The sequence below is a fragment of the Pseudomonas sp. PB106 genome (assembly GCF_009764645.1).
GTDB lineage: Bacteria > Pseudomonadota > Gammaproteobacteria > Pseudomonadales > Pseudomonadaceae > Aquipseudomonas.
Window position 1 is genome coordinate 1 of the sequence record NZ_RWIM01000052.1, and the last position, 57,671, is coordinate 57,671.

A 57,671-nucleotide genomic window follows, 5' to 3' on the forward strand; every position below is an offset into this window, starting at 1 on the left:
GATAGCGTTCTGTCAGGCGCGATAGAGTTTACTGACAGTCCGCTATCGCGAGCAGGCTCACTCCTACATTTTGATCTTCATACGGCATACAACTTGCTGCGTTCCAGCCATCTCAAGGCTGGAAGATCTCATGCTCCACTCCCACCTCACCACCCTTAACGCCGTATCGCTGATCCTCAATACCTTCAAGGCCGAGGGCCTGTCGAGCGAGGCGCTGCTGGCCGGCAGCGGCATCAGTGCGGCGGATCTGAACCGCGCCGACACGCGCATCACCACCAATCAGGAGATGCAGGTCTGCGCCAACGCGGTCGCGCTCAAGCACGATATCGGTCTGGAACTCGGCCGGCGCATGCACGTTTCCTGCTACGGCATCCTCGGTTACGCCCTGCTGACCTGTGCCACCTTCGGTGACGCTTTGCGCTTGGCGATCCGCTATCCGGCGCTGTTGGGAACACTTTTCGAACTGAATTTGGAGGACGATGGCGAGCGCGTCTGGTTCGTCGCGGCGGATTATCGCGAGAGTCCGGCGATGGCAGTATTCAATGCCGAGTTCTGCCTGGTCTCGCTGAAAGTCATTTGCGATGACCTGCTCGGCCATGCGCTGCCGCTGCTTGCCACACGCTTCGAACACGCCGCGCCGGATTACCGCGACAGCTATGCCGAGCACTTCAGCTCACCGCTGCACTTCGCCGCCAAGGACAACGCGTTCGCCTTCGACCGCCGCTGGCTCGATCAGCCGCTGCCGCTGGCGGATGCCATTACCCACCAAGCCATGGCCGAGCGCTGCCGCAAGCAGAATCTGGAGTTCACCGGGCGTCAGGCCTGGCTCGGGCGAATCCGCCAATTGCTCAGCGCTCAGCTGAACGCCGCTCCAGGGCTGGAAGGACTGGCACAGCAGATGAACTGCTCGCCGCGCACTTTGCGCCGACACCTGAAGGACATGGGCAGCAGCTATCAGGAACTGCTTGATGAACTGCGGTTTGATCGGGCCAAGCAGATGTTGTGTGAGGATCAGTTGCCGATCTACCGCATCGCCGAAACGCTGGGTTTTAGCGAGACCGCGAGTTTTCGCCACGCTTTCGTGCGCTGGAGCGGCGTCGCCCCCAGTCAATTCCGCCCACACTAAAAGATCCTTTGTGGGAGCTGGCTTGCCAGCGATGGCGTCGGCATAGCTGCTATTGATGTCTTCTGATACTCCGCTATCGCTGGCAAGCCAGCTCCCACAGGAATTGTATTCCACGCCAAGACCTGCGCCAGCAAGGGGCGATTTGCGGTCAGAGGTTTTGGCCATATCGATCCCCTTTTGGCCTCTCCTGCCGTTTTCCAATTCGCCGCGCGCCGCAACACTGGACGCAACCGAATCAGCCCTGCGGAGAACAACAAATGCTGACGATCTACTCAGACGATCACCACCTGCACCATGGCCGTTGCGAACTCATCGATGGCCAGCTCAAGCCGTGCTTCGAAATGCCGTCGCGCGCCGACCACGTCTTGCAACGCGTGAAGAACCAGAACCTCGGCGCGGTCGAGGAGCCGAAAGATTTCGGCCTGGAGCCCATCGCGCGCATCCACAGCCGCGATTATCTCGACTTCTTCAAAGGCGCATGGGCGCGCTGGACTGAATTCAACACCGACGGCGATCTGCTGCCCTACACCTGGCCGGCGCGCACCTTGCGCGCAATCAAACCGACCAGCCTGCATGGCCAACTCGGCTATTACAGCTTCGACGGTGGCGCCCCGATCACCGCCGGCACCTGGCAAGCGGCGTACAGCGCAGCGCAAGTGGCCCTCACCGCCCAGGCGGAAATCCAGCGCGGCGCCCGCAGCGCCTTCGCCCTGTGCCGTCCACCGGGGCACCACGCCGCCAGCGACTTGATGGGCGGCTATTGCTACCTCAACAACGCCGCCATTGCCGCGCAAGCGTTCCTCGATCAGGGCCACAAGAAGGTCGCGATCCTCGACGTCGACTATCACCACGGCAACGGCACGCAGTCGATTTTCTACGAGCGCAGCGACGTGCTGTTCACCTCGATCCACGGTCACCCGGAAGCGGAGTTTCCGTTCTTCCTCGGCTATGACGATGAGCGCGGTGAAGGCGCCGGTGAAGGCTTCAACTTCAACTACCCGCTGCCGGCCGGTTCTGGTTGGGACGTGTGGAGCGCGGCGCTCGATCAGGCCTGCGACGAGATCGACCGCTATGGCGCCGACATCATTGTCGTGTCGCTCGGTGTCGACACCTTCAAGGACGATCCGATCTCGCAATTCAAGCTCGACAGCCCGGATTACCTGGCGATGGGCAAGCGTATTGCGGCCCTCGGCAAGCCGACCCTGTTCGTCATGGAAGGGGGTTACGCCGTGGAAGAAATCGGTATCAACGCGGTGAACGTGCTGGAAGGTTTCGAGCAATGAAAACCCTCACGCACGTCATCGCGCCAGCCTTGTGCGCCGCATTGCTGAGCACCGTCGCCCACGCGCAAGAACGCACCCTGCGCGTCTACAACTGGTTCGACTACATCACGCCCAAGGCCCTCGAAGACTTCAAGGCGCAGAACACCCAGACCAAACTGGTCTACGACATCTTCGACACCAACGAAGCGCTGGAGGCCAAGCTGCTCACTGGCAACTCGGGTTACGACGTGGTGGTGCCGTCCAACGTGTTCCTCGCCAAGCAGATCGAGGCCGGCGTATTTCAGCCGCTGGACCGCAGCAAGCTGCCGAACTGGAATCACCTCGATCCGAAACTGATGAAGCTGATCGAAGCCAACGACCCCGACAACAAGTTCGCCGTGCCCTACATGTACGGCACCATCCTGGTCGGCTTTAACCCTGCCAAAGTCAAAGCAGCGCTGGGCGACAATGCGCCGGTGGACAGTTGGGATCTGATTTTCAAGGAAGAAAACATCAGCAAGCTCAAGCAGTGCGGCGTCGCCCTGCTCGACTCGCCGTCGGAGATTCTGCCACTGGCCTTGCAGCACCTCGGTCTCGATCCGAACAGCAAGAACCCGGCGGATTACGCCAAGGCTGAAGCGCTGTTGATGAAGATCCGCCCCTACGTGACCTACTTCCATTCGTCCAAGTACATGGCCGACATCGCCAACGGTGATATCTGCGTGGCGGTCGGTTATTCCGGCAGCTTCTCGCAAGCCGCCAACCGGGCGAAAGAAGCCAAGAACGGCGTGGTGGTCGACATGCGCTTGCCGAAAGAAGGCGCACCGATCTGGTTCGACATGCTGGCGATTCCGAAAGGCGCGAAAAACACCGAAGACGCCTACACCTTCATCAACTACCTGCTGCAACCGCAGGTGATCGCTCCGGTCAGCGATTTTGTCGGTTATCCGAACCCGAACAAGGACGCCACCGAACTGGTCGATCCGGCGATCCGCAACAACCCCAATCTGTACCCGACCGATGCGGCGATGAGCACGCTGTACACCCTGCAACCGCTGCCCCGTGATGCCGAACGGGCGCGCACCCGCGCCTGGACCAAGATCAAATCCGGCACCTGAAGCCTCGCTTGTCAGCCAAAGGCCCGTACACGTACGGGCCTTTTTTCATGGCATATATAGTTACCGCCAAGCGCGGTGCGCGTGTCGATACCGTCGGTGTGGCAATGCCTTCTCCTTCACACCGAGGTCATCAACATGAGCAATCCACTGCCTTCAACTTCTGCGCCGGATTCGTCCGCGCTGGTAGAACAAAGCGATCTGGTCAGTCAGACCAGCCATGGGCCAACCATCAGTGCCGTCGCCGCGCAACTGCTGCGCGCGGCACTCGAAGAACACTATCCGACACTGCACCTGGACCCCGGCAAAACCTTTGTCGGCACGCCGCAATGGCAGGTCGTCGAGGATCAGGTCGAGCCCGGGCCGATCATCTACGAAACCCTGACCTACGTGCTGCTGCGGCTGAGGCTGGAGGGCGGCAGAGCCAATTATTTCCCGGGAGAACACTTCCTGACGCAGGAGCCGGATGCCAGCGATCCCGTGCACCTGGCGGTTGATATCGAACGGATCGCGGAAGTGATCAATGACCAGTGCGCTCGATTGTTCATTGAATTGCAGAAGTATCAGCTTGATTTCTGGAACCAGACGGGCAAGCAGCTCCCGCGCTGGCAGGAGTTGTCCAGCGCGTTGCAAAAAGCCCTGAATGTCAGGGCAGTCAAAGGCCTGGATGCCAATGAGTGTGCGATGGCCCGTGAAGTGTTCAGCTACCCGGACAAAACCAGCCGCAAGAATTCGACCAGCTCCCTGTCCGATCTGCACGCCAGCCTGATCGATATCGACACCGTTGAAAACGATGTCGCCAGCCATCTGTTGCTCGGTGGCGCGTTGGTCATTCGGGCCACGATCGAGGCGCGTGAGCGGCTGGTGATGTTCACGATCGAGCGTGGCTTCGAGTCATTCAACTCGATGCAGCAGCTGGGTGATTCGTTACCGGCAAGCCTCCAGGAACTGCTCGCCGGACGCGACATGACCTGGCGCCTGTTCGAGCCCGAAGGCAACATTTTCGACCATATGGCCTGCGCGTTGGTGGGGTCGCAGCTTGAGGCGATCGCTGCATTGCGCTCTCTCCAGCCTGGACAGTGGACGGATCCGCCAGCCAGCAATGAAGCCGCCACCCGAGACGACACCCGACAACTGCAAATGGCGATTCCACCGTGGCTGCGTCAGGCTTCAGGCCCGGACATTCAGGACTACGGTCGCTACATCACCGGCCTCGGCAAACTCTATCGCAACCCCGAACATCACAAGACCCGCAACGCCCTCCCCGCCATGACTGCCTATGCCCTGCGCCTGATGAGCGAGGCAATCATCGCCGACAGCAGCGCCATCGCCGCGGCCGATCTGCCGTTTGAGCAGTTGCGGATCAACATCACCAACAGTTTTACCGCCGGCAACTTCACCTTGCCCAACCCGCTCGATCATCGCGTCGTCAACCTGGCCGAGTTTGCCCTGGAAAATGCCCCGCCCTATCAAGCGACGATTTCCTTCGCAAACGGTGTAAAGGTGCCGGCCTGGCTGACGCCTGCGTTTCTTACCCGCATCGCCGCCGCGGTCGACATCGGTCAGGCGTATCCTGCGCTGATCAAAAAAACCCTGATCGACGATACCGTCCAGGCCGAGCAGCAGAAAACGTTCTACGGCGAGCAGTTGAAATGGCTGCTGCCATTGCTCGCGCTGGAGTGCAAAGTCAAACACTCCGGCGGTGTCGATGAGCGAGGCTACGGCTATCTCTGTGATCTGCTCAGTCAGAACGACGCGACGCGACAAAGCATGGTGATCTGCCCACTCATCCTGACGCCGCAACACCGTGTGATCAGCAGCAGCGATACCGTCAGCAACATGTTTCTCATCTATTCCCGCCAGACACCTGATGGGGTTTGCCTGCTGTATCGACCGATGATGGATCAGGCGCTGATGCAGTTTCCTTCGCCGCCAAACCTCTTGTACGCCCTGCATCAACCCGGCGAACTGCGTGACTCGGTGCTGGCATGGCTGCCCGACAAAAACCTCAGTTTCGAATACGCCCAGTACGTGTTTCCCGTAGGAGTTCCCTCGCCATGGCTGGTTGCCGAGCAACTGGTCGATCCGAACATGCGCGCGGAAAACCTCGGAGAAGTGCTCATCGAGCGTGAAGAAATCAGCGATGACCTTCTGGCCACACTGTTCAGTCACAACGCGCAGGCCATGGCTGAGCTGGCCGACCGTAAATCCCAGTCCAATGCCGAGCGTCGCTGGACCCTGCTCAAGGACAGCGGCGAGGCGTTGCTGGCCGTCGCCTCGAACTTTCTCAGCGGCTCGGTAGGCGCGGCAGTGTGGGTCTGGCAGACCATCGATCAGCTCCAGCAAGCGCTCACTGCCCGTGAACGCAAGGACGCCTTCAACCAATGGACGGCAGTGTCGGACATTCTGCTGACGCTCGGCATGCTCCTCAGTCATCGCGCAGTTCAGCGCAATCGAAGTTTGTCGGCGGAGGTGCCGCTGAAGCCATCAGCCATGGAAAACGCCACAGCGCGCGAACGGGTTGTCACCGTCACTTACGATGCCGCGCGCTTGACCTCGACAACCACCCCAGAACACTTGTCTTCACTGGATTCCGCCGAGGCGGTGGCCCGTCGAACCCCGACGGCATTGGGTGTTTATCTGGACACCTTCAAGGTGTCTGCGCTCGATACGACCGACGAAGACGTGATAGCCGCCAGGTCCCAGGCCCCCTACATCTATCGCTACAACGAGAAAAGTTATGTGCAGGTCGGTGAGCGCTGGTTCCGGGTGCGGGAAACCTACCAGGGCGATGTTCAGATCATCGCCCTCGACGACGCAAAAAAAACCGGGCCTATGCTCACGCACAATCAGCAAGGTCAGTGGATCGTCGACGTGCGCTTACGCCTGCGCGGGGGTGGCGGCAACGCCCAGAGCAAGCTGGCGCTAGCCCCCAAGGAAATACGCTTCCAGGAGCTCGACGACTCCCTGCAAAGCTTCAAAAAACAGGATCGCACCACCCAAGAGCACCTGCGGATTAGGCAGGTCGCCATGAAAGACCTGGCCTCTGACGCCTTCGACAAGGAAGTGAAGGTCTACGTCGAAGAACTGGCGGCTTCGATCAAGGAGTGCCGACAGGCGCTGGAGCAGCTACGCGAATGGCGCACGTTGGGCGGCAAGGAAAACTATCGCGAAGACCTGCTGCGCATGACCTCCACGCAGGCGTTGAATCTGGCCCAGTGGCTGGTCATCAAGCAGTCGTATTACGCCGTGGCGATCACCACACTCCTGACCCGACATGAACCACCGCTGACGCGCCACGCCTATGTTTCGCTCATCGAAAATACCATCGAACTGTCGCAGGACATGGCTGACAAGCTGACACTGGCAAAGACCACCCTAATGGATCTGCAGGGCACAGGGAAAGTCGGCGCCGAGAAGATCTTCGACATCGGCCGGCGCCTGCCGAGCTTCACGGTGCATGAGCTCAAGGCCAACGAGATCGGTCTGTCCACGGAACTGTGTCTGCAGCAGACCGCCACCTCGCAGATGAGCGAGATGCGCGACCGGCTCAGCTTGATTGTCGGGCGTGCAGCCATTGCCGCACGCGAGGCGCTGGAAATGATCGACATCAGTGGGCCGCAAAGCCATACGTCCGCTCACATCGAAGGCTTGAACACGCTGGTTGAAACCCTGGCCGATGCCAATCAGCGCCTGCAGGAACAAGCGCAGAGCTACGCCGAACTGCTACAGCCGGAGCCGATCGAACACGTGCGTGGCCTGATCGACGAATTCATTCAACTGATTCAGGCACGAACCCTGGAGCTGGTGACAGAATTGCAATCCACCAGTCCGGCGTCGACCCAGGACCGCAAACCCTCGACCTCGGGCCGCGCAGCGGTGAAAGTGCACAAGAGCCGGCCGCGTGACAGCGCCAGCCATGAGCCGGCCCGGACCAAGGATGTACCGCTGACGCCGTTCATTCCGCCCATCCCCGCCCCCGCGCCAGCGGCTCCCCGTCTCAAGGATCTGGAAATCATCAACGAGGGGCTGGAGCTCAGTATCGATGCCGACGAATTCATCGAACGCTCCCGCAAGGACGCATTGCGCCCTCGACGATTGGCCAGCGAAATGCAGGATGTGTTCGAGCAACAGGCACTCAAACTGGCGCAATGTGCTGACAGCGTTGATCAGGCGATGAACCGGATCCGCACAGCCAAAGGCGATGTGCCCCCCGTCGCCGCACTGAGCAGTGAGCTGCGCGCCGCGGCTAAAAAAACCCGCAGTCAGGGGCTGAGCGTTCGCACTTCGCTTTACAAACTGCGCAAGCCAACGCAAAGCGCTTTCAAATGGATGAGCGATAACGGCCAAATCGATATCCGCCGTGACGACCGTGGACGCAAACAAACCAAGGGCCTGGGCGATTACTTTCAGGAGTACCGGATTCTCGACAAATCCAATAAAGACGCGCCAATGTGGCTGGCTCACTTTCATTACGCGAGCGCCACGAGCCCGGCGGATGAACCCACTGCGGCGCACTTGAAAGTCGCTGAGGACTATCTGGCAACGCTCACGGCCACTCAGAAACAAGCGCTCACTGCGTTCGAACCGATTGACGGCGTCCTGCGCAAAATCAGTGATCCGGCCCTGCGCAAACTGTTCCTGGACTTGGAACCCAAGTCACTCCGCTGATCAACAGCGCCAGGCTTTTTTCAACTTCCCGAGCGCGGCTTGGATCGCCGCCTCGGGCACTGCCGCAAAACCCAGCACCAGACCGGCCCGTTGATCCATCGGCGCGGTCGAGTCTGGCAGCCAATAACTGCTCAGCGCGTTGATTTCCACGTCCACGCTGTGCGCCTGTTCAATCAATTGCTGCTCGCGGGCCACGCTGTCCACTTTCACCGTCAAGTGCAGCCCGGCGGAGACGGCGGGCAGGCTGCCGACGCCGGGTAATCCCGCAGGCCAACCCTCCATCAAGGCATTGCGCCGACTGAGTGCCGCGCGACGCATGCGGCGGATGTGCCGCTGGAAATGCCCGGCGGCCATGAACTCCGCCATCACCGCTTGCGTACTGACCTCCGAATGCCGGACATCGACGGCCCGCCGTTGTGCAAAGGCATCGACCAACCCCGGTGGCAACACCAGATAGCCGAGGCGCAACGCCGGGAAGGCAATCTTGCCGAAGGTGCCGACGTACAGCACCCGCCCCTGCCGATCGAGCGCCGCCAACGGCGCCAAGGGTGCGCCGCTGTAACGGTACTCGCCGTCGTAATCGTCTTCGACGATCCAGCCTTGGGTGCGCTCGGCCCAGGCGAGCAATTCCAGACGCCGGGCCAGGCTCATCACCACCCCGGTGGGGTATTGATGAGACGGCGTGACGTACGCCACTCGACAATCGGTGAGGCCGGCCATTTCGGCGCAGTCGATCCCTTCGCTGTCGACCGCCACCCCGTGCAACCGCGCACCGGCCACGGCAAATGCATGACCGGCCGCGCGATACCCCGGATTCTCGATTGCCACGCCGTCACCCGGCGCCACCAGCAGCTGTGCACAAAGGCTGATGCCCTGCTGTGCGCCACTGGTGATCACAATTTGTTCAGCGGAACACTGCATGCCACGCGAACTGCGCAAATACGCCGCGATCATGCCGCGCAATCGGGCATCGCCCGCCGGATCGCCGTAGCACAATTGCTGAAGATCCGGTTTGCGCCAGAAAGCCGCATTCAGCTTGGCCCAAACCTCAAAAGGAAACAGATCAAACGCCGGAACGCCGACCCGAAAAGCGCGCGGCGGACCACTCGGCGGTGTGGCCAAATGATTGTTTTTGATCCGCTCAAAAGTGCCACTGTGGATAACTTTACTGGATGGAATCACAGGTAAATCCAGCCAATTTGTGGGTAAGGCTGTGGGTAAGCCTGTTGACAACCCTGTGGATACTTTTGTGGATAATTTTTTCTTCGGCGTCAGCGCCTGAGCCAATTGCGCGACATAAGTGCCATCGCCGACTTTGCCTTCGATAAACCCTTCGGCGTACAGCTGATCGTAGGCGCGCACCACGCTGTTGCGGGAAATGCCCAGCGCTGCGGCGAGGTCGCGACTGGCCGGCAAACGCGTGCCACTGGCCAGACGCCCGTCGAGCACGCGCAGGCGCAACGCCTGATAGAGCTGGCGGCTCAAGCCCTGACGGCGGTCCAGTTCGATACCGGCAGGGTTGAATGGCATGGACAGCGGTGATGAATCAGGCATGACAATGGACCTATGAAATTGGTCATCAATGGCTCTTACAACAGACCAATAGCCTGCCTACGATGCAGGCATTCGCCAAGGAAAATCTGTCCATGTACACGCCCCGCGCCTTCGCCATCGAAGAACTGTCCCAACTGCACGAACTGATCCTCGCCACCCGCCTCGCCATTCTTGTGACCCACGGCGAAAACGGTCTGCAAGCCAGCCATGTGCCAGTGCTGCTGCATTGCGAACAAGGCGAATACGGCACGTTGTACGGACACTTGGCCCGGGCCAATCCACAGTGGAAAGACCTGCGCGACGGCGCCGAAGCCATGCTGATTTTTGCCGGCGCCGACGCCTACGTCAGTCCGGGCTTTTATCCGAGCAAGGCCGAGCACGGCAAAGTCGTGCCGACCTGGAACTACATCGCCGTGCACGCCTACGGCCACGCTGAAACCTTCAGCGATGGCGGGCGCTTGCTCGATATCGTCAGCACCCTGACCGACCGTCATGAAGCCGGCCGCGCCCAGCCGTGGGCAGTGGCCGACGCCCCCGCCGATTACATCGACGGCATGCTCAAGGCGATTGTCGGTTTTGCCATTCCCATCGACCGTCTCGAAGGCAAGCGCAAGCTCAGCCAGAACCGCAGCGCCGAAGACATTGCCGGCGTGCGCGAAGGCCTGGCCGCCAGCCCCGAGATCAACGACCAAACCCTCGCCCAATTGATGCGCTAAGGAAATCATCATGAGTCAGATCGACATTCGCCAGGTCAGCGCCGCCGACCGCGACGCGTGGCTGCCGCTGTGGCAGGCGTACCTGCGTTTCTACAACACTGAATTGCCAGACGCCGTGACCGACAGCACCTGGCAGCGCTTTCTCGACACGAACGAACCGACTCACGCGGCACTGGCGTGGGCCGACGGTAAGGCGGTGGGCATGGTGCATTACATCTACCACCGCTCGAACTGGAGCATCGAAAACTCCTGCTACCTGCAAGATTTGCTGGTCACTCCAGCGACTCGCGGCACCGGCGTCGGCCGCCTGCTGATCGAACACGTCTACGCCACGGCCAAGGCTGACGGTTGCTGCAAAGTCCACTGGCTGACCCACGAAACCAACGCCACTGCGATCCAGCTCTACGAGCGCATCGCCGAACGCCCGGGCTTCATCCAGTTTCGCAAAGCCCTTTAAGGAGACGCGTACATGACCGCTTCACTCGCTGACTGGAAAGGCGTCCCCGCCCCTACCGCTACCCTGATCGAAGGCCGCTTCATCCGCTTGGAACGACTCGACCCGGCGCGTCACGGCGACCAGTTGTTCGCCGCCCTCGAAGGCCCCGGCGCCGACCCGAAACTCTGGGATTATTTGCCCTACGGTCCGTTCCCGGAACGCAGCGTTTTCGACGCTTGGTTGAACAACCACGCGGCCGCCAGCGACCCGTACTTTTTCAGCGTCATCGACCGCGCGACCAATCAGGTACAGGGCATCCTCAGCCTGATGTCGATTGTCCCAGCGCAGGGCCGCATCGAAATCGGCCACGTTACCTTCGGCGCACCGATGCAGCGCTCGCCGAAAAGTACCGAAGCGGTGTACCTGCTGGCCAAGCATTCCTTCGACCTCGGCTACCGCCGCCTCGAATGGAAATGCAACAACGGCAACGCCCGCTCCAAATACGCTGCCGAACGTCTGGGCTTCAGCTTCGAAGGTGTGTTCCGCCAGCACATGGTGGTCAAAGGGCAGAATCGTGATACCGCGTGGTACTCAATTCTGGATTCGGAATGGCCAGCGATTGGTGCCGGGTTCAAGCGTTGGTTGAGCGATGAAAACCAGACGCCGGATGGACAGGTGAAAGGATTGGTTGAGTGCCGTAGTTAAGGCACAAAGCAAAAGATCGCGGCCCCAAGCTGCGATCTTTTGATCTGTTTTTCACCCCAGCTTTTGCGCCAGCACCGCAATGTGTTCCGGCCCGATCCCGCAGCAACCACCCAAATGGCTGGCGCCGCGCTGCTGCCAATCAATCGCCCAGTGCAAGTAACCCGGTGGATCAAGATCCTCGCGCAAGGGATCGAGACCATCATTGGCGGTAGCCTCTTTTGGCTGTGGCGGAAACGCATTGGCGTAAGCGCCAATATGAATCTTCGTCCCCAGACGCTCGAAGGTTTCACGTGCAGCATCAATCGCCGCACCGATCACTTCCGGCTGACTGCAATTGAACAGCAAGGTCTCGACACCCAACTCAGCCGCAACGGCAGCCGCTTCAGCGACTGTCTCACCGGAGCGCAAACGCGGCACTTCATCGGTGTCTTCATCCTTCAAGGTGAACGACAACCAGAACGGTTTGCCATCCTTCGGCAAACCGGCGTGGATGGCTCGCGCTTCGATGATCGAACTCTGGGTTTCCGCCAGCCACAGATCAACGTGCGGTGCCAGGCCATTGACCAAGGGTTTCAGCAACTCAGTCACTCGGTCGGCGTTGAACAGATCCGGACGATAGGAGCCAAACAGCGGCGGCAATGACCCGGCGACACGCACTGACTTCCCCGAAGCCTGCACCGCCCGCCGCGCCAGCTCCCCGGCCAACGCCGCCAATGCTTGCCCTTCAGCGGCGAAGCGTTCTTCGCCGATGTGAAAAGGTACGACCGCGTAACTGTTGCTGGTGATCACGTTTGCACCACTGGCGATGTAAGCAGCGTGCACCGCCTCGACCGCCTGCGGCGCTTCGCTCAGCGCCAGTGCCGACCATTCAGGCTGGCGAAACGGCGCCCCGGCACGTTGCAACTCACGGCCCATGCCGCCATCAAGAATTACCGTGTTTGCTGCGCCCATATGCGTTTCACTCATATGCTTATGAAAATAACTCACTATCAGAGTCGTTCTTATAACTATTTAATACGCACCAATCGGTTAATCACAACCTATTTTTTTCAGGAAACGACTGTGAAACTGCAACCGCTACTGGCCTTGGGCCTGACGATTCTGGCTGCCTCCACCCAAGCCTTCGGCGGCGCGACGCTGGATCGCGTCGAGCAGAAAAAGGAGCTGGTCGGCGTGCTGATGGAAAGCTATCCACCGTTCTCGTTTCTCAACGATCAGAACCAGCTCGACGGCTTCGACGTCGATGTCGCCAAAGCCGTGGCCGACAAACTCGGCGTCAAGCTGCGCCTCGAAACCCCCTCTTGGGATGTCATCGCTGCCGGTCGCTGGAGTGGCCGCTACGACATCTGCATCTGCTCGATGACGCCGAGTAAAGCGCGCGCCGAAGTGTTCGATTTCCCGGTGGAGTATTACGCCTCGCCAGCCGTGATCGTGGTCAACGCCAAGGATGACCGGATCCACGACGCCAAGGACCTGAGCGGCAAGAAAGTCGGCCTCACCAGCGCTTCCAGTTACGAAAGCTATCTGAACAAGAACCTGGTGATCGAAGGCGCCGAAGACACGCAGTTGCAGTACCCGTTCGAAGATGTGCAGATCGCGCCGTACGATACCGACAACGTCGCCTTTCAGGATTTAGGTCTGGGAGCCGGTGTGCGCCTGGATGCAATCCTCACCAACCTCGTCACCGCGCAGCCACGCCTGAACCAAGACAAACGCTTCAAACTGGCCGGCGCACCGCTGTACTCGGAACCGAACTCAGTGGCCATCGAAAAAGGTGACGCGCAATGGGACGCCAAGGTGCGTGAAGTCTTTGCGCAACTGAAGCAGGACGGCACCCTCAGCAAGCTGTCGCAAAAATGGATCGGCGCCGATATCAGCCAATGACTTCTTTCCCGACACCTCCACAGCCACCGCAACCGGTGGCTGAATCTCGCCTGCAACGGATGTTCGGTTTTCGTACGCGGCTGTACCTGACCTGGGCAGCACTGTTCTGTCTGTTCGCCGGGTTCTTCCTGAGCTTCGACCTGAAGTTCTCGATCATCCTCGACAAACTGCCCAATCTGGTCGGCTTGCACTTGGCGCCCAACGGCTTTCTGCAAGGTGCGGCGCTGACGCTGTTCCTCTGCGCGTGCTCGATTGTTGCCTCGTCGTTGCTGGGCTTCATCACGGCATTGGCACGCCTGTCGAAAAGCGCCGTGGCGTTCGGCATCGCCAGTTTTTACACCTCGTTTTTTCGCGGTACGCCGCTGCTTATCCAGATCCTGCTGATCTACCTGGGCTTGCCGCAATTGGGCATCGTGCCGGGAGCCATCGTCGCAGGCATCATTGCCTTGTCATTGAACTACGGCGCCTACCTCAGCGAGATTTTCCGCGCCGGCATTCTCGGGGTCGACTATGGCCAACGCGAAGCATCGCTGGCATTGGGCATGCGCGATACCGTGATTTTCTGGCGCATCACCCTGCCGCAAGCCATGCGCACGATCATCCCGCCGACGACCAACCAATTCATCTCGATGCTCAAGGACTCGTCACTGATTTCGGTGATGGGTGTCTGGGAAGTGATGTTTCTCGCGCAGTCATATGGGCGATCGAGCTATCGCTACATCGAAATGCTGACGACGGCTGCAATCATTTACTGGCTGATGTCGATCGGGCTGGAGTTGATTCAGGCGCGGATGGAGCGGCATTACGGCAAGGCTTATGTGCGGCGTAGCTAGGGTAATCGGTACGTTAAACGGGACATTGGGGTTTAAGTGAGATCTCGGCGGATCCGCACCACGCCCATTTTCAGTCCAAACGGACGAAACACCGCATTCAACGATTTGAGTGTCTGATTGCCTTCGCCATGTTCGATATGCACCAGTGTGCGCACCGAGATTTTGCACATCTTCGCAAACTGCGTCTGGTGCAAACCGGTCACCTCCACGCGTAGGCGGCGAACGGCTTCACCGATCTGGATCCTCTGAATGCAAAATAATGCAATTCATCTTCCGACATCATTCTGTAAAAACCCCTCGCTATACAGGACGGCCCGCTTATAACAAAAAGGCCCTCCGCCCATGCCCTTCTCGCCCCAGCGTCTGTCCCTCACCATTGCTTTGCTGATCTCGGCGACCGCTGCCCACGGCAAAACCGTGCAGATCGACACCGCCACCACCACCTCGCAAACCCTTGGCGGCAGTGACACGTTGACGATTTCGGCGCCGGGCAGCATTACCAACAGCGGCAAGACAGTGAGCCTGAAAGACAGCACCACTGGCGCCGGTGTAGTGATCGATAACGCCGGGAAAATCATTTCCAGCGGTGGCCGGGCCATCGATAGCAGTGGCGACCTGACCCAGGCGCGCAATTACAAAATCTACAACCGCAGTGGCGGGCAGATTCTTGGCTCCAACGATGCGCTGCGCATCGACAGCAATTTCGTCAGCGGCAGTCTGCTGATCGATAACAGCGGCATCATTCGCTCGACCACCGGCCAAGGGCTGGATCTGGATGCCCTGCGCAGCGACGGGGTGAAAACCACGATCATCAACCGTACGGGCGGACTGATTCGCGGCGACGCCAGCGACGGTATGAAGACCGGAGCCAACGCGAGCATTAGTAACTACGGCGAGATCTCCACTGGCGACTCGCACAACGCCGACGAAAAATTCGACGGCATCGATATCGACTCGGCCACCGGCGTCAGCGTGACCAACTACGGGACGATCTCCGGCGGCCGCCACGGCATCACCACCGACCTCGGCGCGACACTGGTCAACTACGGGCAGATCACCGGACGCAACGGTTCGGGGTTCGGCTCTGATGGCGACGGCACGGTGATCAACCACGGCACCATCACCGGCGCCTATTCCGGCCTGCAAGCGAACGGTGACGGCGATGGCGTGGACATCGACAAAATCGCCCACATCGAAAACTACGGCACCATTCAAGGCGTCGGCGCCGGTGGCGTGGACAAGGGTGGTTTTGCCAACGGCAGTGAAGGCATCGCCCTCGGTGGTGGTTATATTCTCAACGCCAGTGGCGCCATGATTAGCGGGGCTGACAGCGCCATTCTGGTCGACGATGGCAGCGGCGGCTCGGGGCTGGCGGCGACCACGCTGGAGAACTTCGGCACCATTCAAGGCCTCAACGGTTTCGGCGTGAAGCTGGTCGGCGAGTTCGCCGACAACGTGATCAACGGCGGCACCATCAGCGGCAGCAACGGCTTGGCGCTGGACTTGGGCGGCGGCAACGACAGCCTGACCCTGCGCAATGGCAGCCGCTTCGTCGGCATGGTCGATGGCGGCAACGGTTACGACCGTGTGGTCATGGACGATGTGGCCGGCGGCAGCTTCGGCGCCAGTCGCAACTTCGAATGGCTGGAAGTCAAACAAGGCGCATGGACGCTGACCGGCAGCGGCGATTTCAGCGACGGCGGCGCGGTGCGCAACGGCGCGACACTGATCAACCAGGGCGGCATCGCCGGCAGCCTGACCGTCGACGCGGGCGGCGTGTATGCCGGTGGCGGTTCGGTGGGCAGCCTCAACGTCAACGGCACCTTGCGCACGGACACAGTCCTTGGCCGCGCGAGTATCGTTCACGACCTGAACATGAGCAGTGCGTCCACGCTGGCCTATGGCGTCAATGCCGATGGCAGCAGCGCGCCGCTGCAGGTCGGCGGCATCGCCAATCTGAACGGCGCGACCCTCGCGGTGAATCCCGGCGCCGGTACTTATCCGTGGCAGAGCCAATACACCGTGTTGCAGGCCGCGCAGGTCAACGGCACGTTCGGCACAGTCACCAGCGATTACGCGTTTCTCACCCCGACGCTTGCCTACACGCCGACCCAAGTCGATCTCACGTATACCCGCAACGACGTCGCCTTCAATCAATTCGCGGCGACCGGCAACGGCAGCAACGCCGCCAACAGCCTCGCCGCCATGGGCAAGAACAACGCGCTGTACAACGCGTTGCTCAACACCACGCAAAGTAGCGCCGGCGCGGCCATCGAACAACTGGCCGGCGCCAGCAACGCCAACCTGACCAGCGCCACCCTCGGCGCCAGCAGCCAGGTCGGCAGCAGCATGCTCTCGGCCATGCAGCAAATGGGCGGCAGCCCGGGCCTGATGGTCGGCCTCGATCAACGCGAGACGCCGGTGCTGGCAGCCAATGGCGTGCCTTCGGAAGCGCGCAACCTGAACGACCCGAATGCGCGCGGTCGCCTCTGGCTACAAGGCATCGGTGGCTACGGCAAGTTGGACGGCGAACACGGCAGCAGCGGTCTTGAACAACGCACCAAAGGCAGTGTGCTCGGCGCTGACTGGTCGCTGAATTCGGCATGGCGTCTGGGCGTGCTCGGTGGCTACTCGAAAACCGATCTAGACGCGACCGGTGTCGATGGCAACGTCGAAAGCTGGCACGCTGGCGTCTACGCACTGCGTCAAAAAGGCCCGATCTCTTTACGCCTCGGCGCGGCGTACAGCGGCCATCAAGGTGAAAGCAAACGCTCCATCGCCTTCAATGGTTTCAGCGACCGCCCCAAAGGCGACTACGACGCCGACAGTCAGCAAGCCTTCGCCGAACTCGGTTACGCCATGGGCAGCGGCCGCCTCAGCGCCGAGCCGTTTGCCAGCCTCGGTTACCAGCGCTACCACCGCGACAGCTATAAGGAAAAGGGAGACGCCGCCGCCCTGCAAGTCGACAGCCAGACTCAGGACAATTTCAGCAGCACCTTCGGCCTGCGCCTCGCTCACCTGAGCAGCCTTGATAACGGCATGAGCGTGACCCCGCGCATGGCCGCCGGCTGGAAACACACCTATGGCGATGTCAGCAGCTCGACGCGACAGGCGTTTGTGGTCGGTGGCACGGCGTTCAGTGTCGATGGCAGCTCGCTGGATCGGGACAGTCTGGTGCTGGAGGCTGGACTGGATATCGGCATTTCCGCGCGGCATACGGTGGGGGTCGGTTACAGCGGCGAGATCGGCAGCAACAGCCGCAACCACGGATTGATCGGGCAGTGGCAGATGAGTTTTTAAGGGTTGAACAGCTGACGGCTTCCTGTTTGGTTGTAGGAAAAGGAAGCCACGAGCGCGAGTAAAAACACCGCTTCGCGATACCAGCGTTTTTTTCTACAAAACGATCCGATGTCGCCTGCAAGAGTGCGGGAAGCAGCCGACATCGGATTTTTGGGTGCATCAATAGAGTTGGGTCTCCTTTCAGAAAAGGCCTAACCTCATGCCCCGTCAACACACTTTCAAACCAAAACACCTGGCTTTGGCAATTTCGCTGGCGCTGGCTTGTGCAGAGCTTGCCAACGCTCAGCAATCCTCTGAAGTCGCTGTTTCAACCGCAGTAGTGAATGCCACTGAATTGCCCGAAACCAGCGCTAAAGAAATGGCGCTTGAACGACTCAAGGGATTTCTCACCGACCCAAGTACAGTACCCATCGCTTTTAAAACCCCTGAAGAAACGTTTAAAGGTACCGCGGTAAACGATTTGATCACGCTCATGGACGGCGCAAGCTTTACCGGCCTGCTGGATGGTGGCGGGGGAGATAACGTCCTGTTCCTGGATGCAGCGGCAGGCGGCGAGCTGAAAGACACGCGTAATTTCAACGGGCTGTTCGTCAGCCGGGGCGAATGGACGCTGAGTTCGAAGGCAGACTTCCAGGAAGGCGTGCTGGTGAACAGTGGTAGCGCTTTGACCAACCAGGGGAGCATCAAGGGCGACGTTTATGTCGAAAGAGGTGGCAGCTTCGCAGGTAAAGGCGCTGTGGGGAGCCTGGAGGTGGCCGGCCTGCTCACCGTCAACGGAGTACTAGGCAGCCCGCGCGTGAAAGGCGACTTACGCTTGTCCCCAACCGCCGAACTGGCTTATGAGGTCACGGCCAGTGGCAGTCAAACGATCAAGGTCGATGGCACTGCCAGGCTGGAAGGTGCAACCCTGAACGTCGTTGCCGTTCAAGGGGAGTATCCGCAAAGTCGCCAGTACAAAATCATTGAAGCCGGCAAGGTAGAAGGCGAATTCGGCAAGGTCCTTAACAACCTCGCCTTTATGACCGCCACACCTCAATACAACAAAAAATCCGTCGGGCTGACTTACGCCCGTAACGGTGAGCCGCTGGCGAGCGCTGCCACGACAGACAACGGTCGTTCAGTTGCCGACAGCATTGTCGAACCACAAACGCCTGCGCCATTCGCAACGCCAACACCAACGCCATTGGCGGAATCCGCACCAGTTCCAGTTCCGCCATCGGCGCCGACTCTCGTTGCAGAGTCCGTCCCATCGCCAATGCAGGACGAACCTATTACTGCGCAAGTTAACGAGACCGCCGAACAGCCCGCCCCTGCGCCACTAAAACCCACAAACGCAGCAGTCGCCGCACTACTGGCCAGCGACAAAACCACCGCCCCCATCGCCATCGAACAACTCGCCGCCGGCAGCAACGCCAACCTCGCCAAAGCCACGTTGAGCAGCGTCACACCGGTAAGCGCGAGCATGTTGTCGGCCATGCGCCAACTGGACAGTCGTTCGGGTGCAGGCCATGACGCTGGCAACTCACCTCGCCGAGCCGCTGGCGGTGCAGATTCCGGACGAGTATGGGTTCAGGGACTTGGCCATGGCGGCAAGGTCGACCGCGACTTCGACAGCACACTGAAGCACGCCACCCAAGGCCTGGTCATGGGCGCCGACTGGCGTTTGAATGAGCAATGGCATGTCGGCTTGGTGGGCGGTAAATCCCAGACCAGCCTCGACGCCCGTCAATACGACGGCGATCTGGACAGCTGGCACCTCGGCGCGTACGCCGTGCGTCAGGACGGGCCGCTGGCACTGCGCCTTGGCGCCACCTACGCCAGTCACGACGGCAGCAGCAAACGTCGCGTCGCCTTCAACAGCTTCAGTGATCGCCTCAAAGGTAACTACAACGCCAATACCCAACAGGCCTTCGCCGAACTGGGTTTCAACCTCGGCCGCAACAACGTCACGCTCGAACCGTTCGCCAGCCTTGGCTATCAACGTTATCAGCGCGACAGCTACACGGAGAAAGGCGGCGATGCGGCGCTGAAAGTCTTCGGGCAAACCCGTGACAACCTCAGCACCACGCTGGGCTTTCGCGCAGCGAAAACCGGCCACTTGAACAACGGCATGAGCCTGACACCGCGATTCAGCGCCGGCTGGAAACACCTTTACGGCGAACTCGATGGCGACACCAGCCAGCAACTGGTCAAGGGTGGAAAGCGCTTTGCGGTGACGGGTGCGGAACTGGATCGCAACAGTCTGGCCGTGGATGCGGGTCTGGATCTGGGTCTGTCGGCCAACCACACGCTTGGTGTAGGCCTTACTGGCGAATTCGGCACCGAGAGCCGCACGCACGGCGTGATGGGCCAATGGCGCATGGCGTTCTAACTGACACAACGCTCACTGTAGGAACTGCCGAAGGCTACGACCTTTTGATGTTGTTTTGGGTTAATAAAAACAAAGATCAAGCGATCGCAGCCTGCGGCAGCTCCTACAAAGTAAAAACCCAGGCAAAAAAAAGGGGAGCACATGCCCCCCCGAGGTTTAAAGCGTTGGATCGCAGCCGTTATCTCAGCCTTCGATCTCGATCAGAATTTCGCCCGGATTGACGCGATCACCCTTGGCTACATGAATCGCCGTGACCTTGCCGGCAATCGCTGCCTGGACTTCGGTTTCCATCTTCATCGCTTCGGTGATCAACACAGCCTGGCCAGCCTTGACGGTATCGCCTTCCTTGACCAGCACATCGACGATGTTGCCCGGCATGGTGGTGCTGACGTGGCCCGGTGCCGACGCTTGCTTGCGCTTGCTGCTACCACCGCTGACGAACTCGTTGAGCGGCTCGAACACCACTTCTTCCGGCATGCCGTCGATGGACAGGTAGAAGTGACGCTTGCCTTCAGCCTTGACGCCGACACCGGTGATGTCGACGCGGTAGGTTTCGCCGTGGACGTCGATGACGAACTCGGTCGGCACGCCTTCGCCACCCGCCGACGCAACGCTGCCAGCCTCTGGAATCGGCAGCAGCACTTCCGGCGTCAGAGTGCCGGCGGCACGCTCTTCGAGGAACTTGCGGCCGATGTCCGGGAACATGGCGAACGTCAGCACGTCTTCTTCCGACTTGGCCAGTGCGCCGATGTCCGCGCGCAGCTTGGTCATTTCCGGCTTGAGCAGATCGGCCGGACGCACGTCGATGACTTCTTCACTGCCGATGGCCTGACGACGCAGTTTTTCATTCACCACGCCCGGCGCCTTGCCGTAGCCGCCCTGCAGGTACAGCTTCACTTCGTTAGTGATGGTCTTGTAGCGCTCGCCGGCCAGCACGTTGAAGAACGCTTGGGTGCCGACGATCTGTGAAGTCGGGGTCACCAGTGGCGGGAAGCCGAGGTCTTCACGCACACGCGGGATTTCCGCGAGCACTTCGGCCATGCGGTTCAGTGCGCCCTGCTCTTTCAATTGGTTGGCAAGGTTGGAGATCATCCCGCCCGGCACTTGGTTGACTTGTACACGGGTGTCGACGGCGGTGAATTCGCTTTCGAACTGGTGGTACTTCTTGCGCACGGCGTAGAAGTACAGGCCGATCTCTTGCAGCAGCTCGAGGTTCAGACCGGTGTCGAACTCGGTGCCTTTGAGTGCAGCAACCATCGACTCGGTGCCCGGGTGGCTGGTGCCTGAGGCGAAGCTGGAGATCGCGGTGTCGATGTGCTCGGCGCCGTTTTCGATTGCCTTGAGCTGGCACATGGTCGCCAGACCGGCAGTATCGTGGGAGTGGATGAAAACCGGCAGCGACTGCTCGGCTTTCAATGCGCGAACCAGTTCGCCGGTAGCGTACGGGGTCAGCAGACCGGCCATGTCCTTGATCGCCACCGAGTCGCAACCCATGGCTTCCATTTGTTTGGCCTGGGAGACGAACGCGTCGATCGTGTGCACCGGGCTGGTGGTGTAAGCGATGGTGCCTTGGGCATGTTTGCCGGCCGCTTTCACCGCTTCGATGGCCACGCGCAGGTTACGCACGTCGTTCATGGCGTCGAAGATGCGGAACACGTCGATGCCATTCACCGCAGCTTTGGCGACGAAGGCTTTGACAACGTCGTCGCTGTAGTGGCGGTAGCCCAGCAGGTTCTGGCCGCGCAGGAGCATTTGCAGACGCGTGTTAGGCAGCGCCGCGCGCAGTTGGCGCAGACGCTCCCACGGGTCTTCTTTCAGAAAGCGTACGCAGGCGTCGAACGTCGCGCCGCCCCAGCACTCCAGCGACCAGTAGCCGACTTTGTCGAGCTTGTCGCAGATCGGCAGCATGTCTTCGGTGCGCATGCGGGTGGCGAGCAGCGATTGGTGAGCGTCGCGCAGGATGGTATCGGTGACAAAGATCTTCTTGGACATTGTTGTATTCCTCACAGGCCTGCGTGGGCGGCGATGGCGGCGGCGATGGCCAGGGCCAGCTCTTCGGGTTTGCGCTTGATCGAGTAGTTGGTCAGTTCCGGGTGGCTTTCAACGAAGCTGGTATTGAACTGACCGCTACGGAATTCCGGGTTGCGCAGGATTTCCTGGTAGTACGCGGCGGTGGTTTTCACGCCTTGCAGACGCATGTCGTCCAGCGCCCGCAGGCCGCGATCCATCGCCTCTTCCCAGGTCAGCGCCCAGACCACCAGTTTCAGGCACATCGAGTCGTAGAACGGCGGAATGGTGTAGCCGGTGTAGATCGCTGTGTCGGTGCGCACGCCTGGGCCGCCGGGGGCGTAGTAACGGGTGATCTTGCCGAAGCTCGGCAGGAAGTTGTTTTTCGGGTCTTCGGCGTTGATGCGGAACTGCAACGCGAACCCACGGTGCTGAATGTCTTCCTGCTTCACCGACAGCGGCAGGCCGGAGGCGATGCGAATCTGCTCGCGGACGATGTCGATCCCGGTGATTTCTTCGGTGATGGTGTGCTCCACCTGCACCCGGGTGTTCATCTCCATGAAGTACACCTCGCCCTCGGCGAGCAGGAACTCCACGGTGCCGGCGTTCTCGTAACCCACCGCCTTGGCCGCACGCACCGACAGGTCGCCGATGTAGGCACGCTGTTCCGGGGTCAGTTGCGGGCTCGGGGCGATTTCGATGAGCTTCTGGTTGCGGCGCTGGATCGAGCAGTCACGCTCGAACAGGTGCACGACGTTGCCGAAGCTGTCGCCGAGAATCTGCGCTTCGATGTGCTTGGGGTTAACGATGCATTTTTCCAGGAACACTTCGGCAGAACCGAACGCCTTGGTCGCTTCGGAAATCACCCGAGGGAAATTCTGTTCGAGTTCTTCGCGGCTGTTGCAGCGACGGATGCCGCGCCCGCCACCACCAGAGGTGGCTTTGAGCATGACCGGGTAACCAATGCGGTCGCCCTCGGCCAAGGCTTCTTCGATGTCGGCAACGTTGCCTTCGGTGCCCGGGGTAACCGGCACACCGGCCTTGATCATGCTGCGCCGCGCTTCGGTCTTGTCGCCCATGCGGCGAATGACTTCTGCCGACGGGCCGATGAACTTGATCCCGCGTTCAGCGCAGATGTCTGCCAGTTCGGCGTTTTCCGAGAGAAAACCGTAGCCGGGATGCAATGCATCACAGCCGGTTTCAACCGCCAGATTCACCAGCTTGCGCGGGTTCAGGTAACCGGCCAATGGCTCGGCACCAATGCTGTGGGCCTCGTCCGCACGCTTCACATGCAACGCATGACGGTCGGCGTCGGAAAAAATCGCAACCGAGCGAATGCCCATTTCGGCGCAGGCTCGCACGATTCGTACGGCAATCTCACCACGGTTGGCGATCAGGATCTTTGTTATCACTTGGAGGTTCCCTTGAGCCGGTGGCACCACGACCTGCTAGACCCAGGTCGACGCGTGACCAAATGTTTCAATTTAGTCGCAGGTCCACACTAGCGCTCATGAGGGATTAACAAAAATGAATAAAAATTGGGTCAGCCATAAGTAAAGACTTATAGTTAAACGACAAGCCCGCCGTCAGAGCCTATAAAAATGCGTAAGTCCTTGATGCGTATGACATTGCGTCAATTGCAAATCTTCAACGAAGTGTGTGATTTACGCTCTTACAGCCGTGCAGCCGAAGAAATGTCGCTGACACAACCGGCCGTCAGCCTACAAATTCGTCAGCTTGAGGAGCTGATTGGGCAGCCATTATTCGATTATGTCGGTAAAAAACTCTACATGACCGAAGCCGCTGAAGCACTTCAGCGTGCCAGCCGGGACATCTTCGGGCGCCTGGAAAACCTCGATATGCAGCTCTCGGATATGCAAGGTTCGCTGCAGGGTCAGCTGAAACTGGCGGTGGAATCCAGCGCCAAATATTTCGTCCCGCACCTGTTCGCCGCGTTTAAACGTCAGCATCCGGAAGTGAATCTGCAACTGACCGTGGTCAACCGCGGCCAGGTCATTCGCAGGCTGTCGGATAACCGCGATGATCTGGTGATCATGTCGATGGTGCCGCAGGACATGGGCCTGGAATTCCTGCCGTTCCTCAACAATCCGATTGTTGCCGTGGCACGCCCCGATCATCCACTGGCGCACATGGGCCCCCTGCGTTTGCAGGATCTTGAGCCCTACACGCTGCTGATCCGCGAGCCCGGCTCGGGTACGCGACTGGCTTGCGAAGAGTATTTCAAAGAGAAACGTGTGCACTTCACCCAGACCCAGGAAGTGGCCTCGGCTGAAGCGCAGCGCGAATGCGTGCAGGCGGGCCTGGGCCTGGCGCTGTTGACGCGCCACGCCCTGAACCTCGAGCTGGCGACCGGCGGGCTCGTCGAGTTGCCGGTCGAGGAGTTGCCGCTGTTCCGTAGCTGGTGCCTGGTGCAAGCCAAAGCCAAACGCCTGTCACCAGTGGCCCACGCCTTCCTGGCGTTTATCCGCAGCGAGCGCGTGCAGATCAGCGCGCTGGTTGAGCGTTTCGACGGGAAGCTGCGGGTGCTGCCTGCCAGTGAGTGATGTCTGGAAAATCGCCGATCTCGGCTTGAAGCTGGCGAAGTTCGAAGCGATCTTCGATAGCGCGGCGAAACTCCATACGGCGCTGGTCTTCTTGCTGACGGCGGGTTTTCGCTGCGCTGTTGCGTTCTTCGTAGGGCTGAGCCATTTCGAGTCTCCCAAGGCGATGACGGGAGTTTCATGATAGGCGTGGGGGATGACGGTTTGGCTGCGCGAGGATGACAGTGTGATGAAACTTGCGGTGTTTGTGAGGACGCCATCGCGGGCAAGCCCGCTCCCACAGGGTTTTCTGTCGAACACAGAATTTGCGAACACTACCTACTACTGTGGGAGCGGGCTTGCCCGCGATTAAGGTCGGAACGACCTTGCTTCAATCATCCAGCGCTTTGGCAGCTTTTGGCGACAGGCGCAAGCTACGCAGACTGCGCTTCACGCTCTTGAGGTGATTGACCAGGCTCGGCCCACGCGCCATGGCCACGCCCATCGCCAGCACGTCGATCACCACCAGATGCGCGATACGCGAAGTCAGCGGTGTATAGATTTCGGTGTCTTCATGCACATCGATCGCCAGATTCACGGTCGACAATTCAGCCAACGGCGTCTGGCTCGGGCACAAGGTAATCAGCGAAGCGCCGCTCTCACGAACAAGGTTGGCGGTGATCAGCAAATCCTTGGAACGCCCGGATTGCGAAATACAGATTGCCACATCGGTCGGTTTCAACGTCACCGCCGACATCGCCTGCATGTGCGGATCGGAATACGCCGCTGCAGTCAGCAGCAAACGGAAGAATTTGTGTTGGGCATCAGCCGCGACCGCACCCGAGGCACCGAAGCCATAGAACTCGACCCGTTGTGCCTGCGACATCAGCGTCACCGCGCGCTGCAACTCAATGGGATCGAGCTTCTCGCGAACTTCCATCAGGGTGTGCAACGTGGTGTCGAAAATCTTCAGGCTGTAGTCGGCGACCGAGTCGTCTTCGTGAATCGCGAACTGGCCGAAGCTGGCACCGGCGGCCAGGCTTTGCGCCAGTTTGAGTTTCAGATCCTGGAAACCGGAGCATCCGATGGCGCGACAGAAGCGCACGATGGTCGGCTCACTGATACCGACGCTGTGGGCCAGGTCGGCCATGGAACTGTGCATCACGGCCGCAGGGTCAAGCAGCACGTGGTCGGCGACCTTGAGCTCCGACTTGCGTAACAGGTGACGTGACTGGGCGATGTGTTGCAGCAGATTCAAGGGGCTGGACTCTTCTTATGGGCAAGGATGTAGCACGCTTGTAGTTATACTACATGAATTGGCTTTTTGCCTGCTCAATGCGTAACTCCATGTCCCCATATCAGGCGCGATGAGCTGCATGTAGCCCTTAAAACGGTTTTTCCTGTTCGCGCAATAGCCCGGCCAGCACGGCAGCCTCTACCGGACGGCTGATCAGATAGCCTTGCACTTCATCGCAACGCTCGACGCGTAAAAATTCCAGCTGATCCTCACGCTCGACACCTTCCGCCACCACCTTCAGCGACAAGCCGTGAGCCATGGCGATGATCGCACGGGTAATTGCTGCATCCTCGCTACCCTCGCCCAAACCACGAATGAATGCCTGATCGATCTTCACGTAATCCACCGGAATACGCTTGAGGTAACTCAGCGACGAATAGCCGGTGCCGAAATCGTCGATGGCCAGTTTCACCCCCAGATCACGCAGCTGCTGGAAGGTCGCGATGATGTGTTCGACGCTGTCGAGCAACTGGCTTTCGGTCAGTTCCAGCTCGAGGTAGTGCGGCGCCAGTCCGGTTTCCTCCAGCACCTGGCGCACCAGACTGACCAACTTGCCCTGACGCAATTGATGCACCGACAGGTTCACCGAAACGCGGATCGGCTCCAGCCCCTGACGCTGCCATTCGCACGCTTGCCAACACGCCTGACGCAGGACGAATTCGCCGATCGGGCCGATCAAACCGGTCTCCTCGGCGAGCCCGATAAAGTCGCCCGGCGGCACCCGGCCCATGGTCGGATGATCCCAGCGCACCAGTGCTTCCGCCGCATTCAAACGCCCCGATTCCAGGCACAGCTTGGGCTGATAGAAGACCTTCAGCTGTTTTTCCTCGATGGCTTTGCGCAGCTGATTTTCCAGCTGCAAGCGCTCAAGGGTGCTGGCCTGCAGACTCTCGGTGTAGAACTGGAAGTTGTTACCGCCGAGGTGCTTGGCATGTTGCATGGCCATGTTCGATTGACTGACCAGCGCGGAAATTTCCCGCGCGTTATCCGGCAGCATGCTGATGCCCATCGAAGCACTGACCACCAATTCATGCCCTTCCACGGTCAGCGGCAAGCGCAGTTTGCTCGACAGCCGCGTGGCAACACGGGCCAGGCTCGACAAGTTGCCATAGGCATCGAACAGCACCGCAAACTCATCGCCGGACAACCGCGCAATGGTGTCGGCTTCCGGTAAGGCGTTAACCAGCCGGCGCGCCATTTTCTGCAGCAATTGATCCGCGACTTCATGCCCGAGGCTGTCATTGAGCAATTTGAACCGATCGAGATTGATGTGCAGCAGCGCCAGACTGCGTCGCCCGCCCTGCCGCACCCGTTGATGCGCTTCGTGCAGACGCTCGCGGAACAGCGAGCGGTTGGCCAGCCCGGTGAGCTCGTCGTAATGCGTCAGATAACGCATGCGCTCTTCGGATTCGCGCCGCGCCGAGAGATCAGCGAAGAAGCCGACGATATGGCTGACATTTCCCCGAGCATCGCGCACCGCATTCAATTGCAGCCACTGCGGATACAGCTCGCCATTCTTGCGCGTCTCTACCAGTTCGCCCTGCCAACTGCCATGCTGCTCCAGCGCGTTTCGAATCGCCACGTAATGACGGCGGACATCGCGACTGCACGGCAGTTCAACGACGTTGCGCCCGAGCATGTCGTCAATGTCGTAACCGGTGACACGGCTGAACGCCTGATTGATCGCGATCAGCGCATAGTTCGGGTCGAGAATCACAATGCCTTCGCTGGCCGCTTCAAACACCGTCGCGGCCAGACGCTGCTGTTCTTCGAGGCTTTTGCTGGCGCTGATGTCGCGGCGGGTGCCGACCATGCGGATCACTCGGCCGCTGTCGCTGCGCTCTACGGCGCGGCCACGGTCTTCGATCCAGACCCAATGGCCGTCGCCGTGACGCACGCGGTATTCGATCTGATAATCCTCGGTGCGCCCCTTCAAATGCTCGATCAAGGCGTTCTTGAGCGACGGCACATCATCGGGATGCAGACGTGGTTTCAGGTCACGCAGGATTGCCGTGACGTATTCCGGAGCAAGACCGAACAGTTCCTGAATCTGCGTGTGGTGGACTTCGTCGGTTTGCAGGTTCCAGTCCCACAACCCCAACTCACTGGCCTTCAATGCCAGCGCCAGCCGCGCTTCGCTTTTGCTCAGGGCCTGATTGGCGGCGTCCAGTTCTCGGCTGCGCTGGGCGACACGGTCTTCGAGTTCGACCTGAGCCTGACGCAATTTGCCCTCGGCACAGCGCCGGTGTTCGATTTCCTTGGCCAGATCCTGATTGAGCTGCTCGCTGCGTGACTGGGTCTGCCGCAAGTGTTCGATCAGGTGCTGATTCTGGAAACGTCGCAGCAAGCCGCGATCGATCAGCCGATTGACCTGCCACGCGACCACGCTCAGCGAGCCGAGCAGGATCAAGCCGAGCCAGCCCCAACCGCGCGCCTGCTCGTCACCGCCCCAGAACAGATAGCCGATCGCCGGCAACAGACACGGCAAAGTAAACGACACAAACGCCGGCAGGCTCACCGCGTAGGCGACGCTGGCCGACAGGGTCGCGGCGCCGATCAGGCCGAACACCCAGGCTTGCTGCATGAAATTATCGGCGGGCACTAGCGCAATGCCGGCGCCGGCCAGGGTCAGGCCGGTCATGGTCGAGCCGAGCAAAAACATGCGGAACCAGATGGGGTGGGCCTGGCGATCTGGGATGGCGGAGTCGAACGCCGCCACCTGAATCACCCGTAACGCCACCAGCGACAGTAGCCACACCAGCCAGATGCTGACCACGAAGTACCGCTGCGGGCTCCAGAGCAGACCGGCGCAGACCAGACCATTGATCAACATGAACAGGGTGGGCAGTAAAGAACCCTGATACAGCAGGCGCGTGCGCTCGACCGCCATTTCGGTGGTGTAGTGCTTGCGGATAACCCGGGGTTCCACAGAGGGGCCCGACAGTTCGGCGCTGAGGGTCATGGGCAACGTTCTTGTTCTTATAAGGAGGGCGTGCGCCCGAAACGTGGACGGAGCATACACAAGCCGATCCCGTTGCCAAACTGCTCCTGATCATAATTTCAGCGAAACTTTTCCGCCCTTTGCCACCCGCGAAACCCTTGGAGCGCGGCGGGCCGATGCCTGTAGCCAGTGACCGACCAGTCGTCATCGGCAGCACTTTCATCGGCTAATGCAAAGCTCGGTTTGCCCGGGCCTGCGGCGCACCCTAGAATGCCCCGATGCGCGATGATCTCTCCCTTCTGCTGAACTCCCTCAACGATGCCCAACGCCAGGCCGTAGCAGCCCCCGTTGGCCGTCAGTTGGTCCTGGCCGGTGCTGGCTCCGGTAAAACCCGAGTGCTGGTGCACCGTATCGCCTGGTTGATCCAGGTCGAAAACGCCTCGCCCCACTCCATTCTGTCGGTGACCTTCACCAACAAGGCCGCTGCCGAGATGCGACATCGCATCGAGCAGTTGCTGGGTATCAACCCGGCCGGCATGTGGGTCGGTACCTTCCACGGCCTCGCGCACCGCTTGCTGCGGGCGCACTGGCAGGAAGCGGGCCTGAGCCAGACCTTCCAGATTCTCGACAGCGACGACCAGCAACGGCTGGTCAAGCGGGTGATCCGCGAGCTGGGTCTCGATGAGCAGCGCTGGCCGGCGCGTCAGGCGCAGTGGTTTATCAACGGGCAGAAGGACGAAGGTCTGCGTCCGCAACACATTCAGGCCAGCGGCGATCTGTATCTGGCAACCATGCGCGGCATCTACGAAGCCTACGAGGCGGCGTGTCTGCGAGCCGGCGTGATCGACTTCTCCGAACTGCTGCTGCGCGCCCTCGACTTGTGGCGTGACCATCCGGGCCTGCTGGCGCATTATCAAAAGCGCTTCCGCCATATTCTGGTGGACGAGTTCCAGGACACCAACGCCGTGCAGTACGCCTGGTTGCGCCTGCTCGGCAAGGGCGGCGACAGCCTGATGGTGGTCGGCGACGACGACCAGTCGATTTACGGCTGGCGCGGCGCGAAGATCGAGAACATTCATCAGTACTCCTCCGACTTCGCGGACTCGGTGACCATTCGTCTCGAGCAGAACTACCGCTCCACCGCCGGCATCCTCAAGGCTGCCAACGCCCTGATCGCCAACAACACCGGGCGCCTCGGCAAAGAGCTGTGGACCGATGGCGGCGATGGCGAAGCGATCAATCTGTACGCCGCGTTCAACGAACACGACGAAGCACGCTACGTTGTCGAAACAATCGAAAGTGCGCTGAAAACCGGCTTGGCACGCAGCGATATCGCGATTTTGTATCGCTCCAACGCCCAATCGCGGGTTCTGGAAGAAGCCTTGCTACGCGAGCGCATTCCGTACCGCATCTATGGTGGCCAGCGCTTCTTCGAACGTGCGGAAATCAAGAACGCCATGGCCTACCTGCGTTTGCTTGAAGGTCGCGGCAACGATGCAGCACTGGAGCGGGTGATCAACGTGCCAGCCCGTGGGATCGGTGAGAAAACCGTCGAGGCGATCCGCGAGCACGCACGCCACAGCGATGTGTCGATGTGGGAAGCGATGCGCCAACTGGTCGCCAACAAAGGCCTGACCGGTCGCGCTGCCGGTGCGCTGGGTGCGTTCATCGAGTTGATCGAGAACCTCGCCGCCAAGTGCATGGAAATGCCGCTGCACCTGATGACGCAAACCGTCATCGAGCAATCCGGCCTCATTGCTTATCACGAAGCGGAAAAAGGCGAGAAAGGCCAGGCTCGGGTAGAAAACCTTGAGGAACTGGTCAGCGCCGCACGCAACTTCGAGAACACCGAGGAAGACGAAGAACTGACGCCACTGGCGGCATTTCTCGGCCACGCCTCACTGGAGGCCGGCGACACCCAGGCCGACGAGCACGAAGACAGCATTCAGCTGATGACCCTGCACAGCGCCAAAGGCCTGGAATTCCCTTACGTGTTCCTTGTGGGCATGGAAGAAGGCCTGTTCCCGCACAAGATGAGCCTGGAAGAACCGGGGCGTCTTGAGGAAGAGCGGCGCCTGGCCTATGTGGGCATCACCCGGGCGATGCAGAATCTGGTCATGACCTATGCGGAAACCCGACGCCTGTACGGCAGCGAAACCTACAACAAGGTCTCGCGTTTCGTACGGGAAGTGCCGAAAGGTCTGATTCAGGAAGTGCGTTTGTCGAACAGCGTCAGCCGACCGTTTGGCGGCAACCAGTCGATGAGCGGCAGCAATCTGTTCAGCGGCAGCGAAATTCCGGAAACGGGTTTCAGCCTCGGTCAGGCAGTACGCCACTCGATATTTGGTGAGGGCGTGATCCTCAACTTCGAAGGCGCCGGCGCACAGGCACGGGTGCAGGTGAACTTCAGCGAAGGCAGCAAGTGGCTGATGCTGGGTTACGCCAAGCTGGAAGCTATTTAACGCCTCTCTTGCTTTTCTGTAGGAGTGAGCCTGCTCGCGATATCGGTCCGTCATTCAATGAGTTTATTGACTGACACTCCGACTTCGCGAGCAGGTGAAGGCCTTCAGGGTTCGTGGCTCTGAGCTACGAATCTCTCTGAACCAATCTCCTTTTCCTACAGCCAAAAGTACATACGCTGATTGCCTCGCGAAGCTGAACGCAACCTGTCAGGCAAAAGCCCGAAACACTCTCTCGCTAGCCAGTAACACTTCAGCTGTGCAACATGGCGCGCGTGTCTCCACAAATGGGAATTCCCTTTATGAAACGTTTTCTTAGCATCGCCATGGCGTTGTGCATCGGCCTGACGATGAGCCTCGACGCCAACGCCAAGCGCTTTGGTGGTGGCAAAAGCGCCGGCGCTGCGCCGTCGCACCAGACCAGCCAGATGGCTCCTTCCTCTCCAGGCGTGGGCGGCGCAGCAGCGACCGCGGGTGCTGCCGGTGCCGCAGGCGCTGCGGCCAAGGCCGGCGGTGCTTCGAAATGGCTCGGCCCTCTGGCCGGTATCGCCGCCGGTGGTCTGCTCGCTTCCATGTTCATGGGCGGCGGCTTCCAGGGCATGCAGATCTTCGACATCCTGATCATGGCCGTGATCGCGTTCGTGATCTTCCGCTTCATCGCCGCACGTCGACGCAAGCAGCAGGAGCAGTTCGCTCCGGCCGGCGCGCCAATGCAGCGTGAAGTGTTCGAGCAGAAGCCTGCTGCCATGGGTTCGATTTTCGGTGGTTCGGCTGCGCCTGCTGCCGCTCGTCCGGTGATCAACGCCCCAGCGTGGTTCAACGAACAGAACTTCCTTGAAGCCGCACGCAGCCACTTCCAGGCGCTGCAGCAGCACTGGGACGCCAACGAAATGGACAAGATCGCCGAGTTCGTGACCCCGCAAATGCTTGAGTTCCTCAAGCGTGAGCGTGCGGATCTGGGCGACGCATTCCAGTCGACCTACATCGATAACCTCCAGGTTCAACTGGATGGCGTGGATGACCGTGCCGACAAGACCATCGCCACCCTGACCTTCAACGGTGTGTCGAAGTCCTCGCGCTTCGATCAAGGCGAAGTGTTCAGCGAAAGCTGGAACATGGAACGTCCGCAGGGCGAGAATCAGCCTTGGCTGGTCGCCGGTATCCGCCAGAACGGCTGATCCCTTCGCACGGTTCACTTGCTGTAATAAAAACCCCAGCCTCGGCTGGGGTTTTCTATTTCGCGGTTGCATCTATAGCGAGCTACTGTATAAACCGGCCCATATAAACCGCGCCATTCAAGCAAGAGGATCCCGGACGTGGAAGAAATCATCGAACAACTGCGTGAAGCCAACGAACCCGTGCCGGTTCCTTTGGAATTGCCTGACGAAGACCAGCTGGTGGAAGTCGAAGAAGAACTCTTCATCAATATCCCGTTCGTCTTCAAAGAATTTTTGCTGACCGTCAGCGACGTGGTGTACGGCAGCCTGGAGCCGGTGACCGTTACCGATCCGCAATCGCACACCTATCTGCCGGACGTTGCAGCCAATGCCTGGGACATCGGCGTACCGCGTGACCTGATCCCGATTTGCCAGGACGGTGAGAACTACTACTGCGTCGAGGAAGACGGCACCGTGGTGCTGTGGTCCGGCGAAGAAGAGCTGATCACCGAAGAGTCCTGGGAATCGGTGTGGCACTGGGCGCGGGACGTCTGGCTGGAAAGCTGATCGGCCAAACGCCCCGGCAGGTCAATGCCCCGACGACTCCTTGTGGTTGTCGAGGGTTTCCAGCAGCGCCACCTGCATCCGCGTGTGCACGCGGATGAACCAGCGCCAGAGCAGCGCCGCCACGGCGGCCGCCACCACGGCGATCAGCACCAGCAACTTGTTGGTAGGCAGAATACTGGCCGACAAGGCTGCCAACAGCAGGAAAATCACCAGCAGCGAGAGAATCGGGATCACCTCGGAGATCACCCGGCGCACTCGCTGCGTGTGCCGCCCGGCCATTTCCGGCTTCACGCCCATCTCTGCCAGCAGCATCGACAGCGCCTTGAGCTTGCGATAGGCCGCTATCAAAAACGGCAGTGACAGCAGCAACGCCCCGCCCCAGATCAACGCCTTCTGCCAGCTCGGATCGCTGATCCAGTCCTGCAGCCACAGTGAAATGCGCTCGGCGAAATACGCCCCGGCGAAGAAGATTGCAATCACCAGCGCCAGATTGACGCCGACCTGCAACAGGATCTTGCGGATGATCGACGCCAACATCGCACCCTCGCCTTGCGGCTGAATGCTGCGCAGCCATTCGCCGTACATGCCGAGCACGCGACCGAGAGGCTTGGGCACTGCCGCAGACAACTTGATCGACAGTGGATCCGCCGCACGAATCAGATAGGGCGTCAGCAGTGTGGTGATCACCGACACCGCCACGGCGACCGGATAAAGGAAGTTACTGGTGACCTGCAGGGTCATGCCCAGCGCGGCGATGATGAAGGAAAATTCGCCAATCTGTGACAGGCCCATCCCCACGCGCAGTGAGGTGCGTCCGTCATTGCCGGCGATAAACGCCCCGAGGCCGCAGGACAACATCTTGCCGAGTACCACGGCGACGGTGATCACCGCGATCGGCCACGCGTACTCGAGAAGGATCAGCGGGTCGAGCATCAGGCCGATGGCGACGAAGAAAATCGCGCTGAACAAGTCGCGAACCGGCTCAATCAGACGTTCGATCTTTAGCAATTGCCGCGACTCGGCCATGATTGCGCCGATCAGGAACGCGCCGAGCACCATGCTGTATTCAAGCTTGACCACCAGCAGGCAGAAGCCGAAACACAGCCCCAGCACGGTGATCAACAGCATCTCGTTGCTTTCGAATTTGGCCACGTAAGCCAGCAGACGCGGCACCAGCAGAATGCCGATGACCAGCGCGACGATCATGAACAGCGAGAGTTTGCCGACTGTGGAAAACACTTCACCGGAGCTGACCGTACCGCTGACCGCGATGCTCGATAGCAGCGCGATGATGCCGATGCCAAGGATGTCTTCGACGATCAGCACGCCGAAGATCAGCTGCGCGAAGCGCTCGTTCTTCATCTTCAGGTCATTGAGCGCCTTGACGATGATGGTGGTCGAGGAGATCGCCAGAATCGCGCCGAGGAACAACGAGTCCATGGTGTTCCAGTCGAACCAGCGGCCGATTTCGTAGCCGATCCAGATCATCAGAACGATCTCGAGGAACGCCGCGATAAACGCTGTCGCGCCGACCTTGAACAGCTTGCGCAGGCTGAACTCGAGCCCAAGGCAGAACATCAGGAAAATCACCCCCAGCTCGGCAAGGGTCTTGATGGTTTCTTCGTCGTGGATCAGGCCGAACGGCGGCGTGTGCGGGCCGATGATGAAACCGGCGACGATATAGCCAAGCACCACCGGTTGCTTGAAGCGGTGGAACAACACGGTCACCACACCTGCGACCAACATGATCACTGCCAGGTCCTGAATAAAACTGATGGCATGCATGGCGTGGGCTCCTTGAATGACGAGGCTCGCGAGCAGACGTCTGAAAAGTCTGTGCGAGCGAGGTAAAAATCCGCTTTTCGTGTGGGAATTGCCCTTGGCGAGGGCTTTTGCAGGTTAACACCGCGACTTCCGCCTGAAAGGCGGTGCAATATATGGAAACAGATCGATCCCGGCGTGACGGCGGCCAGTCGCCCGGCGTCCCGATAACGGTGCTTTTGAAAAGCGACCAGGCACCCGCAGAGGTGCTTCCAGAAATCAGCCTTGATCCGTGAGAACGTTATGGAACCCGGAAACGCCCAGCTGTCGATGACGGTACTGATGACCCCCGACATGGCCAACTTCTCTGGCAATGTCCACGGCGGCACCCTACTCAAATACCTCGACGAAGTGGCTTACGCCTGTGCGAGCCGTTATGCCGGCCGCTATGTGGTGACCCTGTCGGTGGATCAGGTGATTTTCCGCGAGCCGATTCATGTCGGCGAACTGGTGACTTTCCTCGCCTCGGTCAATTACACCGGCAACACGTCGATGGAAGTCGGCATCAAAGTGGTGACCGAGAACATCCGCGAACGCTCGGTGCGCCACACCAACAGCTGCTTCTTTACCATGGTCGCAGTGGATGACCAGCGCAAACCGGCCCCCGTGCCGCCGCTGCAACCGCAGAACAGCGAAGACAAACGCCGTTACATGCAGGCGCAGCAGCGCCGGCAGATTCGCCAGGAGCTGGAAAAGCGCTATCAGGAAATCAAGGGCGACGCCTGAGATCAAAAGCAAAAGATCGCAGCCTTCGGCAGCTCCTACAGGTTTGATATTCCCATGTAGGAGCTGCGATCTTTTTTGAACGATAACGCGATTACAGACTGATCGCCGTCGCCTCGAACTTCACCCGCGGATGCGCAATCCGATCCTGCGCTCGCACCAGTTGCAGCTCATAACTGGCGCACGCCTGAGTCTCCAGCAGCACTTCATGCACCGCCGCCGCCGTGAATTCGAACGCCGCCACCAGGCTATCGCCCAACAGCACCCGCGCCAGGAACAGGCCGGACGTCAGATCGCCAACACCCACTGGCTGACGCGGAAACGCCAGCAGCGGGCGACGCAGATGCCAGCTACCGTCGGCTGTCACCAGCAACATCTCGAAGCCATCGGCCGGTTTGCCCGGATAATCCACATGTTTGACCAGCACGGCTTTTGGCCCGCGTGCCAGTAACGCTCGCGCCATCGCCAGGCAATCGAACAGCGACTGCGGCTTACGACCCGAGAAGCTGTCCAGCTCCAATTGGTTCGGGCACATGATGTCGGCCACGGCCGCCGCTTCTTCCAGGAGGAAATCGCTGACCTCGGTCGGGACGCTGCAGCCCTTCTCCGGGTGGCCCATCACCGGATCACACAAATACAAAGCCTTTGGGTTGGCCGACTTGATGCGCTCGACACCACTGAGAATCGCCCGGCCCTGCGCCGCACTGCCGAGATAACCGGACAGCACCGCATCGCAGTTGCCCAGCTCGCCAATCGCCGCAATGCCTTCGACCAGTTCGGGGATCTGCTGGGGCGCCAGCACTTCGCCGGCCCACTGCCCGTACTGGGTGTGGTTGGAAAACTGCACGGTGTTAAGCGGCCAGACATTGACCCCGACCCGCTGCATCGGAAAAACCGCCGCGCTGTTGCCGGCGTGGCCGAACACGACGTGGGACTGAATGGCGAGCAGATGAGGCGTACGTTTCATTCGGGTCATTCCGTAAAACGATTGAAATTCAAGCCGCGCAGTATGCGACGAAACGCAGCCTGTACGACAGACCGGCGACGCAGTTAAGCTGACGCTATCTTTTGGAGTTTGATGTTGATGCTGACCCTCGAAAACATCTTTGTGCTGATCCTGTTCGCCGCTGCCGGCGCGTGGCTATGGCACAACCACGGCCTGCGCGAGCGGGCGCTGGAACGGGTTAAACAGCATTGTCTGAACGTGCGGGTCGAGTTGCTCGACGGCAACGTTGCACTGAAGAAGATCGGTTTCATCAAAGACGCCAACGGTCGCCGGCGCTTGGCGCGGGTGTACAACTTCGAATTCACCGTGACCGGCGAAACCCGGCATAACGGCACCATCACCCAGTTTGGTGCGCACAGTGCGCAGATCGAGCTGGCGCCCTACCCGGCCCCATTTGACGATACGCCGCCGGTGGTTGAAGTGCACAAGCCGCGCGCCGAAGTCATTGAGCTGAGCCAGTGGCGGCAGGAACATACGAAGTGGAAGCCCTAAAGATCAAAAGATCGCAGCCTCCCGACACTCCGACAAACTCCGCTGCAACGCCTCAACATCCTGCGCCTCGCCGAAGATCAGCTCGATCCGCGAATCCCTTCGCCACTCACTTACCTGCCAAATCAGCTCGGCGTTATCCAAAGCATTCGCAGACACCCAGCCCTGCGCGCAGTGGATAACCAGTTTCGCCCGCTGCCAATTGAGGCTGGCGAGCCAGTCAGCAATGCGTTGCTTGTTGAATATCTGCCCCGGATGCCAACGCCAGCCAATGCTCCAGCCTCCCTCCTGCGCCTGACTCAAGCAAATCGGCAGCGTCGGATCACTCCAGATGGCCGGTATTTCCCCCAATCCCTTGGGTACGACCAGGTTATCCACACCGCTGACCGCTTGTGCAGCCAGGCCCGGCAGTTCGCTCAAGGGCATTTGCGCTTGCTGCGTCCAGATCAACGGAACTGGCGGCAAGAGGCTGGCGATTTTTCCCCGGGCCGGGTCATCCAGGTTTTCAGCCTTGTTCAACAGCAACAGGCCAGCGCTTTCTAACGCTTCTTGCTGCGCTACCGGCAACGCTTTCCCCGCCTGAAGCGCCTGAGCATCCAGCACCAACACACAAGGCTGCACCGCCAGCACACCCAGCCATGGCGCCTCATTCAATTGCTTGAGCAATTGCGCCGGATGCCCCAGCCCGGACGGTTCAATGAACAACCGATCAGGCCTTGCCTTGCGCAACAAACGCCCCAGGCCGATCTGAAACGGCGCGCCATTGACGCAACACAGGCAACCACCGGCCACTTCGCCCAGTGCGATACCATCGGCGTCACTCGTCAGCAGTGCGGCGTCGAGGCCGATCTGGCCAAACTCGTTGATCAACACCGCCCAGCGCTCACCAACTGGCCGCTGCGCGATGAGCTGTCGAATCAGGCTGGTCTTGCCGGCGCCCAAAGGGCCAGCAATGACATGGGTAGGAATGTTCTGCAACATGGCCGAGAGTTTTCTTGGGAGATTCAAAGATGCGTGGGTTGGGATGGTCGTTGCTGTTGATGCTGCTGTCGAGCGAAGTGTGGGCCCAGGCTTGCGTGGTGCACAGCCAAGGCGAGCGGCTCGACGTCAAGGTCTGTCAGCAGAACCGCAATATTCCACAGAAACTGTTCAACGACGGCTTCTGCCAGCCAACGCTGGCCGGGCAGAAAGTCGAGGTGCAATACGTCGATGAGTGCCCCAGCGGTGCGTTTGGCGTGTGCAGCAACGCGCAAGTCGCCAATATGCCTTATCGCCAGGACATCCACTATTACGGCGTGGCCACGGATGCGGCTTATTTGAAGCCGTATTGCGAAGGCCAGAGCCAGGGGGCGTGGCTCAAGCCTTGAGGCATCTTGGGGCGCTAGCCTAGCCAGTCGAGGGTGAGTATCAATCGACGCTCGCCAGCAGCCGGTTGTGGCGAGCGGTGAATCAGGCCGAAACCTTCATTGCCGAGCCATTTCTCGCCTTTCAATAGCGCGACTTCACCGCTGTTGAGTTGCTGGATTTTTGCTTGGGGCTCGGCGTTGGCCTGTCCCAGTTGCGTCCTGTCCATTGCGCCTTCCTTGAGCCACTGGCTGCCGACTCCGGCGTACGTGGTGATCAGGCGGATCGGCACGTGATCGACGTGAAACCGCGGGCACATGGCTTTATCCAGAACCCGCAGGCGCAGACCGATGCGTTTGGCGCCCAGCAAGCAGGCGAAGGCGCTGACCAGCCATTTCAGGTCGGCGATGAAGCCCTCGTACCCTTCCAGATCACGGAAGCCTGATGCCAGTCCGGCGAGATCAGGCTCTGCGTCTTCGTTCGGCAACTCCAGACACAACGATTCCGCCAACGGCTCGTTGAGCGACAGAAGTAACTGGGCGAATTCGCTGATGTGTAGAGGCAGTTGCCGCTCCCAAACGGCAAGGTTGGTGTCGTCTTGAAGAATTCGCGTCAGCGCTTTGGGTGACGGGCCTTGATACTGGTGGCGTGTGCGGTTTTGCTGAAGTTTAAGGGCGAGCATCACGCAGCCTCTTCATGCCAAGGACCGAATGGATCCGGCAGCGATCGCCAGCCCTCGACACCGAGGGCCATTTCCTCATCAGTCAGCAGACAGGTATCCAGTTCGGCAGAAAGCTGTAGGAAATCGATGTTCTGACCGATGAAAACCAGTTCCTGACGGCAATCTCCTACGCTGGGCGTCCAGTTTTCCATGATCGCGGCGGTGCTTTCTTCATCCTGCGGCCACTGGTTCTTCGGCACGAAACGCCACCAGCGTCCGGCGAATCCGTGGCGCATCAAACCGCCGGCCTGCGACCAACTACCGGCATCTGAGGGCTTACTGGCCAGCCAGAAGAAACCTTTGGAGCGCAGCAGTTTGCCGTTCAACCATGGACGATCAATGAAGCTGAAGAAGCGTTGCGGGTGAAAGGGCCGGCGCGCGCGGTACGCCGTGGATGCGATGCCGTATTCGTCGGTTTCCGATATGTGCTCTCCGCGTAGCTCCTGCAACCAGCCCGGTGCTTGCGCGGCCTTCTCGAAGTCGAAACGACCGGTATTGAGAATCTTCTCCAGCGGCACCTCGCCCATCACCATCGGAATGATTTCGGCTTGGGCGTTGAGGCGTTTGAGGATGGCGATCAATTCCTCACGCTCGGGCTGGCTGATCAGGTCGATCTTGCTGATCAACAGCACGTCGGCGAACTCGATCTGTTCTATCAACAGGTCGGTGATGGAGCGCTCGTCTTCCTCGCCCAGCATTTCGCCACGGGTAGCGAGGCTTTCTGCGGCTTGGTAGTCCGGAAGGAAATTCACACCGTCGACGACCGTGACCATGGTGTCGAGACGCGCAATATCGGAAAGGCTTTGGCCATGTTCATCGCGGAAGGTGAAGGTTTCTGCGACGGGCAGCGGTTCGGATATCCCGGTGGACTCGATGAGTAGATAGTCGAAGCGATCCTCACGGGCAAGCTTGCTGACTTCTTCCAGCAAGTCTTCGCGTAACGTACAGCAGATACAGCCGTTGCTCATCTCGACGATTTTTTCTTCTGCGCGGTTCAGGCTGACATCGCGCTGAACTTCGCTGCCATCGATATTGATCTCACTCATATCATTGACGATGACCGCTACACGAAGTCCCTTTCGGTTACGTAGTACGTAATTCAAAAGTGTACTTTTTCCGGCGCCTAAAAATCCTGAAAGTACGGTGACGGGCAATTCGGCTGACATTGGATAATCCTCATAAGAAGCAGCCGATTGGCGCTTTTACTAGCGCTTGGCGTTTATGCGCTTCTCACGAGGGTTCGCTGAAGGATAACGCTGGAAATCGGCCCGCTCAGGCTTGGCTAATATTTATGTTATAGTATAACAACATAAATAAACCAGCCCTCCGCTTGTCCTGAGCGACAAACCGCAGGAAGCTGAGCCAACGTCAATCCGGAAATCGTCATGAATACTGCGCTGAAATGCTCTTCGTTCGGCCTCGGCTTATTGATGTTCGGCAACGCATGGGCGCAGATACCGGCAATCGCGACCTGCACCCGTAGCGCCAACCTGCTCGCGTGCATCGACGCCGATGGCAATGCCTACAGCGTCAACACCGTCGGCAATACCCTTTACCTGCGCGGATTTGAAAAGAATGGCCAGCGCTATTGGGCGCAAACCAACAGCCGTTTTGGTCAACTAACGTTCTTCACGGGCATCGCCTCCGATGGTGAGGCCTGGGTGGGCTATACCCGACGCGTCGGCTGGACAACCATCAACCGTTTTTCAAGCTCGGGCGGCAGCAGTGCAAAGTTCACCTGCAGCCGCATTACCGGATGTTAAACCCGCGCTTTCTGTTGCTCCTGTTGCCACGCCAGATAGCTGCCGATCGGTGGATTTTTTTCGAAATAGCGCTGCAGACCTTCGAACAGGCCGTTTGCCACGGCTTGTTGATGCCGCGCGGTGACCAGTCGCTGACTGTCGCGCGCGTTGGAAATAAAGCCGGTTTCCACCAGTATTGACGGCACGTCAGGCGACTTCAGCACTGCGAATCCAGCTTGCTCCACGCGTTTTTGATGCAGCGTGGTAATGGCAGCCAGACTGCCAAGCACCGTGCTGCCAAGCTGCAAACTCGCAGCGATTGTCGCGTTCATCGACATATCGAGAATCACCCCGGCCAGCATCGGATCTTTATCCTTGAGATTGAGCAGGCTGGTAGCGCCGAGCAGATCGGCGCCGTTTTCTCGCTGCGCCATAAAGCGCGCCGTCGCCGAGGTCGCACCACCTTCAGACAGGCAGTACACCGAGGCTCCCGAAGCCGTGAGCCGTGGCGCCGCATCGGCATGCACCGAGATGAACATGTCCGCTTTATGCCGACGGGCAATCTCCACACGCTTACGCAAAGGGACAAAAAAATCGTCATTGCGCACCAGTTTCACGTCGAATCCTTTCTCTTTTTTCAGACGCTTGGCGAGTAGCTGAGCAATGGAAAGCACCACATCTTTTTCTCGTTCACCCTTGGCGCCGACTGCGCCCGGATCCTTTCCGCCATGTCCTGGATCGACGACTACGATGATGTCGCGCTTGGGGTGAGTATCGATTTGGGGTGTTTCACGTGGAACCATTGGGTCAGCCTGTGCCGATTTTTCGTTGACCAGATCCAGAACCAATCGATGACTTTGGCCATCCTGCGGCGCCAAAAGGAAGCTGTTCACCAGTACGGGGTTGCGCAAATCGAGCACAATCCGCGTATTTCCCTGCCCAAAAGTCCCGGACCGAATCGCACGAATCACCGTGCCATTCAATGCCAAATGAGTGAAATCGCCGCTCAAGCTCGTACCGGACACATCAATAATCAACTGCTCTGGAGCGCTGAGGGTGAAGGTTTTGTAATGCACTGGCCCAGTTAGATCCAACACCAGTCGGAGCTTTTCATCTGAGCGCCAAACTCGTGCGCTGCGAATTTGCGTGGCGGCGGAAGCACTGAAGGGAAGAGCAAAAGCCGCGCTGGCCAGAATCAGATTGAGCAGATGACGTCTGTGCATATGAAAACCTGTTCATGAAAAAGGCATCGTGATTTGAATTGTTATAATGTAACATTCAATTCATTCAACACGATGGTCCCCAACATGAATTCGCTGACACTTCCGGATATCGCCTCGCAGTCCGCTCGCCAAGCCCTGACACTTGAATGGGTAGGCATGCATGGCATTGCCTTGCCTGTTTTGTTGGAAGGCCAACGTCTGACCGCCAAGGTTGATGCGGGGGTGAGTCTTGATGACGGCGAGGCGCGGGGCATTCATATGTCGCGACTTTATCTGGCATTGGAAGCGCTCGAACAGGAGAGCCTTTCCCCTGCTCTACTGCACCAGGTACTCAAACGTTTTCTGGATAGCCACCAAGGCTTATCCAACTGCGCTTACCTGAATATCCATACCGATCTGCTGCTGAAAAGACCGGCGTTGATCAGTCCATTGGCGGGTTGGAAATCCTACCCCGCGACCATTTCAGCGAGCCTGAAAAACCAGATGTTCCACGTGGAACTCAAGATTGAGGTGCCCTACTCCTCAACTTGCCCGTGTTCCGCGGCCTTGGCGCGGCAGTTGATCCAGCAACAATTCGTCGACGACTTCGTCAACAAAGCCCTTCATCACGCAGATGTTCTTGCCTGGCTCGGCTCGACCCAAGGCATCGTGGCTACGCCTCACAGCCAACGCAGCACCGCCCAATTGCATTTACACCTGGACGCATTCATCGATGAATTGCCGCTGAGCGTAATCATCAATGATGCCGAAGCGGCTCTCGGCACCGCCGTGCAGACCGCTGTGAAACGTGCGGATGAGCAAGCCTTCGCCCTCGCCAACGGGCAGAACTTGATGTTCTGCGAGGACGCTGCCCGCCGGTTGAATCTCGCACTTCGCAGAACGCCCGGCATTAATCAGTTCCACCTACGCGTGATCCACGCCGAAAGTCTGCATGCCCATGACGCCGTCGCCGAAAGCCAATGGCAGCGTGAGCAAGCATGATTCGCTGCCAATCCCTGAGTTGGGGCGCACCCGGCCAACCGCTGACAGCGCCGCTAAATCTGGAATTAGAAAGCGGTAGCCTCACGGCAATCATCGGTGCCAATGGCTGTGGCAAAAGCAGCCTTTTGAAAGTCATTGCAGGGCTGCAAAAACCTTTGGCAGGCAGAGTCAGTCTGAGTGTGCCACGCCAAAGCGGATTGTCATTCCTGCCCCAGCAACAGCACCTCGACCGCCAGTTCCCTATCAGCCTCGAAGAACTGATCGCCGCCGGTTTCTGGGGACGCCGACTCTCAACCCAACTTCGTGCACAACGCCTCAACGACGCACTGGAGAATTGGCATCTGAGTGGCCTCGACCGACGGCCACTCATGGCCCTCTCCGGCGGAGAATTACAACGCGCCCTGCTCGCTCGCTTGAGTCTGACCGACGCCCCCGTCCTGCTTTTAGACGAACCCCATGCCGCCCTTGATGAACTTGGCCAGCAACTGCTTTGGCAACACATCCACGCTTGGCACAACGAAGGCCGAACACTCGTCGTCGTCTGCCACGACCTCGCCGCCGTTCGCCAACACATCCCGCAAACCTTGCTGATTAAAAACCGCGAGTGCGTGTACGGCGCCAGCGTTGAACTGATCCAGCAAACCCCTCACACGCAGGTGGCCTGATGCTCGCCATCACCCACTTGTGGCAGCCGTTCAACGAATTCGTGTTCATGCGCCGTGCCCTGCTGGGTGGGCTGGTGTTGGCCTGCAGCACCGCGCCTTTGGGGGTGTTTTTGATCCTGCGAAGAATGAGCCTGATCGGTGACGCAGTGGCCCACGGCATCCTCCCGGGCGCTGCATTGGGATTCTGGTTCGCTGGCCTGAGTCTCCCCGCACTGACACTCGGCGGTCTCGGCGCCGGCCTGAGCATGGCCGGTCTTGCTGCCTGGATTACCCGCCGCACCGGTCTTCGCGAAGACGCCAGCCTTGCCGCGATCTACCCGATCTCCCTCGCCAGTGGTGTGCTGATTCTCGGCATCGCCGGCAAACGCCTCGACCTTCTTCATCTTCTGTTCGGCTCGGCATTGGCTGTCGACGGCCCAACCCTCACCGGCATGTTGTGGGTCTCGGGATTCAGCCTGATCGCCATGGCACTGATCTACAAACCACTGCTACTGGACACCCTCGACCCACTGTTCCTGCGAACCGTCAGCCGACTCGGCCCACTTGCCCACGGCGTATTCCTGACTTTGGTGGTGCTCAATCTGGTGATCGGTTTCCAGGCCATCGGCGCGCTGATGGTCGTCGGCCTGATGATGCTCCCCGCCGCCGCCTCACGATTCTGGAGCCGCCGGTTACCGATCCTGATTGGCATCGCGGCCGCCATCGGCTGCCTCTCGGTCTGGCTCGGTTTGTTGCTGTCGTTCTACTACTCGCTGCCAAGCGGCCCAGCCATCGTGCTGGTCGCAGGCGTCGGCTATCTGCTGTCGGTGGTGTTCGGGCCGGTTCACGGTTTGTTACGCCGCCCGCCTTTGCTCACATCCCAATGAGGTGTTTCCCGATGCGCGCTCTCCTCGTGCTGTTCAGCTTGCTGCTGTCGATGTCATTGTCGGCGGCGGAAAAATTACCGGTGGTCACCAGCTTCAGCATCCTCGCCGACATGGTGCATCAAGTCGGCGGTGAGCATATCCAGCTCACCAACATGGTTGGCCCGGACGCCGACGCACACACCTACGAGCCGACACCGGACGATGCCAAAGCGCTGCTTGGCGCAAAGTTGATCATCAAGAACGGTCTCGGTTTCGAGCCGTGGCTGGATCGACTGGTGACCAGCACCGAGACCAAAGCCACCGTCATCAGTGCGAGTCATGGCGTGATTCCGCGCTCGCTGGATGAGGACGGCGAGACCGTTCCCGACCCGCACGCCTGGCACAATCTGGCGAACGCCGAGTTGTACGTGGCGAATATCACCAAGGCACTGGTTGCTGCCGACCCGGCAAACAAAGCCGACTACGAGCGCAACAGCAAAACCTATCTGAAGCAGATTTACGCCCTGCTCGCCGAAGCGAAAACCAAACTCGGTTCGTTGCCACCGGGCAATCGCAAGATCGTCACCAGCCACGATGCCTTCGGCTACCTCGGTCAGGCCTACGGGATCGACTTCATGGCACCGCAGGGTTTGTCCACCGAACGTGAACCGTCGGCCGCCGAAGTCGCAGCGCTGATCACGCAGATTCGCCAGGCCAAGGTCAGAGCGGTATTCATGGAAAACATCAAGGATGCGCGTCTGCTCAAACAGATTGCCGATGAAAGCGGCGCACACATCGGCGGCACGCTGTACTCGGATGCCCTCGCCACGAGTGGTCCGGCCAGCACTTTCACTGGCCTGTTCGAATACAACCTCAACACCCTTTATGACGCTCTGAGCCGACCATGATCCGCAAGAATCCTTCAGGCGATTTACCGCAAATCGCCGAGTCGGCCTACGTCGATAAAACCGCGATCATCTGCGGCAAAGTGGTAATCGGTGAGAACGTCTTCGTCGGCCCCTATGCGGTGATCCGCGCCGATGAAGTAGATGCCTCGGGCGAAATGGAGCCGATCACCATTGGCGCCAATTCGAACATCCAGGACGGCGTGGTGATTCACTCCAAATCCGGCGCGGCAGTCACCATTGGCGAATTCACGTCCATCGCGCACCGCTCGATCGTGCATGGCCCGTGCGTGGTAGGTGACCGCGTATTCATCGGCTTCAACAGCGTGTTGTTCAACTGCGTGGTCGGTGACGGCTGCGTGGTGCGGCACAACTCGGTGGTCGATGGCCGGGATTTGCCCGACGCGTTTTACGTGCCCTCCACCACCCGCATCGGCCCGAACACCGATCTGTCGCAATTCCCGCCGGTGAGTGTCAGCGCCTCGGAGTTTTCCGAAGACGTGGCGCGCACCAATGTCGACCTGGTGCGTGGCTACAAAGCCTTGCAGAACGAGTTCTGAACCATGAGCAGCGTGCTGATTCGCAACGCGAGGCTGGTCAATGAAGGGCTCGAATTCGACGCTGATCTATTGGTCAGTAACGGGCGCATCGTCAAAATCGCGCGCAACATTGAAGGTGAAAACGCCACGATAGAAATCGACGCCAACGGCCAATGGTTACTGCCGGGGATGATCGATGACCAGGTGCATTTTCGTGAGCCGGGTGCGCCGGCCAAGGGAAGCATTCACACCGAGTCGCGCGCGGCAGTTGCCGGCGGCATCGCCAGTTTCATGGACATGCCCAACACCAATCCGGCCACCCTCACCCTCGAAGCCCTGGCGGATAAAAAGCGTCGGGCGGCGATCGGTTCGGTGGCCAATTACGGCTTTCACTTTGGTGTGAGCCAAGACAATCTCGACACGGTGGGCGCGCTCAATCCGTGCGAAGTGGCTGGGGTGAAAGTGTTCATGGGCGCCTCGACCGGCAACATACTGGTGGACGATCCGCAGATCCTCGAGCGACTGTTTGCCGAGGTGCCGACAATCCTGTTGGCCCACTGCGAACACACGCCGAGCATCGACGCTAACGCTGCCAATCTGCGCGAGCTGTTCGGCGATCGTATTCCGCCCGCCGCTCACCCACTCATCCGCAATGCCGAGGCGTGTTATCGATCCTCTTCACTGGCGGTTGAACTGGCGAAACGTCACGGCACACGCCTGCATGTTTTGCACCTGACCACCGCGCGAGAGTTGGCGTTGTTCGAGGACAAACCGCTAGCGCAAAAATGCATCACCGCTGAAGTCTGCCTGCACCATTTGCTGTTTGATGACCGCGATTATCCGAACCTCGGCAACCTGATCAAATGCAATCCGGCGATCAAAACCCAAGCTGATCGCGACGCTTTGCGCGAAGCGTTAAACGGCAATCGGCTGGATGTCATCGGCAGCGATCACGCGCCGCATACCTGGAAAGAAAAGCAGCGTCCTTATTCGCAGGCACCTTCGGGGTTGCCACTGGTGCAGCATGCATTGCCGGCGTTGATGGAGCTGGTTGCAGACAGTGTTCTACCGATCACAACGCTGGTGGCAAAGACGAGCCATCGCGTCGCAGATCTGTTTGCGATTCCTGATCGTGGGTATTTGCGTGAAGGGTATTGGGCGGATCTGGTATTGGTTGAGCCGCGGACAATGGAGGTGAGTCGGCAGCCGATTCTGTCGCAGTGCGGATGGACGCCGCTTGCCGGGCGTAGCTTTCGGCATCGGGTGAGTACGACAATTGTCTCGGGGCAGATTGCCTGGCGGGAGGGTCGGGTGAATGAGGGATGTCGCGGGCTGGCGCTACGATTTATGCGCTGATTCAAAAACCCTGTAGGAGCTGGCGAGTGCAACGAGGCTGCGATCTTTTGATCTTGTTTTTTACAATCAAGATCAAAAGATCGCAGCGTGCTGCAGCTCCTACAGGCGATGTTTTAGGCGCGAGGTTTAACGGCGCCGCAGTCTTGGCCGAGCCAGACAGCGCGGGTTTCCAGACTGCCCTTCTGGTTGATCCCGATTGCGTTGAACGTGCCGTTGGCCACGGTGGTGAACTCGCGGTCACTGAGGAAAGTCGCCACGCCGGTGCCTTGCGCTTTCGGGCAACTGAAGCGGAATTTCCACTGGTTGCCGGTGCGCTCGGTAATCTGCTGTTTGCAGCCCGATTGCGGATCGGCCAGCGGTATATCGTTGGTCGCCACCTGTTCAGGCGTCAGGCAGGCACGGATGCCCTTGCCACCGATATTGATGCCGTTTTTCTCCAGCGCTGCGCGCTGTTGCGGAGTCATCTGCCCTTGCAACTGACCGAGGATCGATTGCACATCCATCGGCTGGTCATCGACCTTGACGTTGCTCGATGTCATTTCCCACAGCCCCGGCTGCAGCATCTGCGCTTGCGCAATCACCGGCAATGCCAAACCCAGGCCCAGCGCCAAACTCAGCAGACGAACGTTCATCGAAAAACTCCTGATCAGTAGTGGCCGTTAGACGTCGGCCGGTTGCTTCGGTTCATGCCCCAATTAAATAGCGACATTCGCGACAGAACATGGTCTGTTAAGCATTGAATCTTCCGGAGCAAGGCTGCCCCATGGATTATTTTGGACCGCATATTTTCGGTTATCTGATTGCCCTGATACACACCCTCGGCTTGATCGCCGCCGTGCATGCGGTGCTCACCGTACGCACGGCACAAGGCTCGATCGCCTGGGCATTGTCGCTGATCTTCATTCCTTACCTCACGCTAATTCCGTACCTGGTGTTTGGCCGCAGTACCTTCGATGGTTATATCAAGTCGCGCCGCCAGGCCAACGAACAAATGCGCCAGGCCATCTCTGAACTGAACTGGCGCCCTTGGGTAGAAGAAGCCTTGGCCGCGCGCGCTTCGAACGCTTATGCGTCGTTGCGCGCGATGCCCAAACTGGGCCGCATGCCCTGCCTGGCCAACAACGAAGTGCAACTGCTGGTGAACGGCACCGCCACGTTCGAGGCGATTTTCCATGCCATCGATCAGGCGAATCAAGCGGTGTTGATCCAGTTCTTCATCATCCACGATGACCGCCTCGGCCAGCGTCTGCGCGATCTGCTGCTGAAGAAAGCCGCCGAAGGCGTGACCATTCACCTGCTCTACGATCGCATTGGCAGTCATGCCCTGCCCCACAGCTATGTGCAGGCGCTGCGTGATGGCGGTGTCGAGGTCAAAGCTTTCGCCACCCGCAGCGGCTGGCTCAACCGCTTTCAGGTCAACTTTCGTAACCACCGCAAGATTGTCGTGGTTGATGGCGTGGTCGGGTTTGTCGGCGGGCACAACGTCGGCGACGAATACATGGGCGAGAAACCACCGCTCGCACCGTGGCGCGATACTCACATCAAGGTGCGCGGCCCGGTCGTGGCGTGCATGCAGGAATCCTTTGCCGAAGACTGGTTCTGGGTGGCCCGCACGCTGCCGCCATTGATTCTGCCGGACGAGTACCCGGAAGACGGCGTGCTCTGCCAGTTGCTCGCCAGCGGCCCGGCTGACGCCTACGAAACCTGTTCGTTGTTCTTCGTCGAAGCGATCCATGCGGCCACCGAACGCGTATGGATCACCAGCCCCTATTTCATCCCCGATGAAGCTGTGTTCGCCGCACTGCGGCTGGCGGTGCTGCGCGGCGTCGATGTGCGTTTGCTGCTGCCGTCGCGACCCGATCACCGCATCGTCTATGCCGCTTCCAGTCTTTACGCGTTTGAAGCGGTGCGCGCGGGCGTGCGGGTGTTCCGCTATGAGCCCGGTTTCCTGCATCAGAAAGTGGTGTTGATCGACAGCGAAATCAGCGCCGTCGGCAGCGCCAATCTGGACAACCGTTCATTCCGTTTGAATTTCGAAGTAATGCTGCTCACCGTCGACAGCGACTTTGCTGCCAGTGTGGAACAGATGCTCAATGAGGATTTCGAGCAAGCCTATGAAGTGGCCAAAGAAGAAAGCCGGGAGATCCACCGCCTGCAACAAGTCGGCATGCGGATCGCCCGGCTGATTTCTCCGATTCTCTGAACTGCTCCCGCGATTGGGGGCTTCAGTACGAATCAAGGGTTATAGATGTCGTCGCGGGTCCACGGCAGTTCATGGCTGCCATCCGGATGCGCTTTCACCGCCAGGATCTGATGCAGATTGATCCAGCCGCGTGCGAACGCATAAGCGCAGCCGGCCAGGTATAAGCGCCAAATGCGCAGCGCTTGATCCGGCACCAGTTTGCCCGCCGCTTCAAGGTTGTCCTCCAACCGCTCGCTCCAGTGATCCAGCGTGCGTGCGTAATGCAGGCGCAGACTTTCGACGTCGACAATCTCCAGCCCAGCTTCGCTGATCTCAGCCGAGATCATCGACAGGTGCGGCAACTCGCCGTTGGGGAACACGTATTTCTCGATGAAATCCCCGGCACCGCGTCCCACCGGACGGCCATCGGTGTGCTTGGCGGTGATGCCGTGGTTCATCACCAGACCGCCCTCCTTCACCGCGCCGAACAGGGTTTTGCAGTACTCGGCCAGATTGGCGTGGCCGACGTGTTCGAACATGCCGACGCTGACCACCTTGTCGAAGCGTCCGTCCTGGGGCAGATCACGGTAGTCGAGCAGTTGCAGTTCGATCTGGTCTTCCAGGCCCTCGGCTTTGACTCGCTCGCGCGCCAGCTCCAGTTGTTCCTTGCTCAGGGTGATACCGAAGACCTTCGCACCAAACTCTCGCGCGGCATACCGCGCCAGACCGCCCCAACCACAACCGACATCCAGCAAATAGTCGCCCGGCTGCAGACGCAGCTTGCGGCACAAATGACGGAATTTGGCTTGTTGCGCCTGCTCCAGGGTTTCGCTGCCCGTTTCGAAATACGCGCAGGAATACGCCATGTCGCTGTCCAGCCAGAGCTGGTAGAACGCATTGGAAAGGTCGTAATGGTAGGAGATGGCTTTGGCGTCGGTTTCCTTGTCGTGCAAGGCCCGCACCGGCTGATTGTCGTCATCGTCACCGAGCAAGGCGTTGCTCAATTCGTCGCAAACCCGGATGACCTCGCTGATCGAGCCCTCCAGTTCCAGCTTGCCTTCAACGAATGCCGCTCCGAGCGCATCGAGGCTTGGATGGGTGAACTGGGTGACCATCTGCGGGTCCTTGACCACGATGGTGACGCTGGGCGTCGGCCCCAGATTGAACTCATGGCCGTCCCAGAGTCGCAGGCGAAGCGGAAGCTGCAGATTCTGTAAGGCCGGTGGAAGTTGCGCGAGCATGGAAAATCCCCCTTGTTTCAGACGTCAGATCTGAGGGTAGACCATCCTAGAAAAATAGCAGGCTATCGATTTGATTAGCCGAATCTATCGTTGCAGACGCTCCAACAAGCCTTCCTGAACCCACTGTTTCAACCACGTAACAGCCTGCAGTGGCGCGTCCTCACCACAAATGACTGCTAACTCAGCGCACAGTTCGGAGAAATTCCAGCCATCATTCAACAACCCATTCAACGCATTCGCCTCAGCGCTTTCCAGACTGCGGTAGTTGCACACCAACTCGTTACGCGAGATCACCCAGACCTGGGATGTTTCGAGTGCCACGCTGTGCGGGAAATCCGCTTCGTCCTTTACCGCGCGCCAGATCGCGACGCTGTTGAATTCGCACGCCAGCCATTGCAGCGAAGGCGTCGGTTTGAACTGCAAGGTCGGCCACTCTTCCGGCGCCAGTGTCGCCATGGCATTGATCGTCAGCGGCGCGCCGGCCGGGGAATCAAACGCCAGGGTGAATGCCCACTCCAGCGCGGCCAGTTCAGCCAACGGCGCACTTTGCTCGGGCACCAGTTGCTCGCGGATAAATGCTTCAAAACCTTTGCCCAGCCAACGCAGGCTGTAATGCGCCGACGGGTATTGGCGGATATACGCGGTTGCGAGCAGATCGAATTCTTCATCGCCCATCCAATAATGAATGGCCGGGAAATCGTGGGTCAGCACCTCCAGCAAACGCGCCGCGTAAGCGTTGTGATAAATCGCCAAGCCCGTACCGACGTCGAGTGTCGGCCCACCGATCAGGCTGCCGGCCAAGGCGCTATCCGCCGACGCGGCATCAAGCAGAAACGCTTCGAACGCCAGTTGCCATTCCTTCAAGCGCATTGCTGTCTCCCGGCCAGAACCGTATCACTCAACTCGCGGGCCTTGTGCAGTTCGGCGAGCAGTTCTTCGAACGGCGGGAAGTGATCATCGCGCTCCAGCAACGTCGCCACCGGGCCGATGTGTTCCAGCGTGCGCTGATACAGCGCCCAGACCGGATCGCTCACCGGATGGTCGTGGGTGTCGATGACGTAATCGCCGTAATCGTTGTGTCCGGCCAGATGCAGTTGACGCACTTTTTCTGTCGGCAAACCTTGAATGAACGCCCACGGATCGAAGCCGTGATTGCGCGAACTGACGTAGACATTATTAACGTCGAGCAACAACTCGCAGCCGCTCTCCCGGCTCAGGGCCGCGAGAAATTCCCATTCAGTGAACTCGTCCGACGCGGCGCGCACATAGCTGGAGACGTTCTCCAACACCAGTGGCCGCTGCAACACATCCTGAACCTGGGCCACACGGCCGGCGATGTATTCGAGGCTTTCTGAGGTATAGGGAAGCGGCAACAAGTCGTGCAACTGATGTGCGTTGCCACGGCTCCAGCACAGGTGATCGGAGACCCATGCCGGTTTGACCCGATCGGCCAGTTGCTTGAGTTGTTTGAGATAGTCCGGATCGAGGGCATGCGGCCCACCGATGGACAAGGACACGCCATGCATAACCAGCGGATAGCGCTCGGCGATGGCGTCCAGGTAATACAGAGCCTTGCCGCCCTGCACCATGAAATTTTCCGAGACCACTTCGAACCAGTCCACATCGGGCGACTGTTCGAGGATCTGCTGATAATAAGCGCTGCGCAGTCCCAGACCGTAGCCGAGGAAAGCATGAGAAACAGGCATGGGCGACCTCCTGATAAAAAGTGGCCGCAGTGGCGTCAACCACTGCGGCGGCACTTGCCGGTCAGTTACTCGCCGACCTTGCCACCTGCTTTTTCGCAAGCCGCTTGAGTCATCGCCTTGAAGCCCTGGCCTTTGCAGGAGCCCATGCCTTTGCAGGCGTGGTCTTTGGTTTTGCAGTCGTTCTGGCCTTTGCAGCCATTCACGCCATAACAGTGAACATTGGCATCGGCAGCCATCGCGTTGGTGGCAACACCGGCAAACATCGTGGCGGCGGCCAACGCGAGAGCGGCACCAGCAGCAGCGGATTTGATGGTCATTTTTCTTATCCTCGGTAATCGTCAGGGGTGTCGGCTGAAAGGTTGTTCAGTCCCGACATAGCACTAGAGAGCGCGACCCTGACGGCGTTACACGGAGGTCAGAAATATTGCTAAATATCTTCCTTGAGCTTCAACAGCGGTTCCTGGAAACGCAGCAGTCTCCCGGCGTTACCCAGCACCAACAACGTGCTGAGGTTGTGCAGCAGCGCGGCGATCATTGCCCCGGCAGCACCGAGCCAGCCGAAGGCGGCGAACACCACGATCGCTAGGGTCCAGCCCAGACCGATGATGACGTTGACCTGCAACGTCCGACGGCACTGACGACTGAGCCGCACACAAGTACCGAGACGGCGCAGGTCACTGCCGATCAACACGATGTCCGCCGAAGCCAGCGCGATATCGGCGCCGCCCGCGCCCATCGCCACGCCGACGACGCCGGCCTTGAGTGCCAGCGAATCGTTGATGCCATCGCCCACCACCATTGGCCGGAAGCCGTTATCGATTTCCTTGAGCACGCGATTGAGTTTGTCCTCGGGCAACGCCTGGGCTTCGACCTCGTGCAGGCCGACATCTTTGGCCAAGGCCTGAGCGACGCTGTTGCGGTCACCGGTCAGCAGCAGTTGCCGCCCAAGGCCCAGTTCACGCAACTCGCCAAGCGCGAAACGCGCCTCCGGTTTGACCGTGTCGGCCAGCAACAACCAGGCGAGAAATTCTCCCTGCAACGCCAGGCCAGCAATCGGCCCGTCGTGCTCCGGGACGGTTGTGGTGGTAATCCCGAGCTGCGTGAACAACTCCGGTCGACCAAGCGCGGCTTCGCCCTCCCCGGTCATGGCCACCACACCGAGGCCTTGGCGCTCGCGGATATCGCTCAGCGGCAGAATTTCTTCCTGACTGACCAGCCCCGCCAACGCCCGACTGACCGGGTGACTGCTCGCAGCACCCAAGCTGGCGGCGAGTGCGATGACGGTTGATGAATCCGCGCGCAAGCTGTTGATCGACTGCAACCGCAATGTGCCGAATGTCAGGGTGCCGGTCTTGTCGACGACCAGCGAAGTCAGGTCAGCCAGTTCCTCGAGAAACGCCGAACTGCGGATCAGAATCCCGTGGCGAGCCGCCACCGCCACACCGGCAATCGCCGTGGCCGGTGCCGACAACACCAACGCACACGGGCACGCCGCGACCAACACCGCGAGCATCGCTTGTGCGTTGTTGGTAACGAACCAAGTCACCGCCGCCAGCAACAACACCAGCACCATGTAGCTGCCAGCGTAACGCTCGAGCAAACGAGTGATCGGTGGTTTCGAACGCTCGGCGTTCTGCATCAGCGCGATGACTTTGCCGAGGGTCGACTCATCACCGGTGCGGGTCACTTCGATGCGCAGCAGGCCATCAAGGTTGATCGCGCCGCCAAACACCGTCATGCCGCCGCCCGCCTCGACGGGCACTGATTCGCCGGTAATCGAAGCCGTGTCGAGACTCGCCTGACCGGACAACACCCGCCCATCTGCCGGCACCCGATCACCGGCGCGCACCTCGACGATGTCGCCGGATTTCAACGTGCCGTTGTCCACTTCGATGATCGAGCCATCGGCCTGAACCTTGCGCGCGTGGCTGCGCGTCAGTTGGCCAAGCGCATGAATCGCTTCCTGTGAACCGATGACGCTGCGCTCTTCCAGCACGTGGCCGAAGATCATGATGATCGGCAACAACGCCGCTGTCAGCAGATCGCCAGTCGCCCACGCACCGAGCATGGCCAAGGCAATCAGTTGGTCGGTGATGCCGTGCAGGCTCGGATAGCGCAGGCTGTACCACGCCGAGCGCATCACCGGCACGGCAACTAATAAAGAAGCAAATCCGAGCAGCAACTGACTGACGCCGGTTTGCTCCGGCACCAGCCAACGCCAGATCAAACCCAGACCCAACAGGCCCAACGCAAGCATGGCGAGTGTCAGTTGCCGCGCAGCGCGGCGTTGTTCGGCCGAGGACAACAGGCTCGGTGCGGCGGTCGTCGCAGTCATTTACTGGCTCCCTGAATGATCAGGCGGGAATCGTCTTTCGGATCGACCGTGGTGACCGAACCGGCCTGACCGAGGATTTTCGGCATGCGCTCGCGATAAAGGCGCAGGAGCATTTGCGGGGCGGTGCTGCTCGCCAGGCTCAACACCGTGGCGGTGTCAGCCGAGGCTTTGGCCAAACGCTCACCGGCTTGCGCGTGAGCGACTTGCAGTGTGCGGTCGGCCTGTTCATTGGCGGTTTGGGTGAGTTTCTCGGCTTCCGTGCGCGCATTGGCCACGGCTTTGTCAGCTTGCTGACTGGCGGTCAGTACTGCGTTGAACGCGCTGACCGCCGGATCCGGCAGACTCGATTGCACATCGACCCGCGCCACTTCGATACCGATGCCCTGCCCACTTGCCTTCAGGTCCGCCAAACGTTTGTTGATGCCTTGCACCAGATCACCACGCAGCCGTTCACGCCGTTCGGCGGCCTGATTGTCGGCGCCGATCAACTCCGGGCGAGCGACCAGAATGGTGTCCAGATCCCGCGCAGCCGTCAGTGCCACGGCACTGCGGGTGACCAGTCGATCTAGTGCTGGCAGCACATGATCGGCCTGCAGAACGAAGTCGTAAGGGTCGGTGACTTTATAGAACACGCGCACATCCAGTTGCACCACGCCGGCGTCACCGGTCAATAAATAACCAGATCCGGCCAGCGCATCGCTCAACGGTGTGGCGAACGAAGCGACGCGATCAGCCTTCAGCGCTTCGTCGCTGCGCAGCAGGTTTTCCACTCGGCGTTCGATCACTCGATCCGCTGCAGGCAGCAAAATCACCTGTTCGAATGGCTGTGGCCACGCCAACAGCAGACCGGCGTTTTGAACGCGATCGAGTGCACCAAAATGCAAAACCATGGCGCGATTCTGCGGATCGATCTGTCGGACGTTGGAGAACGCCCACGCCAACGCGGCCAGTACTGTCACCGCATATAGGGCAAAAAATGCCAAACGCCCGGCTTGAATCCACGGACTGTTCAGCGCATGTGTTCCACGTGGAACTTCTTCACTCATGGCTGTGATCCGGATTTGCTGTCGAGTGTCGGCGGGCCGTCGACCAACACGCGGAATGGTGCGGCGTCGGTTCGCAGAATCAGTTTGGTGTCCGGGGTGACGATGGTGCCGAGGGTGTCCAGTGAGCGCAGCAAGTTGTACAACTGCGGTGAACTGGCGTAGGCACGACCGTAAATCTGCGCGGCTTCAACGCGAGACTGCGCTTCGATTTCTGCGGCTTTCACGGTGGCGTCAGCCTGGACAATTCGAGCATCGCGTTCGGCAGCGGAACGGATTTGCGCAGCCTCACGTTTGCCGATCGCCGTGCGTTCGGTGGCGATGGTTTCACGCTCGGCGCGCATACGATCGACCGTGGCAGTCAGCGTCACCGACGGCAAGGTCAGACGCTCGATGCCGACTTGTACGACACGCACGCCATAAGTCGCGAGCAATTGCTGATCAATCTGTTGGCGCAACTGCGCTTCGAAATCGGCGATGCGCACCTGGCTGGCATCGGTATTCACCAAGTTCGCCAGATCGAAACTGCTCGCCGTGGTTTCCAGTGCCGAGCCGACAAAGGTGCGAATCTGTCGTGCCGCTTCGTCCGGCTGGTTTTGCACCGCGCGCATAAAGCGCTGCACGTTGTTCGGATCACCTTGCACCTGCCACGCCACATAGGCCTGCACAATGATGCGCAAACCGTCGCGGGTGCCGACATCCTGCAAACCGCTGGATGTCGTACGCAAACGCAAATCCACGGGGATCGCCGCTTCGAACGGTGCCGGCCAGCGCCAGCTCAAGCCTGGCTCCAGCAATACCCGCGATGGATTGCCGAAGCGGGTAATGACCGTGGCTTCACCGGAGCGCACTTGCACCAGACTCGCCGCTGCAATGGCGAACGCCACCAGCAACGCTGCCCAACCCATGCGCCGCCACGGGAAAGGCCCTGCCTCTTCCGGCGCACCATGATGATGGTGATGATGCCCATGATGGTGGTGATGGCCGCCGTGACCATGATCGTGGCCGCTGTGATCGTGTGGTTCGTGAGTGTGCGACTGGCTCAATGGGCGACTCCTGGTTGAGCGGTGGTGCGCGCGGGCGTCGGGTCAGCCGGCAGCGTGAAGGTACGCAAATCGATGGTCGGCGCATTGCTGCTGCCACCCAGACGATGATCGAGCACCAGCAATTTGGCTTTGCTCAGGCCTTGGCTGAGTTGACCGAGGTACTGCTCCAGCACGAAGGCTTGACCGGCACTGGCGTAGGCTTTCTGTTCGGCGCTGAATTTCAGGTCTGCCGCTTGTGCGGTGGCACTGGTTTCGCGGGCGTTGGCGCTGGCCTGATCGCGGGCAAGGCTGGCCTGCAATTGCGCCTGATTACTGGCTTCGGCCGCCGCGCCGCGCTCGCGGGAGATCAAAGCTTGCGCGCCGATCTGCGCCGCTTGCACCGCGTGATAAGCATTGGCGGCACCGGCCGGCGGATGAATGGCTTCAACGACCGTGGCGAGAATTTCCACACCACTGTTGAGCTGTTGCAGATCGCCTTGCACCGCACGACCAATCTCCTCGCCCAGCCCTACCCGGTCTTCACCGAGCAAACCGTCGAGGGTGCGCGAGGCAAAGTCGCGCACCAGAATCCGGCTGGCGGTGCTGCGGATCAGCGTCGGCACATCGGCACTGTTGTAGGTTGCCGCCAGCGCAGCTTGATCCGTCAGGCCAATGCGATAGACAAAGCGCACGTCCATGTTGACGATCTGAAAACTCTGCTGCTCGCCACGGCTGCCGGCGATGACTTGCGACTTGTCATTGACGTGACTGGCGTCCCACAAGCGATTGGCGGTGAACGGCGCCGGACCTTCAGCGGGATCGGCTTGAGGCGGCGCCG

At 59.7% G+C, this 57,671-nt stretch carries 49 protein-coding genes (1 of these 49 running past the window's edge); 26 read left to right on the forward strand and 23 right to left on the reverse strand.

Features of this window, described 5'->3' with window-relative positions; translation table 11 throughout:
- Positions 1-130: 130 nt before the first annotated feature.
- From EJA71_RS06710 to EJA71_RS06725, 4 genes are all read left to right on the forward strand, one after another.
- The gene (locus EJA71_RS06710; RefSeq protein ID WP_158955365.1) at positions 131-1,126 is read left to right on the forward strand and encodes an AraC family transcriptional regulator; all 996 of its coding nucleotides are present in this window, start codon (positions 131-133) and stop codon (positions 1,124-1,126) included.
- A 257-nt stretch (positions 1,127-1,383) separates the two neighbouring features.
- Positions 1,384-2,409, forward strand: a complete 1,026-nt coding sequence (locus EJA71_RS06715) for a histone deacetylase family protein (RefSeq protein ID WP_158955367.1) — start codon at positions 1,384-1,386, stop codon at positions 2,407-2,409.
- Positions 2,406-3,506, forward strand: coding sequence for a polyamine ABC transporter substrate-binding protein (locus tag EJA71_RS06720; protein ID WP_158955368.1), 1,101 nt, complete (start codon positions 2,406-2,408; stop codon positions 3,504-3,506). The genes EJA71_RS06715 and EJA71_RS06720 overlap by 4 nt, the downstream gene beginning before the upstream one ends.
- 135 nt (positions 3,507-3,641) lie before the next feature.
- Complete coding sequence (locus EJA71_RS06725; RefSeq protein ID WP_158955370.1) at positions 3,642-8,174, forward strand: hypothetical protein; 4,533 nt, start codon at positions 3,642-3,644, stop codon at positions 8,172-8,174.
- Here the strand turns inward: EJA71_RS06725 and EJA71_RS06730 are convergent, their stop codons facing one another.
- On the reverse strand, positions 8,175-9,728 hold the full coding sequence (locus EJA71_RS06730; protein ID WP_158955372.1) for a PLP-dependent aminotransferase family protein: 1,554 nt from the start codon (positions 9,726-9,728) through the stop codon (positions 8,175-8,177).
- Between the two features lie 92 nt (positions 9,729-9,820).
- Between EJA71_RS06730 and EJA71_RS06735 the strand changes: the two genes are divergently transcribed.
- The 3 genes from EJA71_RS06735 to EJA71_RS06745 are packed head-to-tail and all read left to right on the forward strand — an operon-like array spanning position 9,821 to position 11,585.
- Complete coding sequence (locus EJA71_RS06735; RefSeq protein ID WP_158955374.1) at positions 9,821-10,444, forward strand: FMN-binding negative transcriptional regulator; 624 nt, start codon at positions 9,821-9,823, stop codon at positions 10,442-10,444.
- A gap of 10 nt (positions 10,445-10,454) precedes the next feature.
- Positions 10,455-10,901 carry a GNAT family N-acetyltransferase gene (locus EJA71_RS06740; RefSeq protein WP_158955376.1) on the forward strand — a complete coding sequence of 149 codons (447 nt, stop codon included), beginning with the start codon at positions 10,455-10,457 and terminating at the stop codon, positions 10,899-10,901.
- Positions 10,902-10,913: 12 nt separating this feature from the next.
- Positions 10,914-11,585 carry a GNAT family N-acetyltransferase gene (locus EJA71_RS06745; protein WP_158955378.1) on the forward strand — a complete coding sequence of 224 codons (672 nt, stop codon included), beginning with the start codon at positions 10,914-10,916 and terminating at the stop codon, positions 11,583-11,585.
- Between the two features lie 51 nt (positions 11,586-11,636).
- Here EJA71_RS06745 and EJA71_RS06750 read toward each other — a convergent pair whose 3' ends face one another.
- Positions 11,637-12,536, reverse strand: coding sequence for a homocysteine S-methyltransferase family protein (locus EJA71_RS06750; RefSeq protein WP_158955380.1), 900 nt, complete (start codon positions 12,534-12,536; stop codon positions 11,637-11,639).
- A gap of 111 nt (positions 12,537-12,647) precedes the next feature.
- Between EJA71_RS06750 and EJA71_RS06755 the strand changes: the two genes are divergently transcribed.
- A complete protein-coding gene (locus EJA71_RS06755) occupies positions 12,648-13,469 on the forward strand; it encodes an ABC transporter substrate-binding protein (protein ID WP_158955382.1) in 822 nt (273 codons plus the stop codon).
- The gene (locus tag EJA71_RS06760; protein WP_158955383.1) at positions 13,466-14,302 is read left to right on the forward strand and encodes an amino acid ABC transporter permease; all 837 of its coding nucleotides are present in this window, start codon (positions 13,466-13,468) and stop codon (positions 14,300-14,302) included. The genes EJA71_RS06755 and EJA71_RS06760 overlap by 4 nt, the downstream gene beginning before the upstream one ends.
- A gap of 32 nt (positions 14,303-14,334) precedes the next feature.
- On the opposite strand, the gene EJA71_RS06765 is transcribed toward EJA71_RS06760, so the two are convergent.
- The gene (locus EJA71_RS06765) at positions 14,335-14,568 is read right to left on the reverse strand and encodes a helix-turn-helix domain-containing protein (protein ID WP_158955496.1); all 234 of its coding nucleotides are present in this window, start codon (positions 14,566-14,568) and stop codon (positions 14,335-14,337) included.
- A 76-nt stretch (positions 14,569-14,644) separates the two neighbouring features.
- On the opposite strand from EJA71_RS06765, the gene EJA71_RS06770 reads away from it, so the two are divergent.
- Positions 14,645-17,602, forward strand: a complete 2,958-nt coding sequence (locus EJA71_RS06770) for an autotransporter domain-containing protein (RefSeq protein ID WP_158955385.1) — start codon at positions 14,645-14,647, stop codon at positions 17,600-17,602.
- A gap of 199 nt (positions 17,603-17,801) precedes the next feature.
- Positions 17,802-19,973, forward strand: a complete 2,172-nt coding sequence (locus EJA71_RS06775) for an autotransporter domain-containing protein (protein ID WP_158955387.1) — start codon at positions 17,802-17,804, stop codon at positions 19,971-19,973.
- A 183-nt stretch (positions 19,974-20,156) separates the two neighbouring features.
- Here EJA71_RS06775 and oadA read toward each other — a convergent pair whose 3' ends face one another.
- Positions 20,157-21,965 (reverse strand): sodium-extruding oxaloacetate decarboxylase subunit alpha, encoded by a 1,809-nt coding sequence (gene oadA, locus EJA71_RS06780; RefSeq protein ID WP_158955389.1) that lies wholly within the window; start codon positions 21,963-21,965, stop codon positions 20,157-20,159.
- An 11-nt stretch (positions 21,966-21,976) separates the two neighbouring features.
- Positions 21,977-23,392 (reverse strand): acetyl-CoA carboxylase biotin carboxylase subunit, encoded by a 1,416-nt coding sequence (locus tag EJA71_RS06785; RefSeq protein ID WP_025112637.1) that lies wholly within the window; start codon positions 23,390-23,392, stop codon positions 21,977-21,979.
- Positions 23,393-23,581: 189 nt separating this feature from the next.
- On the opposite strand from EJA71_RS06785, the gene EJA71_RS06790 reads away from it, so the two are divergent.
- On the forward strand, positions 23,582-24,544 hold the full coding sequence (locus tag EJA71_RS06790) for a LysR family transcriptional regulator (protein WP_122592934.1): 963 nt from the start codon (positions 23,582-23,584) through the stop codon (positions 24,542-24,544).
- On the opposite strand, the gene EJA71_RS06795 is transcribed toward EJA71_RS06790, so the two are convergent.
- The 3 genes from EJA71_RS06795 to EJA71_RS06805 all read right to left on the reverse strand — a co-directional run bounded on the left by EJA71_RS06795 (position 24,486) and on the right by EJA71_RS06805 (position 28,779).
- Entirely contained in the window at positions 24,486-24,689 is a 204-nt protein-coding gene (locus EJA71_RS06795) for a PA3496 family putative envelope integrity protein (protein ID WP_080761978.1), read from the reverse strand. The two genes, EJA71_RS06790 and EJA71_RS06795, sit on opposite strands and share 59 nt — an antisense overlap.
- A gap of 222 nt (positions 24,690-24,911) precedes the next feature.
- Positions 24,912-25,778: a transcriptional regulator HexR gene (gene hexR / locus EJA71_RS06800; protein WP_008078846.1), complete on the reverse strand. Its 867-nt coding sequence runs from the start codon at positions 25,776-25,778 to the stop codon at positions 24,912-24,914.
- A gap of 127 nt (positions 25,779-25,905) precedes the next feature.
- Positions 25,906-28,779: a bifunctional diguanylate cyclase/phosphodiesterase gene (locus EJA71_RS06805; protein ID WP_158955391.1), complete on the reverse strand. Its 2,874-nt coding sequence runs from the start codon at positions 28,777-28,779 to the stop codon at positions 25,906-25,908.
- Between the two features lie 257 nt (positions 28,780-29,036).
- On the opposite strand from EJA71_RS06805, the gene uvrD reads away from it, so the two are divergent.
- The 3 genes from uvrD to EJA71_RS06820 all read left to right on the forward strand — a co-directional run bounded on the left by uvrD (position 29,037) and on the right by EJA71_RS06820 (position 32,941).
- Positions 29,037-31,220 carry a DNA helicase II gene (gene uvrD, locus EJA71_RS06810; protein WP_158955393.1) on the forward strand — a complete coding sequence of 728 codons (2,184 nt, stop codon included), beginning with the start codon at positions 29,037-29,039 and terminating at the stop codon, positions 31,218-31,220.
- 299 nt (positions 31,221-31,519) lie between these two features.
- Positions 31,520-32,395, forward strand: coding sequence for a Tim44 domain-containing protein (locus EJA71_RS06815; RefSeq protein WP_158955395.1), 876 nt, complete (start codon positions 31,520-31,522; stop codon positions 32,393-32,395).
- A gap of 138 nt (positions 32,396-32,533) precedes the next feature.
- Positions 32,534-32,941 (forward strand): SMI1/KNR4 family protein, encoded by a 408-nt coding sequence (locus EJA71_RS06820; protein ID WP_008078852.1) that lies wholly within the window; start codon positions 32,534-32,536, stop codon positions 32,939-32,941.
- Between the two features lie 21 nt (positions 32,942-32,962).
- Here EJA71_RS06820 and EJA71_RS06825 read toward each other — a convergent pair whose 3' ends face one another.
- Positions 32,963-34,726 (reverse strand): cation:proton antiporter, encoded by a 1,764-nt coding sequence (locus EJA71_RS06825; protein ID WP_158955396.1) that lies wholly within the window; start codon positions 34,724-34,726, stop codon positions 32,963-32,965.
- 279 nt (positions 34,727-35,005) lie between these two features.
- Between EJA71_RS06825 and EJA71_RS06830 the strand changes: the two genes are divergently transcribed.
- On the forward strand, positions 35,006-35,488 hold the full coding sequence (locus EJA71_RS06830) for an acyl-CoA thioesterase (protein ID WP_041073853.1): 483 nt from the start codon (positions 35,006-35,008) through the stop codon (positions 35,486-35,488).
- 91 nt (positions 35,489-35,579) lie between these two features.
- On the opposite strand, the gene pdxY is transcribed toward EJA71_RS06830, so the two are convergent.
- Positions 35,580-36,452, reverse strand: coding sequence for a pyridoxal kinase PdxY (pdxY, locus tag EJA71_RS06835; RefSeq protein WP_158955398.1), 873 nt, complete (start codon positions 36,450-36,452; stop codon positions 35,580-35,582).
- A 117-nt stretch (positions 36,453-36,569) separates the two neighbouring features.
- Between pdxY and EJA71_RS06840 the strand changes: the two genes are divergently transcribed.
- Positions 36,570-36,983, forward strand: coding sequence for a DUF3301 domain-containing protein (locus EJA71_RS06840; protein WP_026000521.1), 414 nt, complete (start codon positions 36,570-36,572; stop codon positions 36,981-36,983).
- 3 nt (positions 36,984-36,986) lie between these two features.
- Here the strand turns inward: EJA71_RS06840 and EJA71_RS06845 are convergent, their stop codons facing one another.
- Positions 36,987-37,961, reverse strand: a complete 975-nt coding sequence (locus tag EJA71_RS06845) for a GTP-binding protein (protein WP_158955400.1) — start codon at positions 37,959-37,961, stop codon at positions 36,987-36,989.
- A 29-nt stretch (positions 37,962-37,990) separates the two neighbouring features.
- Here EJA71_RS06845 and EJA71_RS06850 point away from each other — a divergent pair, with 29 nt between their 5' ends.
- Complete coding sequence (locus EJA71_RS06850) at positions 37,991-38,347, forward strand: NADH:ubiquinone oxidoreductase (protein ID WP_158955402.1); 357 nt, start codon at positions 37,991-37,993, stop codon at positions 38,345-38,347.
- A gap of 14 nt (positions 38,348-38,361) precedes the next feature.
- Here EJA71_RS06850 and EJA71_RS06855 read toward each other — a convergent pair whose 3' ends face one another.
- Both EJA71_RS06855 and zigA read right to left on the reverse strand, forming a co-directional pair.
- Complete coding sequence (locus EJA71_RS06855; RefSeq protein ID WP_158955404.1) at positions 38,362-39,006, reverse strand: DUF1826 domain-containing protein; 645 nt, start codon at positions 39,004-39,006, stop codon at positions 38,362-38,364.
- On the reverse strand, positions 39,006-40,211 hold the full coding sequence (gene zigA, locus EJA71_RS06860; RefSeq protein ID WP_158955406.1) for a zinc metallochaperone GTPase ZigA: 1,206 nt from the start codon (positions 40,209-40,211) through the stop codon (positions 39,006-39,008). The genes EJA71_RS06855 and zigA overlap by 1 nt, the downstream gene beginning before the upstream one ends.
- Positions 40,212-40,430: 219 nt before the next feature.
- Here zigA and EJA71_RS06865 point away from each other — a divergent pair, with 219 nt between their 5' ends.
- The gene (locus tag EJA71_RS06865; protein WP_158955408.1) at positions 40,431-40,808 is read left to right on the forward strand and encodes a glutamine synthetase; all 378 of its coding nucleotides are present in this window, start codon (positions 40,431-40,433) and stop codon (positions 40,806-40,808) included.
- Here EJA71_RS06865 and EJA71_RS06870 read toward each other — a convergent pair.
- Positions 40,805-42,010: an N-acetylmuramoyl-L-alanine amidase gene (locus EJA71_RS06870; protein WP_158955410.1), complete on the reverse strand. Its 1,206-nt coding sequence runs from the start codon at positions 42,008-42,010 to the stop codon at positions 40,805-40,807. The genes EJA71_RS06865 and EJA71_RS06870 overlap by 4 nt on opposite strands.
- Before the next feature lie 84 nt (positions 42,011-42,094).
- Here EJA71_RS06870 and folE2 point away from each other — a divergent pair, with 84 nt between their 5' ends.
- The 6 genes from folE2 to EJA71_RS06900 are packed head-to-tail and all read left to right on the forward strand — an operon-like array spanning position 42,095 to position 47,301.
- Positions 42,095-42,991 carry a GTP cyclohydrolase FolE2 gene (gene folE2, locus EJA71_RS06875; protein ID WP_158955412.1) on the forward strand — a complete coding sequence of 299 codons (897 nt, stop codon included), beginning with the start codon at positions 42,095-42,097 and terminating at the stop codon, positions 42,989-42,991.
- On the forward strand, positions 42,988-43,656 hold the full coding sequence (locus EJA71_RS06880) for a metal ABC transporter ATP-binding protein (protein ID WP_158955414.1): 669 nt from the start codon (positions 42,988-42,990) through the stop codon (positions 43,654-43,656). The genes folE2 and EJA71_RS06880 overlap by 4 nt, the downstream gene beginning before the upstream one ends.
- Complete coding sequence (locus EJA71_RS06885) at positions 43,656-44,522, forward strand: metal ABC transporter permease (RefSeq protein WP_158955416.1); 867 nt, start codon at positions 43,656-43,658, stop codon at positions 44,520-44,522. The genes EJA71_RS06880 and EJA71_RS06885 overlap by 1 nt, the downstream gene beginning before the upstream one ends.
- An 11-nt stretch (positions 44,523-44,533) precedes the next feature.
- Entirely contained in the window at positions 44,534-45,409 is an 876-nt protein-coding gene (locus EJA71_RS06890) for a metal ABC transporter substrate-binding protein (protein ID WP_158955418.1), read from the forward strand.
- On the forward strand, positions 45,406-45,966 hold the full coding sequence (locus tag EJA71_RS06895; protein ID WP_150616936.1) for a DapH/DapD/GlmU-related protein: 561 nt from the start codon (positions 45,406-45,408) through the stop codon (positions 45,964-45,966). The genes EJA71_RS06890 and EJA71_RS06895 overlap by 4 nt, the downstream gene beginning before the upstream one ends.
- A 3-nt stretch (positions 45,967-45,969) precedes the next feature.
- A complete protein-coding gene (locus EJA71_RS06900) occupies positions 45,970-47,301 on the forward strand; it encodes a dihydroorotase (protein ID WP_158955420.1) in 1,332 nt (443 codons plus the stop codon).
- Positions 47,302-47,414: 113 nt separating this feature from the next.
- On the opposite strand, the gene EJA71_RS06905 is transcribed toward EJA71_RS06900, so the two are convergent.
- Positions 47,415-47,933, reverse strand: a complete 519-nt coding sequence (locus EJA71_RS06905) for a DUF3617 domain-containing protein (RefSeq protein ID WP_158955422.1) — start codon at positions 47,931-47,933, stop codon at positions 47,415-47,417.
- Positions 47,934-48,064: 131 nt separating this feature from the next.
- Between EJA71_RS06905 and cls the strand changes: the two genes are divergently transcribed.
- Positions 48,065-49,504 carry a cardiolipin synthase gene (gene cls / locus EJA71_RS06910; protein WP_158955424.1) on the forward strand — a complete coding sequence of 480 codons (1,440 nt, stop codon included), beginning with the start codon at positions 48,065-48,067 and terminating at the stop codon, positions 49,502-49,504.
- A gap of 32 nt (positions 49,505-49,536) precedes the next feature.
- Here the strand turns inward: cls and cfaB are convergent, their stop codons facing one another.
- The 8 genes from cfaB to hflK (EJA71_RS06950) form a co-directional block, all read right to left on the reverse strand.
- Complete coding sequence (gene cfaB, locus EJA71_RS06915; RefSeq protein WP_158955426.1) at positions 49,537-50,724, reverse strand: C17 cyclopropane fatty acid synthase CfaB; 1,188 nt, start codon at positions 50,722-50,724, stop codon at positions 49,537-49,539.
- A gap of 84 nt (positions 50,725-50,808) precedes the next feature.
- Positions 50,809-51,594 (reverse strand): DNA-binding domain-containing protein, encoded by a 786-nt coding sequence (locus EJA71_RS06920; RefSeq protein ID WP_158955428.1) that lies wholly within the window; start codon positions 51,592-51,594, stop codon positions 50,809-50,811.
- Positions 51,585-52,430 carry a DUF692 domain-containing protein gene (locus EJA71_RS06925; protein WP_158955430.1) on the reverse strand — a complete coding sequence of 282 codons (846 nt, stop codon included), beginning with the start codon at positions 52,428-52,430 and terminating at the stop codon, positions 51,585-51,587. Before EJA71_RS06925 ends, EJA71_RS06920 begins: the two co-directional genes overlap by 10 nt.
- 65 nt (positions 52,431-52,495) lie before the next feature.
- Positions 52,496-52,747, reverse strand: coding sequence for a hypothetical protein (locus tag EJA71_RS06930; RefSeq protein ID WP_158955432.1), 252 nt, complete (start codon positions 52,745-52,747; stop codon positions 52,496-52,498).
- A gap of 110 nt (positions 52,748-52,857) precedes the next feature.
- Entirely contained in the window at positions 52,858-54,765 is a 1,908-nt protein-coding gene (locus tag EJA71_RS06935; protein WP_158955434.1) for a heavy metal translocating P-type ATPase, read from the reverse strand.
- Positions 54,762-55,811 (reverse strand): protease modulator HflK, encoded by a 1,050-nt coding sequence (hflK, locus tag EJA71_RS06940; RefSeq protein ID WP_158955436.1) that lies wholly within the window; start codon positions 55,809-55,811, stop codon positions 54,762-54,764. The genes EJA71_RS06935 and hflK (EJA71_RS06940) overlap by 4 nt, the downstream gene beginning before the upstream one ends.
- Entirely contained in the window at positions 55,808-56,854 is a 1,047-nt protein-coding gene (gene hflC / locus EJA71_RS06945) for a protease modulator HflC (RefSeq protein ID WP_158955438.1), read from the reverse strand. Before hflC ends, hflK (EJA71_RS06940) begins: the two co-directional genes overlap by 4 nt.
- Positions 56,851-57,671: the 3' end of a protease modulator HflK gene (gene hflK / locus EJA71_RS06950; RefSeq protein ID WP_158955440.1), read on the reverse strand. It continues 1,141 nt past the right edge of the window; the window shows 821 of its 1,962 coding nt (coding positions 1,142-1,962); its start codon lies beyond the right edge, outside the window — the gene reads right to left on this strand; its stop codon occupies positions 56,851-56,853. Before hflK (EJA71_RS06950) ends, hflC begins: the two co-directional genes overlap by 4 nt.

Excerpts from the sequence above, each read along its gene's own strand:
- EJA71_RS06855 (WP_158955404.1), bottom strand. The coding sequence starts at position 39,006 with ATGCTCGCCCTTAAACTTCAGCAAAACCGCACACGCCACCAGTATCAA.
- EJA71_RS06770 (WP_158955385.1), top strand. The coding sequence starts at position 14,645 with ATGCCCTTCTCGCCCCAGCGTCTGTCCCTCACCATTGCTTTGCTGATC.
- EJA71_RS06890 (WP_158955418.1), top strand. The coding sequence starts at position 44,534 with ATGCGCGCTCTCCTCGTGCTGTTCAGCTTGCTGCTGTCGATGTCATTG.
- EJA71_RS06935 (WP_158955434.1), bottom strand. The coding sequence starts at position 54,765 with ATGACTGCGACGACCGCCGCACCGAGCCTGTTGTCCTCGGCCGAACAA.
- EJA71_RS06925 (WP_158955430.1), bottom strand. The coding sequence starts at position 52,430 with ATGCCTGTTTCTCATGCTTTCCTCGGCTACGGTCTGGGACTGCGCAGC.
- EJA71_RS06745 (WP_158955378.1), top strand. The coding sequence starts at position 10,914 with ATGACCGCTTCACTCGCTGACTGGAAAGGCGTCCCCGCCCCTACCGCT.
- oadA (WP_158955389.1), bottom strand. The coding sequence starts at position 21,965 with ATGTCCAAGAAGATCTTTGTCACCGATACCATCCTGCGCGACGCTCAC.
- EJA71_RS06710 (WP_158955365.1), top strand. The coding sequence starts at position 131 with ATGCTCCACTCCCACCTCACCACCCTTAACGCCGTATCGCTGATCCTC.
- EJA71_RS06830 (WP_041073853.1), top strand. The coding sequence starts at position 35,006 with ATGGAACCCGGAAACGCCCAGCTGTCGATGACGGTACTGATGACCCCC.
- EJA71_RS06845 (WP_158955400.1), bottom strand. The coding sequence starts at position 37,961 with ATGTTGCAGAACATTCCTACCCATGTCATTGCTGGCCCTTTGGGCGCC.
- EJA71_RS06735 (WP_158955374.1), top strand. The coding sequence starts at position 9,821 with ATGTACACGCCCCGCGCCTTCGCCATCGAAGAACTGTCCCAACTGCAC.
- cls (WP_158955424.1), top strand. The coding sequence starts at position 48,065 with ATGGATTATTTTGGACCGCATATTTTCGGTTATCTGATTGCCCTGATA.
- EJA71_RS06720 (WP_158955368.1), top strand. The coding sequence starts at position 2,406 with ATGAAAACCCTCACGCACGTCATCGCGCCAGCCTTGTGCGCCGCATTG.
- EJA71_RS06885 (WP_158955416.1), top strand. The coding sequence starts at position 43,656 with ATGCTCGCCATCACCCACTTGTGGCAGCCGTTCAACGAATTCGTGTTC.
- hflK (WP_158955436.1), bottom strand. The coding sequence starts at position 55,811 with ATGAGTGAAGAAGTTCCACGTGGAACACATGCGCTGAACAGTCCGTGG.
- EJA71_RS06905 (WP_158955422.1), bottom strand. The coding sequence starts at position 47,933 with ATGAACGTTCGTCTGCTGAGTTTGGCGCTGGGCCTGGGTTTGGCATTG.
- EJA71_RS06725 (WP_158955370.1), top strand. The coding sequence starts at position 3,642 with ATGAGCAATCCACTGCCTTCAACTTCTGCGCCGGATTCGTCCGCGCTG.
- EJA71_RS06900 (WP_158955420.1), top strand. The coding sequence starts at position 45,970 with ATGAGCAGCGTGCTGATTCGCAACGCGAGGCTGGTCAATGAAGGGCTC.
- EJA71_RS06850 (WP_158955402.1), top strand. The coding sequence starts at position 37,991 with ATGCGTGGGTTGGGATGGTCGTTGCTGTTGATGCTGCTGTCGAGCGAA.
- EJA71_RS06825 (WP_158955396.1), bottom strand. The coding sequence starts at position 34,726 with ATGCATGCCATCAGTTTTATTCAGGACCTGGCAGTGATCATGTTGGTC.
- EJA71_RS06805 (WP_158955391.1), bottom strand. The coding sequence starts at position 28,779 with ATGACCCTCAGCGCCGAACTGTCGGGCCCCTCTGTGGAACCCCGGGTT.
- EJA71_RS06750 (WP_158955380.1), bottom strand. The coding sequence starts at position 12,536 with ATGGGCGCAGCAAACACGGTAATTCTTGATGGCGGCATGGGCCGTGAG.
- EJA71_RS06790 (WP_122592934.1), top strand. The coding sequence starts at position 23,582 with ATGCGTAAGTCCTTGATGCGTATGACATTGCGTCAATTGCAAATCTTC.
- EJA71_RS06895 (WP_150616936.1), top strand. The coding sequence starts at position 45,406 with ATGATCCGCAAGAATCCTTCAGGCGATTTACCGCAAATCGCCGAGTCG.
- EJA71_RS06730 (WP_158955372.1), bottom strand. The coding sequence starts at position 9,728 with ATGCCTGATTCATCACCGCTGTCCATGCCATTCAACCCTGCCGGTATC.
- EJA71_RS06920 (WP_158955428.1), bottom strand. The coding sequence starts at position 51,594 with ATGCGCTTGAAGGAATGGCAACTGGCGTTCGAAGCGTTTCTGCTTGAT.
- folE2 (WP_158955412.1), top strand. The coding sequence starts at position 42,095 with ATGAATTCGCTGACACTTCCGGATATCGCCTCGCAGTCCGCTCGCCAA.
- zigA (WP_158955406.1), bottom strand. The coding sequence starts at position 40,211 with ATGTCAGCCGAATTGCCCGTCACCGTACTTTCAGGATTTTTAGGCGCC.
- EJA71_RS06795 (WP_080761978.1), bottom strand. The coding sequence starts at position 24,689 with ATGGCTCAGCCCTACGAAGAACGCAACAGCGCAGCGAAAACCCGCCGT.
- EJA71_RS06760 (WP_158955383.1), top strand. The coding sequence starts at position 13,466 with ATGACTTCTTTCCCGACACCTCCACAGCCACCGCAACCGGTGGCTGAA.
- EJA71_RS06930 (WP_158955432.1), bottom strand. The coding sequence starts at position 52,747 with ATGACCATCAAATCCGCTGCTGCTGGTGCCGCTCTCGCGTTGGCCGCC.
- uvrD (WP_158955393.1), top strand. The coding sequence starts at position 29,037 with ATGCGCGATGATCTCTCCCTTCTGCTGAACTCCCTCAACGATGCCCAA.
- EJA71_RS06715 (WP_158955367.1), top strand. The coding sequence starts at position 1,384 with ATGCTGACGATCTACTCAGACGATCACCACCTGCACCATGGCCGTTGC.
- EJA71_RS06865 (WP_158955408.1), top strand. The coding sequence starts at position 40,431 with ATGAATACTGCGCTGAAATGCTCTTCGTTCGGCCTCGGCTTATTGATG.
- EJA71_RS06880 (WP_158955414.1), top strand. The coding sequence starts at position 42,988 with ATGATTCGCTGCCAATCCCTGAGTTGGGGCGCACCCGGCCAACCGCTG.
- pdxY (WP_158955398.1), bottom strand. The coding sequence starts at position 36,452 with ATGAAACGTACGCCTCATCTGCTCGCCATTCAGTCCCACGTCGTGTTC.
- EJA71_RS06870 (WP_158955410.1), bottom strand. The coding sequence starts at position 42,010 with ATGCACAGACGTCATCTGCTCAATCTGATTCTGGCCAGCGCGGCTTTT.
- EJA71_RS06815 (WP_158955395.1), top strand. The coding sequence starts at position 31,520 with ATGAAACGTTTTCTTAGCATCGCCATGGCGTTGTGCATCGGCCTGACG.
- EJA71_RS06840 (WP_026000521.1), top strand. The coding sequence starts at position 36,570 with ATGCTGACCCTCGAAAACATCTTTGTGCTGATCCTGTTCGCCGCTGCC.
- EJA71_RS06740 (WP_158955376.1), top strand. The coding sequence starts at position 10,455 with ATGAGTCAGATCGACATTCGCCAGGTCAGCGCCGCCGACCGCGACGCG.
- cfaB (WP_158955426.1), bottom strand. The coding sequence starts at position 50,724 with ATGCTCGCGCAACTTCCACCGGCCTTACAGAATCTGCAGCTTCCGCTT.
- EJA71_RS06775 (WP_158955387.1), top strand. The coding sequence starts at position 17,802 with ATGCCCCGTCAACACACTTTCAAACCAAAACACCTGGCTTTGGCAATT.